The sequence below is a fragment of the Spirosoma litoris genome, assembly GCF_054776755.1.
In genome coordinates this window covers 1-46,691 of sequence record NZ_BAAHBI010000032.1, presented here as the reverse complement: position 1 = coordinate 46,691, position 46,691 = coordinate 1, and the positions used below count along the sequence as shown (strand labels likewise).

Here is a 46,691-nt window from a genome sequence, read left to right as displayed (position 1 = left end):
TAATTTTAGTCGTATAATCCATCTGGCTAATATACGACATGAAGATTCTGATTTAGTATTACAACAATCGGATTTGTGTATGCCATTTTAATCGCTTTAATGATTGTCGAAAGAAAACAGAAAAAAGGCAGATGGATTTTCCCGCTTGTTCTTAGTTTTTATATTCTCGTACATTCCTTAATCATTTTTCAGGTACAAATCGCATTTTGGGAAACATTCGCAAAATGGTTTGCAGGTTTACCTTTGACATAATTGCGAGGAAAGAAACTGCTGCTAACATTGTATTGCAAAAAGTGGCACTAAAGTTATCTATTTAAAAAATGAAAATCGACTCAATATGCAAAGACGAAAATTAATTCAGTTGTTTCTCTCGATAGTACCGATTGCAACGATCACACCTTTTCTTACAAAGGCCCAAGAGAAACTTAGATTACTAAAAGGAGGATTTAAAGTAAATGCTGATAAAGACCGATGGAATGAGGATACGATTTTTGGAAAGGAAAAAAATATGAAGTGTAAAGTTTCAGGTAAAGACACCAACAATAGTTTATATGTTGTAGAGGAGAATGATCCCGTAGATGTTGGCCCACCTTTACATATCCATCCTAATCAGGACGAAGTATTCTTTATCACAAGAGGAAATTACCTTGTAAAAATTGGAGATGAGGTATTTAATCTTAAAAAAGGCGACACTGCGTTTGCACCAAGAAATATTCCTCATTGTTTTCTTACGATTGGAGAAGGTCCTCACCAAATGATTCTTACCTACCAACCTGCGGGTAAAATGGAAGAGTTTTTTTACAATAGAAAGAATCCAGCATATACGGACGGAAAAACTCTTGAGCAGCAATTTAAGGAACATGACATGGAGATTGTTGGTCCTAAACTCACTAAATAAAAACGGCAATTGAAGTCCCATTCCCAATGCATATTACTTTTTCTAAAGAACATTTTTTAACTCAAACTCACCTGATTCACTATCTAAATAAATAATCACTAAGTAGCTTTTTTTTGAATTAAATCAATGAGCCTGCTTAAACTTTTGTTTTAATAGCGTTTTTGTCATCCCAACGCAGGAGGGATCTTCGGGAAAGGATAATTTTAGGGACTCACCCGAAGATCCCTCCTGCGTTGGGATGACAAAACACACCAACTAATACTCGATTTTAGAAAGTTAAAACAGCTTCAATAAATAAAAAGAATCAATTTTCACTTTCCCTTTTTGTCAATACCATTGTTGGCACCTGATTCATAGTCGAGTAAAACAAACAAGCCCAGCTTAGCATGCTGAGAGATCAATCTTAAAACAGTCAAACCAAACAATCAAATCCATGAAACAACTCCTGATTTCACTATCTGCACTTTGGCTACTGGTTAGCCTCGGCATGTCGGCCTCTGCACAAGCTCAGCAAACGTCAACGACTCAACTCAAAAGTATCCACCTTTTCGATATGCCGACGGGTGTAACGGAGGCCCAGCTGTCGGCGGTGATTGGCGAGTTGAACACGGTTATTAAACGCTTAGGCTACAGTAACGCCGGATACACATTCTACAAAGTAGAGGGAAAAGGAACCGACAAATACCGCTACTTCTTCGAGGGCAATTGGCCAAATACCGAAGCGTATCAGAAAATCCACGACGACAAATCGTTTCAGGAAGCAGATAAAAAATTGGGTATGGTGTACGAGAAAATAAAAGCCGTTGAACTCTACCGTCGCTTAGTGAAGGTGCCCTAAATCGTCTAAATATAAAACCATGAAAACCAACCCATTTATGCTACTCCTGGCCGTTGTTGCCATTATGTCTGTCTGCGTTACTGGTTGCAACGCCCCTGCCCAAAAACAGGAAACTGCAACTGAGCAGGTAGCTGCAAAACCCGATATGGCCGTCATCAAAACGGAGATACAAGCCATCGAAACCGAGTGGGCCAGTGCCACAACCGCCAAGGACATCGACAAAGTAATGGCACTCACGCAGATGATGCCGTAGAAATGGCCGATGACGAACCCATGTCCGTAGGAAAGGCTGCTATCCGGCAGGTGTTGCTCAACAGTATGAAAGCGCGTAAGGCCGGAACTACGGTTTCCTACGAGACGATGGACGTGTACGGCGATGGCAACTTGGTGACCGAAGTCGGGAAGACAACGATTAAAGACGCGGCTGGCAACGTAGTGAGCACCGGAAAATACATGGGCATTTTTGAAAAACGCGACGGGAAATTTATCTGCATCCGCGATATTAACAACGAGGATCAGAAAGACAAGTGACGTAGCTTGGACTAACAAACCGGTCAACATGAATGGATACGTTGTTTTTAGGTGGCTCCTCCTGCTATTGTGCCTGTCCGCGTCCGCCGGGCAGGCACAATCCACAGTGCTTTACTTCGACGAACCCCCAAAAGAGACGCTGGGCCGCAACCGAAATCAAATAACCATCAATCGATTCTTTACTGACCGCGACGATTTTCTCTGGTTCGTCACCGGCAGTGGCCTGAGCAGGTACGACGGCCATGAGATCGTAACGGTGCGCTCCGATCCGGCGGATTTGAACTCCCTCTCCTCGGCGCGGGTGGCGGATATGATTCAGGATGAGCGAGGCACGTTCTGGATAACCACCCGCGACGGTGGCCTGAATGCCTACAATCAGCGAACGGGCAACGTGGCCCATTTTAGACACCTGCCCACCAACAAAACCAGTTTATCGTCGGATAAGCTTCGGTTTCTTCAACGCGATGAATCCGGTTATCTCTGGATCGGCAGCGATTATGGCATGAATCGGTTCGACCCCAAAACCGGCCGTACTGTCCGTTTTTTGCCCAAACCAGGCGAGTCAGGGCAGTTGCAGGGCAACCCGCTGTCGCCGATTCTAGTGGTTCCCGGCTATATCTACGTTTGCACAACGGCTGGATTCGAGCAGTTTGACCGAACCAGCAACCGTTGGCGGTGCTTTCCGACGGTAACTAAATCCGGGGTGCCTGTCATCAACGCCACGGATGGTCTCAATACGATTAACGGCCTCTGCAAAGATCGTCGGGGCCTGATCTGGATGGGCGTTCCAGACCAAACCGGGCTGCGGGTTTTTAACCCTAATACCGGACAAATCAATTGGTTCGATGGTCGAACGGCCGATGGCAAACCCATTCCGTTTCCACACGTGATTCTGGAAGATCGGGCGGGGCGGCTTTGGCTTTGCTGCGATAACGACATCTTCCGCATTTCAGCCGACCGAACCATTGTCGAGCAATGCACACCCATAGCCATCAGCAATGGGGAACAACTCAGGGAGCTGGTAACGCTATACGAAGATAGACAGGGGTTAATCTGGCTGGAGAGAGCGAGTGACAAAAATCCGCTTTTTTTTGACCCCCGACAGGAACGACACCCCAACATTCCACTGCCAAAATTTACTAACACCGCCGGTGGGGTTCCGGCCCTGCCTGGATTGGCCCGACCCGTAACGGAGTCCCTCATGCCCGACTCGGAAGGCTTTCTTTGGATCAGTACCGATCTGGGCCTGATTCGCTATAATCCGGGCCAATCCAGACCGGGTCAATCCAGACTGGGCCTGAATCAGATGAAGGTTGTCTTGAAACAACCCCTCACCTATTTCACCAGCCCGCTGCCAGATGTGGCCGGAACCAGTCACGATCCATATCTGCTGGTAGGAGCGGAGGCTGGCTTGTTCGTTTACAACAAAAAGACGGGTCGTCTCACACCCGTCCGTTTGGATAAGACTGGACGTAATACGATCCCGAATGCCATCGCTTCAGCCGTTGATCGGGATGGCGACCTCTGGATTTCAACCTGGGGGAAAGGGCTTTTCCGCATTCCAAAGGGCAGCTTATCGGTCGAGACGGGGCTGGTGAGTACCTATGAACAATGGAAAAATGATCCCACCAACGCCAACAGTTTATTATCGAACACGCTGTAAAAGATTGCGGTCGATGCCCAGAATACGGTGTGGGTGTGCGGAGCCGCTCACGGCCTTAGTCGGGTAAACAAACGAACCCGACACGTGCAGCGGTTTGCACTCCGGCAAGGCGACCCCTACGGACTGGCCAGCAACTACACCTTTGCGCCCGTGATTGATAAGCAGGGGGATGTGTGGGTAACGAGTGGGTATGCGGCTCCCTTACAGAAGCTGTCAGTCAAAACGGGGCGATTCAAAAAATATAGTGCAGCGAACGGGTTCACGGACGATTATTTTGCCCACGCTACCCTCGACCGGACCGGTAAAATCTGGTTCAACCAGCATCAGGTGGTATCCTGTATCGACCCCCTTACGGAGCGCGTAACTACGTTTCCGCAGTTTGTCGGCAACTCGGTTTACTCAACGCCCATTACCGCACTGGCTACCACCGGCGAGATTTATTTCGGTTGCCAGAACAACTTACGGCGGTTTGGGCCAACCGATACCATCCATACTATTCCGAAAGCCTCATCACCGCTGCGGTTGGTGGGCGTTTCCTGCTTCGATACCGACGGAACGCAAACCATGCGGCCCCTACCCCCGGATCGCTGGCGAGCCAATGAGCTGGCCTTGTCGCACCGGGAAAACACCCTAGAACTAAAATTTGCGCTGCTGGATTACCGCAACACCAGCAGTCGTGCCTATGCCTATTCCCTGACCGGACCGAATGACGAGCCCCAATGGGTAAGCATCGGCCCCAAAAACACCGTCGATTTTGCCCAGATGAAGCCGGGAACGTACCTGTTCCATCTGAAAGCCCGCAACAGCGACGGCATTTGGACAAATCTAGCGCCCCTCCGCCTACACATCAGCCCACCCTGGTGGCAAAGCCTTTGGGCCTATGCAGCTTATGCGCTGCTGCTGCTCCTCGGCTTTTGGTACTTATTGACGGTCCGCCTGCGTGAACAAGCCCGTGAACTGGCCCTGCAGGAAGCCGTTATTATTAAACAGCAGCGCGACGAGATTGCTCAGAAAAACGCCCAGAACGAACTGCTGCTGAAAGAGATTCATCACCGGGTCAAGAATAATCTGTCCGTGGTGTCGGGGTTGCTGGCCTTGCAATCGGCTAAAGTGACTGACCCCAACGTACTGGAAGCCATACAGGCCAGTCAAAACCGGGTGCAGAGTATGGGCATCATTCACCAGAAACTCTACCAGGGCAAGCAGTTAGGGGCTATTGAAATGCGCGATTATTTTAATAATCTGGGCGAAAGCATTCTCGATTCGTTCGATGCGGCTGGGCGTATCACCATCGATTGTTCAATGCCCGAGCTAGTACTGGATATTGACACGGCGGTTTCGATAGGACTACTAACGAATGAGTTAATCACTAACTCGCTTAAATATGCATTTGTCGGCAAGGACAACGGCACCATTCGCATCAGCCTGACGCGGATGGGCGACGATTCGTTGCTGTTGATGGTAGCCGACAATGGCATTGGTAAGCCGCCTGTGGAAGCCGTCAATGAAACGGGCTTTGGCACCCAGTTGGTGGAACTACTTACCCGCCAGCTTGAAGGCACGCTCACCTACGAAAACCAGAATGGGACGTTGGTCAAACTCCGCTTCAACCGGCCAGTTATTACCTAAGTCCAGACAAAATCAGAACCCTGTAGTTGACCGTTTGCTTATCTGGTAACCAATTTCCGGCTTTCGGTAGGGGGCGTTTTTGTTATGTGAGAACCTATCGATTACCGTACTTTTTCGTTTCCTCCTTCTGGCAGCTTTCGACCACGAAAAGTATTCATTCAAGAAGCAGATGAAGGAACGCCCTCAGTCTCAAGGTGGAGCCTTTTACGAGACAAACTAAATGCCTAACTTTTCAGACGAAAGGGGCAACGATCTACTTGGTCGTTCTCCTTTCGTCTATACCAAGCAACGATTTAGTCTGGAACGTAAGTCTGACCTATACCTACTGAGTGGGATGCTCTTGAGAGTTAGTCACTTTACATTTAGGATTACAAGTATTGCGCTCTAAACTGATAAAAACGCCAAACAAGGATTCGTATACAACAAACCCGGTTCTGTGTTAACACGGCCTACCCCACTCAGCCGACATTTGTGTTATCGATAATAACACAACGACATGAACAAAGTAGCACTGGTAACCGGAGCCTCTTCCGGAATGGGAGAAGCGACCGCCATCCTATTGAGCCAAAAAGGGTATAAAGTATATGGTGCCGCCAGAAGAACCAACGAAATGAAACCGCTGGAAAGCCAGGGTATTTCGGTGGTTTCGCTGGACCTTACCCAAGACGAATCCATCGTCAACTGCGTGAACACCATCCTGAGCAAAGAAGGACGAATGGATGTATTAATCAACAATGCCGGTTATGGCTCCTACGGGGCTATAGAAGAGGTTCCCATTGAGGAGGCCCGTCGACAATTTGAGGTGAATCTATTTGGACTGGCCCGCTTAACGCAACTGGTTTTGCCCACCATGCGCCAGCAAAAATCGGGGCGAATCATCAACATATCGTCCATGGGCGGCAAGGTCTATACGCCCTACGGAGCCTGGTATCATGCGACTAAGCACGCCCTGGAAGGCTGGTCCGATTGTTTGCGACTGGAAGTAAAACCATTCGGCATTGACGTCGTGGTGGTCGAGCCAGGGGGGGTAAAAACAGCCTGGGGCGTCATTGCCGCCGAAGGGCTAAAAAAAATATCGGGTCACGGAGCGTATGCCAAAGGCGCAACAAAAGTAGCCGACAGCATGGCCAAGATGTATACGATCGGAAAAAACATGACCGACCAGGACGTACTGGCCAAAGAAATTGTGAAAGCGGCCACCACGTCAAAACCAAACACAAGGTACGTGAAAGGGTTTGGGGCCAAACCCATGATTCTGATGCGTCAATGGCTGGGTGACTGGATATTCGATAAGATCATCCAAAGCGCATACTGACCGCCCTAAACTAGATGCCCTAAAGCGGGTCAACAACCATGAGCAACGTTATTCATCTGGAAACCATCAGCGACATGCATAAACTGCTGCCGCAGGCCTCAGTGAAGTATCCTTTAGTGGCCCTTATTGATTTCTCGGCCTATCAGGACCAGATTAATTCGGGCCTTAAGCTCACGCTGGGGTGCTACGCCGTCATGTTCAAAAACGCGTGCGAATACAAAATCAAGTATGGCCAACAGGCGTGCGATTTTCAGGACGGCAGTTTGGTGTGCATTGCCCCTCGACAGGTCTTCTCCTTAGATGAACCGTCGGACAGACCGAGTGCTGTTTCGGGTTGGGGCCTGTTCTTCCACCCGGATTTAAGACGCGGTAGCTCATTGGGGAGCCGAATTAAGGAGTATACATTTTTCGGCTACGAAACGGCTGAAGCCCTGCATCTATCCAGTAAGGAACAACAAACTCTGGGTGAGATTGTGCAAAAAATAGATGCCGAACTATCGGCGAATATCGACCGGCACAGCCAGATGCTGCTTGTTTCCAACATCGAACTGCTGCTCAACTACTGCATTCGGTATTACGACCGACAGTTCATCACTCGTAAAACGGTAAACGGCGACATTTTGGCTAAAGTGGAAGCCGTGTTAAGTGGGTATTTCCAGCAGGCTGACCTGCGTAAAAAAGGCTTGCCCACGGTAAAGCATCTGGCGGATCAGGTTCACTTATCGCCCGATTATCTGAGCGATTTGTTGAAGCGGGAAACGGGTATGAACGCCCAGGACCGCATCCATTATTATCTGATCGAGGAAGCTAAGAGCCTGCTGCTGGGCACGAATCAATCGGTGAGCGAGCTGGCCTTTGGCTTAGGCTTTGACTATCCCCAATACTTCTCGCGGCTGTTCAAATCCAAAACCGGGATGACCCCTGTGGAATACCGAACTATGAACTAATCGGGCATTCCTAGCTGAAGGTAGGCCCGTTGCCTACAGTGGTTGTGCATCCGACGGTTGTGCAAGCTTTAGACAAAGTGGCCCGGCTATGCGTCTCGCCTGCATACGGAAACGGACCAACAAGTCCGTTCTGACTCAATAGTATGGCGGTCCCTTTAAACGCCCATTTAAAGCGATGGGCACAGTAATTTTCATGGCAAAGTCATTCTATATGAGCTTCAGTATCAAATTGTCATCTTACTAATCAAAATCTCACATTTTAGCTGAGTTTGTGAGACTAATTATTCTCCCAAACGACGAATTATCCGCTCGGGCGGCCCCGTCCCTTTTCGCAGAACTACCCTAAAATAGGCTGTAAATCTGCCTATTACAGATCTACAGCCTCGTAATTATGCTGGTAAAATCGTATTAATTACACCGCAATTTTCCGATCTCGGGCAACCGTTAGCCACTCGCCCGTGGTGGTACCACCTTCAATTGTATAGGCCCGTTCATAAAGGGCAACGGTTGGGCAAACGTGGTTGGGAATGCCGTAGACTATATCGCCTACTTTATACGAATGGCCCTCCCCTGCTTCCAGTACCAGGTGTTCTTCACTTTGGCCAACGGCTTTCAATTCTGGCGCATTCAGGAATGTAACCCGACCCACTAAATCGCCCTCGGCGGCAATGGACTTATGTCCTAAATCAACACAGATTTTCGAGGATTCGGGCAACGAAATAACCCGTGCAACAACTAGAGCTGCTGGTTGAAACGCCTGTTCTGGCAAAATCGACTGATAGCCTTTATCCCAATAAATAAACGTACCTGGGCTACATTCAACATCGGCCCGTTTGGCATGAATAGGGAAGGTTGGGCTACCACCAACAACAATAATCGGCTTTGTAAATCCTCGCGCGGTCAACGTCTCACGCAACAGTTGAACTGGCCAGAAAGCGGCATCACACTCGGAAGTGCGAATGGCCAGATCAGAATTGCGCAGGTGACCATCGTAGGCATGTAAACCTACTGGTTTTACACCCACCAATTCATTGAGTTCGGCATAAAGCGTCAATACAGCACCGCCCGGTGCAATGCCTGTTCGGTTCATGCCTACGTTCAGATCAATGTATACTGGCACCACTACGCCAGCCGCTACAGCCAATTCCGACAGTTCGCGACCGGTATCGATATTATCGACCAGACACGAAAACTTGGTTTCCGGGTAGGCTTTTATCAACGCTAGCAGCCGATGCATTTTGGTTTCATTGGGTTGATAAGCCAACAGTACGTCGGGTGCCCCAATCATAGCCAGCATTTCGGCTTCGGCAATAGTGGCACACTTGAATTTCTGAATACCCGCTTCCAGCAACAACCGGGATGCCTCCCGCGATTTATTGGTTTTTACGTGTGGCCGTAACCGGCTCACATCCCCAATCATGCTTTTCAGTAGGGCAATATTCTGTTTCACCCGGTCGGGATACAGCACCAACGCGGGCGTATCGAGTTGGGCAACATCATCAATCTGGTACCAGGGTGTTTGTGCCATCGGTTAAACGAGTTCAAATAGGGCTTCTACCTCAACTGGAATATTATCGGGCAATGAACCCATACCTACCGCCGAGCGGACACCGATGCCATTTTCCTGTCCCCAGACAGCCGAAAACAGCTCGCTACACCCATTGATAACGTAGGGATGACGACCAAAATCGGCGGTACAGTTCACCATACCCAGCACTTTAATGACACGCTTTACCCGATCAAGGCTACCCAGGTGGGTTTTGATGGTCGATAGGATGGTAAGGCCAACCTGACGGGCAGCCAGTTTACCCTGCTCGATGTCCATATCGTCGCCAATGCGACCAATAATCAGGCTTTTGTCGTCCTGAACGGGGCCATGTCCTGAAACATACAGGTATTTGCCATCGATCAGGTACGGTTTATACACTCCCAATGGTTGGGGAGCGGGTGGCAACGAAAGGCCGGTTTGCGCAAAGGCTGCTTCGGGTGATAAAGTGGAAATTTCCATACGAATTGCTAGTCAATAATCCCTCAAGGCATAGGGTTTGCAAACTTAATCGAAACTGGGCGTCTGGTTGCTATATTGTCCCGTATTTACAAAACCATAGATTCAAAATAGCCACATGAAACAACGAATTGCCCACCTGGCTCTGGTCGTCGATGACTACGACGACGCCATCCAGTTTTACACCAAAAAGCTCAATTTTACCCTTCTTGAAGACACTGTCCTGAGCGAGACAAAACGCTGGGTGTTAGTGGCTCCTCCCGGTTCGACCGAAACGTGTTTGCTTCTCGCCAAAGCGGATGGTGAAGAACAGCGGAGTCGAATTGGGAATCAGACAGGTGGGCGGGTTTTCTTATTTTTATTTACGGACGATTTCTGGCGGGATTACAACCAAATGCAAGCCAACGGTATCCAGTTCGTACGCCCTCCCGTCGAGGAGGTTTATGGAACGGTGGCAGTCTTCGCCGATTTGTACGGGAATTTGTGGGATTTGCTGGAGCCGAAATAAGGTCAGGTAAAGTGCTGATTTCAATCCTTCTAAGTAAATTTGGGATAAGTCTATAAAAGTTAGAACTTCCGCAGAACAGCATGTAAGATGTATTTACGTAAAGCACTTTTTGTCGGGTTTTCTCTAATGGCCTCCTCAATAAGCTATGCGCAAAATTCAATACCGGCTCCGCCCCGCTATTTATTAGGTGTTAACGAGCTGGCATCCCAACGATTCACAGAGGTTTGGGTGAAAAGTGATATAGACTTTAAGCAGTATAAACGCCATGAACAGTTCCCGACTAGTCAGCTGCCGACTTACATTAAACCAAAAGCCAATGCGGTAAGCCTACTCTGGACAAAATCGGACTCAGGCGCTTTATATAAAGAGGGATTCCTGATCAATAGCACAAACGACACGGTCCATATTGATCGGGCTGATGCCACGATAGCCCACATTCGCACAGAAGTTTATACAAAAGGGGAATGGCTGACTTTACAAAAAGATCGGGGATCGAGTTGCGGAAATAGCTATAGAACAATGTCGCTAGCGCCCAAACACTACATACTGGTGCAACTTGATCAGCTATCTGGCCCGATGAAAGTGCCTTACAGAATCGTTGTACAGGTAAATGGTAAAGACGTATTATCTGAACCAACCACAGTCCATCTATTTCCAGCCTTATTAAATTTAGCGGGAACTGAGTTTACAGAGCCTTAAAACAAATCTCGATACCATAGGTTTTAAGAAACCTATTTTGTCAGCTTTAAGTAGCTGACATCACATAAGCGTACTCCCAGAACTAGGGCTAAAGCTGCATTTCCGGAATTTCTCCCTCTACAACTAATTTGCCTTCCGTTGCCTGTCGAACCTCTTCGACCGTTACGCCCGGTGCTGTTTCTACTAGTCTGAAGCCACCTTCAGGCAGCACATCCAGAACAGCCAGCTCAGTTACGATTTTTTTAACGCATCGTAAGCCCGTCAGCGGTAACGTACATGTTTTCAGCAATTTCGACTGACCTGCTTTATTCACATGCTGCATGGCAACGATGATATTTTTGGCCGATGCCACCAGATCCATTGCGCCCCCCATGCCTTTCACCATCTTGCCGGGAATTTTCCAGTTAGCAATGTCGCCGTTTTCCGACACCTCCATAGCGCCCAGAATCGTCAGGTCAACGTGACCACCCCGAATCATGGCAAAGCTGTCGGCGGAGCTAAACAACGACGACCCTATTTGCATGGTAACGGTCTGTTTTCCGGCATTGATCAGATCAGGATCAACTTCGGCTTCTGTCGGGAATGGCCCAATTCCCAATAATCCATTTTCTGATTGTAAGACAACATTCATCCCGTCGGGAATGTAGTTGGCAACCAGCGTTGGAATACCGATTCCTAAGTTGACGTAATAACCGTCGCGAAGTTCCTGCGCAATTCGGCGGGCAATTTGGTGTTTGTCTAACATATCAAAATAGAACGCAGATTTTTAAGATTGTTATAGTTACTTTATGATTTTGTAAACCAACTATAACAACTATGAATACTAACTATCAGCATTCAGATCTTACTCCATTGATTTTAAGAGCCTTCTTCAAAGTCTATAATACACTGGGTTACGGCTTCCTGGAAAAGGTTTATGAAAATGCGATGCACCTGGAAATTACCAAATTAGGGCTATCCTGTACTACTCAACAACCCATCGACGTATATTATGACACACAGAAAGTAGGGATATATTATGCTGACTTAGTAGTAAATAATTGTGTAATTGTTGAGTTGAAAGCTGCTTCAGGACTAGCTCCTGAACATGAAGCTCAGTTAACGAATTATCTTAAAGCCACTGATATTGAAGTTGGTTTACTCCTTAATTTTGGTCGAGAGCCTCAGTATAAACGTAAGGTTTTCGCAAACAATCGAAAAAACCATCTTTGATCTTCCAAACCATAAAAATCAGCGTTCTATACTCTGACAGTCCGTTGCTCAATACGCTTTTCGTAATTGACACCCTGAAAAATTCGGTGGACACAAATGCCCGGTGTATGAATCTGGTTCGGATCGAGTTCACCCGCAGGTACCAGTTCTTCGACTTCGGCAATAGTGATGTTACCCGCCGTAGCCATCATGGGGTTGAAATTTCGGGCAGTTCCCTTAAAAATCAGATTCCCGGCCGTGTCGCCTTTCCAGGCCTTTACCAATGAAAAATCGGCTTTTAACCAGCTTTCGAGGAGGTATTGCTTTCCATCAAACTCCCGAACTTCTTTACCTTCAGCCACTTCGGTACCTACACCCGCTGGGGTAAAAAAGGCCGGAATACCCGCTCCACCCGCCCTGATTCGTTCGGCTAGCGTCCCTTGCGGAATCAGGTCAACCAATAACTCACCCGATAACAGCTGCCGCTCAAACTCCTGATTTTCACCCACATAAGACGAAATCATCTTACGTACCTGCCTTGTTTTTAACAGCATTCCGATGCCAAAATCATCGACCCCCGCATTGTTAGAAATGCAGGTCAGGTTTTTTACACCGGTTCGAAGGAGAGCTGCTATGCAGTTTTCGGGAATGCCGCATAGCCCAAAGCCCCCTAGCATCAAAATAGCTCCATCAGGAATATCGGCGACGGCCACATCGGCTCCCTCTACGACTTTGTTTATCATTTTCGTAAGCTAGTGCTTTGACAAAATAGATTCTAACTGTTTCTATAGATTCTAAATTGGTCGAGTATTAGTTGGATTGTCGTTTTGACAGCACAATATAGCAAGACAACCTCTTACCAAGCGCAACAAACGGTTATGAGGTGACGTAACGACGAAAAAGAGAGCCAAAGTAGAAAACTGTTTATTCTGTTTTTTTATACAAAACGCAAATTATCTGCTTTTAAAGCCATTTTCTGCGCACTCTGTACTATATTTTGCCTTCAAAAATTAACGTTTTTAACTTTTCGTTCACACCAATAAGACTCTATGCGGCATACTGTACTGATTCTTAGTATTCTCGCGCTGGCAACCCGTGCCGCAGGACAGGCATCCACCCCCGATAGCTCCTTTATCCAGACTGCCCAAAACCAGGCTGTTCGTCTATACGAGCGCAGCATGTACAAACAGGAGCACGTTTTCGAAGGGAACGAGTACATTCCTCATGATCACCGGATAAAAATACATCCTTTCTTTCCAATCGACAGTTTGCAACGGGGTACGATTACGTACAACGGTGTTTATTATCACGACGTCCCCATGCTGTACGACGTTGTTCGGGATGAGCTGGCGATTCAGCCGCCCGAAGGGGGCTATCGGGTTCGGCTACATACCGAAAAAATCAGCAACTTTTCGATCAACCAACACCAGTTTGCCCGCCTGGTTGGCGACAGTGCGCTGGGGGTTCGCACTGGCTTTTATGAGATCCTGTATAACGGAAAAGTTAAAGTACTGGCTCAGCGTGTAAAAACGGTGCATGAAGACATTTCGAGCGGAACCTACAAAGCTGACTATCTGGTAAAAGATCGCTTCTACATCCAGAAAGAAGGCGCCTACCATGAAGTAAAATCGAAGGGATCTGTTCTTAGTTTGTTTCCCGACCAGGCCAAAGCCTTGCGTAAATACCTGCGTAGCAACAAACTTAAATTTAACGACGAACAACGCGAAGATGCTATTACGCAGGCAACGAAACGTTATGAGGAATTAACGAATACGCTATGATGCCATTTTACCGCGCCACCTTCCTGATAGTTGTATTACTTGTCGTTAAGACAACCCTGCTCGCGCAGTCATCAGCCGACAGGCCGATTCAGGGAAATTTCCAGAATATGCGTTTTGAGCAGTTTGTTCAGGCCGTTGAAACGCAAACCCCTTACCGTTTCTTCTACAATACCACCGATGTGGACAGCCTCATTGTGGACATGAAGGTCGAAAACCAACCTTTACGAACGGTATTGCAACAGCTTTTCAACGGAACAAAATTCAACTACGCCATTGATAATCAACGTCGGGTGTACATCACCACAACCCGACCCATCCGCACTGAACTACCCATTGGGTTCTTTCAACGGGGTGGTCTTACGGCTGGAGCTGACTCAACATCCAATGCCTACCTAACCGAAAGTCAAAAGAAACTGGCCGAACCAGAAACCAAAGTCTATGAGATCGGAAAGCGTACCAATCCCATCCGGCCAGGCCGCTCAACCATCGCCGGGTTTGTTCGAAACGTAGCTTCCGGCGAACCCATTGTTGGGGCAGCCATTTACGTGGAGAATCCGCGCATCGGGACCGTTTCCGACCAGTTTGGGTACTATTCGATTACGTTGCCTCGCGGCCGACATGAGCTTAAAATACGGAGCATTGGTCTGAAAGACACGCGGAGACGCATTATTCTTTATTCGGATGACAAGCTCAACATCGAGATGGAAGACGATGTAATTGCCTTGAAAGAAGTCGTGATTGAAGCCGAAAAAGACAAAAACATTTCGGGACTTCAGATGGGGCAAGAACGCGTCGACATAAAGAGCATTAAACAAGTACCGACCGCCTTGGGTGAAGCCGATTTACTTCGGGTGATTCAGACGCTTCCCGGCGTGAAAACTGTGGGCGAAAGCTCAACCGGGCTTAACGTACGGGGGGGGGCCACCGACCAGAACCTGATTTTGTATAACGACGCGCCCATTTATAACTCTTCTCACCTGTTCGGATTTTTCTCGGCGTTCAACCCCGACATGATTAAAAGCGCCGAACTCTATAAAAGTGCGATTCCCTCGAAGTTTGGTGGTCGGCTATCATCGGTGCTGGATGTGCAAACGCGTGACGGTAACAAGAAGAAATTTGTTGGATCGGGAGGAATTGGTTTGTTAACAGGGCGCCTAACGGTTGAAGGCCCACTGATTAAGGAGAAAACGTCTTTCATTGCGGGCATTCGTACTACTTATTCCGACTGGTTGCTGAAGCAATTACAGAACGCAGCGTACCAGAAAAGTCAGGCGCAGTTTTACGACCTGAACCTGCACATTACGCACGAGATGAACGAACGGAATACGTTCTATCTGACGGGCTACATGAGTAAAGACAAATTCCGGCTCAACAGCGATACCGCTTACAGCTATCAAAACCAGACCGCTACGTTGAAGTGGAAACATATTATTAACAATAAACTCTACAGCGTTTTCACGGGTAATTACAGCGGCTACAAATACAATGTGTCGAGCGATAAAAATCCGGTCAATGCCTATGATCTGGGCTTTTCCATCAATCAGTCGCAGATAAAGGCTGATTTCAGCTATTTCCCGACCAACCAGCACGCGGTCGATTTTGGGGTAAGCTCAACGTATTACAAACTTTCGCCCGGTAATTTTCAGCCCAGAGGCAGTGAATCGCTTATTCTGCCCGATGTTGTTCCTACCGAACAGGCGCTGGAAAGTGCAGTTTATGTTGGTGACCGCTTCGATATTAATCAACGCCTGTCGATTAGCGCTGGACTTCGGTATTCGTTCTACACGTACTTAGGGCCGGGGTCTGTGTATCAATACGTGCCAGGCCAGCCTAAAACGATCAATACCATCACCGATACAGTAAGCTACGGCAACAATAAAGCAATTGTTAATTACGGTGGTCCCGAATACCGATTGGCAATTCGGTATGGTTTGTCCAATACTTCATCGATCAAAGCCAGCTTCAACCGAACCCGGCAGTATATCCAGATGCTGTCGAACACGACTGTCATCTCCCCCACCGACATCTGGAAGCTGAGCGATCCGAATATCAAACCACAGATCGGCGATCAGTATGCAATCGGGTTTTATAAGAACAACCGGAACAACACGATTGAGATGTCGGTAGAAGCGTACTATAAAACGATGCAGAATCGACTGGACTACCGAAGTGGTGCTTCTCTGATTCTGAATCACCATATCGAAACCGACGTGGTCAATGCTGAAGGGTTGGCCTACGGTGCCGAATTCCTGATCAAAAAGATGACGGGCAAGCTCAACGGCTGGTTAAGCTACACTTACTCGCGAACGCTGTTACGAACGAACGATCTGCTTGGTAACGAGATCATTAATAAGGGAAGTTATTACCCCAGCAACTACGACAAACCGCACGATGTGACGATGATCGGCAATTACAAGATTAACCGACGGTTTAGCATATCGCTCAACTTCACCTACAGCACTGGTCGCCCCATTACATTACCCGTATCGAAATACGTACTCGACGGTTCGCTGCGGCTGCTGTATTCGGAGCGTAATCAGTACCGGATTCCCGATTACTACCGTGCCGACTTCGCTATGAATATTGAGGGCAATCACAAAGTCAAAAAGCTGGCTCACAGCTCCTGGACGATTGCGGTCTATAACCTGACGGGGCGGCATAATGCTTACTCAGTTTATTTCAAATCGGAGAATGGCCGAATCAACAGTTATCAGCTGTCCATTTTTGGCAATCCGATTCCGTCGATTACCTATAATTTCAGATTTTAAAGTTATGACTTACCCCGCCCCCGTCCGATGCGTCGGCCCGGCCCTCCCCTGAAAACCAGGGGAGGGGTGACTACCGGCAATTAGCCCCTCTCCTTATTTCAAGGGAGGGCCGGGCCGACGCATCGGTTGGGGTGGGGTTGTTATTTTATCGTATGAAAAACATCGCTATAAAACTTCTCGTGTGGGTACTGATCTTGCTGGTTGGCGGGTGCGTTGACCCCTATCGTCCGCCCGAAATTACCTCGCCTGCCAGCTATCTGGTGGTCAATGGCTTTTTCAACAGTGCGCCTGGCACCACCACAACCATACAACTGTCACGAACCCAAAATCTGACTGATCCTAAAGCACCTACTGCCGAAAGCAAAGCCACGGTCACGATTGAGAGTGCGCACAAGGATATTTACACCTTGAAAGAGGGAACTGTTGGGTCGTATACAATGACGGGAGTAGTTCCTATAGCGAGTGAGACGTACCGACTCCACGTCAAAACTACGGCAGGAGCAGATTACTATTCCGATTATGTACCGGTTTTGACCACCCCAGCCATCGACAGCATTACATTTCACCCCGACAACGAGGGCTTACAAATCAACGTCAATACCCATGATCCGAAAAACAACACCCGCTATTATCGTTGGGAGTATGATCAAACCTGGGAATATTTTTCGGAGTTCAACTCGGCGTTTGAGATCGTCAATAACAAGATCGTAGATCGCACGCAAAGTGTACTCCAGTGCTGGGGAAGTGAAGTCTCTTCCAATATCATCACAAGCTCTACAACCCGGCTCAGTCAGGATGTAGTTAGCCAGTTCCCACTGATTCATATTCCCAGCTACTCTATTAAATTGGGAAGCAAATACAGTATTCTGGTTCGGCAGTTTGCGCTGACGCAGGCCGGATTCGATTATTATGATCAGTTGGCCAAAATAACGCAGAGCATTGGATCTATTTTCGATCCGCAACCTTCCCAGATTACCGGGAATATTCATTCATCCACGAATACCAGCGATCTTGTACTAGGCTTTTTCCGGGTAGGTACGGTCGAAACCAAGCGTATTTTTATTCGTAAATCGCAATTACCAGGCTGGTATACGAATAACGGACTAGGGACATGCGATATCGATACCCTTAGTACCGGCGATGTGATAAAAGAGCAACCCGGCATCATCAATCTGTATATTCCAGGCCTATACTTAACAGCTCCTCTGCCCTGCCTTGATTGCCGATTACGAGGTGGAACAATCCAAAAACCTTCCTTTTGGGAGTAATAGTTAATTTTCCACAACAGATTCACAGCGCATAAACCCTAAATAACTCAGCATTCTCCGCGTCTCTGTGGTGAAAAATTATAACTACATAAGTAAGCGACGTTAAGATGATCAAAAACGGACATATAAACTGGATTGTCTGGGCAATAATCCTGCTGGCAGGCGGGTGCGTTGACCCCTATCGTCCGCCCGAAATTACTTCGCCTGCCAGCTATCTGGTGGTCAATGGCTTTTTCAATAGTGCACCTGGTACCACCACAATCATACAACTGTCGCGAACCCAAAATCTGACTGATCCTAAAGCACCTACTGCCGAAAGCAAAGCCACGGTCACGATTGAGAGTGCGCACAAGGATATTTACACCCTGAAAGAAGGGACTGTTGGGTCGTATACAATGACGGGGGTAGTTCCCATAGCGAGTGAGACGTACCGACTCCACGTCAAAACTACGGCAGGAGCAGATTACTATTCTGATTATGTGCCGGTTATCGCAACACCGCCTATCGATAGCGTTAGCTGGCGCCCCGACAACGACGGGCTACAAATCAGTGTAAACTCCCACGACCCTAAAAACAATACCCGCTATTACCGCTGGGAATACGATCAGACCTGGGAATACAATTCTGTTTATCCGTCGGTATTTGAGATCAAGAACAATAAGATTGTCAACCGACCAGAGAGCGTTTATCGGTGCTGGGGCAGTGAAAACTCATCTACGATCGTACTGGGCACAACAACGCGATTGAGTCAGGATATTATCAGCCAGTATCCGCTGGTTTACATGCCTAATTCGTCTGTCAGGCTTAGTGTTCGATACAGCATTCTGGTTCGGCAATTTGCACTCAGCCAGACTGCCTATAACTATTATGATCAGTTGGCCAAAATAACCCAGAGTATCGGCTCAATTTTCGATCCGCAGCCTTCTCAAATTACCGGCAATATTCGCTCGCAGACTGACGAAAGCGATCTGGTATTGGGCTTTTTCCGGGTAGGTACGGTCGAAAGCAAACGTATTTTTATTGACAAATCGCAACTGCCACCCTGGACTCCGAATTCAGGAGTAGGAACTTGTCTGGTCGATACGCTGAGCACGGGAGATATCCTACGGGAACAACCTGGCATTATTGACCATCTTGAAGGACCTCTATACCTCACAACCAATGAAGCCTGCCTCGATTGCCGCATACGGGGAGGAGTAATCAAAAAACCTGATTTCTGGTGATGATACGATTTATAACTAGCCATACAATGCACACCAACCAACAGTCCAGCATGTATTCGATACTGGGCAGAAGTACCAGATACATGCTGGTCAGTCTGCTACTGTCGAGTAGCTTATACAGTTTTGGCCAGTCGGCAGAATCTGTTAGTGGATTGGTGCAGCCATTTGATAAGTACCGTAAACAGACGCTTCAGGAAAAGCTGTTTGTGCACACCGACCAAAGTTTTTATCTGATTGGTGAAAACCTATGGTTTAAGGTCTATTATGTCGACGGCTCTTTTCATAAACCTCTCGATGTTAGCAAAGTAGCCTATCTTGAATTGCTGGATAGCGAGCAAAAGTCTGTTCTGCAAACCAAAGTTTCGCTGGCTGCTAACGGAGGAAATGGCAGCGTGTTTTTACCCGCTTCGCTTCAGTCAGGTACGTACCGATTACGGGCCTATACAAACTGGATGAAGAATTTCGGCTCCGATTTCTTCTTCGAAAAACGACTGACCATTGTCAATCCCTTCAAACCGCTGGGACTGCCTTTGCTAAAAGACACCCCCGATTATGATATTCAGTTTTTCCCGGAAGGCGGTAACCTCGTGCAGGGACTTAGCAGTAAAGTAGCCTTCAAAGTCGTCAATCCATCAGGACAGGGAGTAGCCGTTCGAGGTTGGGTGCTGAACGGTCAAAATGATACGCTGTCTCGCTTTACAGCCCACAAATTTGGAATGGGCACTTTCCTCTTCACGCCAGCAGAAGGCACGACTTATCGGGTATTGATACGAGACGAAAAAGGCCGGACGGTTACTCGTCCGTTGCCTGCTGTTCAGCCTCAGGGATACACTATGCAGCTAACCGATGCAGGTGCTGATCAGCTAAAAATTACCGTTTCGACGAATTCGGCCTCTCCAACCACCGTCTATCTGTTTGCCCATACCCGGCAAGTTATTAAAGCCGCCGAAGCACGGACTATCCAACGAGAAGCCACATTCCTGCTCGACAAAAAGGCGCTGGGCGAAGGCGTTTCGCACCTAACGATTTTTAATGCAGATCGTCAGCCCGTTTGTGAGCGACTGTATTTCAAACGTCCTACCCAGCAATTAACGCTTGATCTAAAATCTGACCACCCCCAGTATGTATCCCGTGCAAAAGTGAGCATCGATGCATCGGTGATGGCGCCAGCTACCAAATCCAGTCAGGCCGCACTTTCGATGGCCGTGTACCGGATCGATTCATTAGCGCAAGCCAATTCAGGCTCAATCCTGAGTTATTTATGGATGACGTCTGATTTACAGGGAACCATCGAATCGCCAGAGTACTATTTACAACCCGAAACGCCCGAGATCGCCCAGGCAACAGACAATCTGATGCTGACGCATGGCTGGCGTCGGTTTCGCTGGAACGATGTGCTGTCGCCTACAACCCGGCAACCGTTGCTTCAGTTTATCCCCGAAGTCAATGGCCCTATTGTTCAGGGAACCGTTACCGATCCGGTATCGGGTAAGCCCATGCCCGACATCCAAACTTACCTCTCGACACCCGGCAAACCAGTTCGCTTGTATGTTTCCCGTTCTGATTCGGCCGGACGCATTAAGTTTGAAATGCAGGATTTTTACGGGCCGAAGAATTTGATTCTTCAAACAAACCCAAACGATAGTCTCGCCAAACTAACGATCAGTAATCCCTTTGTGGATGCCCCGCCAGCCAAGAAACTCCCCGACGTAGCGATTAACGAGACGCTGTCTGACCAGTTGATAAACCGGAGCGTAGCCATGCAGGTTCAGTCAACTTATTGGGGAGATCGAGCTATTCAGTATACGTATCCGGTGGTAGACAGTGCCGCTTTTTACGGACGTCCTACCGAGAGCTATTTACTCGATGCCTATACCCGTTTTCCGCGCATGGAAGAGGTGCTGCGCGAGTATGTACTTGGTGTAATGCCCCGGAAACGGCAGGATCATTTTCGGTTGAATGTGATCAATGGTCCTTATCGAACTGTCTTCGAGAATCCAGCTCTGGTGCTGGTTGACGGTGTTCCGATCTTCGACATGGATAAAATCATCGACTTCAGTCCACTGAAGATAAAGCAGTTAGACGTAGTCACAAATTTCTATTACATGAGCCCGGCGCTGTTTAGTGGTATTATCAGTTTTATGACCTACAAAGGCGATCTGGCCGGTTTTCCGCTCGACCCTCGTCTGGTAAAACTGGAGTACGATGGCCTACAACTGGAACGACAGTTTTACTCCCCTCACTACGATAGTGCCAAGCAATTGAGCAGCCGCTTACCCGATGCCCGCACCCTTTTGTACTGGAATCCGAATCTGCAAACCAATGCACAGGGTAAAGGCCATATTGAATTCTACACCTCGGACCAGCCGGGCACTTATCTCGTGGAAGTCAATGGTTTAACCAAAGAGGGGGTTGCCGGAAGTCAGCAGGTACGATTTGAGGTAAAAAACAGGCTCGAGTAGGTGAGTACAGTATGGAGTAGAGGTTTCAGAGCCGTTTCTTTATAGGGTCGGATCCCCTACCATGCATGAAATACCCATTTATCCTTGGCCTGTTGCTTATTTCCCTAAGTCGCTTAGTCGAAGCACAGCCAAAAACTACGCCCCAAATCGCTACTGGCAATACCGCCAAACCCTGGACGTATTGGTGGTGGATGGGCAGTGCGGTCAATGAAGCGGATATTACCCACCAGCTCGAACAGTTTGCGCAGGCAGGACTAGGTGGCGTTCACATCATTCCGATCTATGGAGTTAAAGGTTACGAAAAACAGTTCATTCCATTTCTGAGCGATCGCTGGTTAGCCGTTTTCGCGCATACGGTTCGCGAAGGGAAACGGCTGGGCGTTGGCGTTGATCTGACGACCGGAACAGGCTGGCCATTTGGAGGACCGGGTATTTCGACGCCTACAGCAGCCAAAGTCTGGAAAGTAGAAAATGGACAGCTAACAACAGCACTAACGAATCAGCAAGTGAAACGGCCTGCGCCAGGTGGGCAGGGCTTAGTTGTCGATTACTTCAACAAGCAGGCTATCCAGTATTACTTACAGCGTTTCGATTCAACCCTAACTCATTTACCCGAACGACCCCGCGCCGTTTACAATGACTCCTACGAAGTATACGGAGCCAACTGGACGGATAATTTTCTGGACGAATTTAAGACCCGTCGAGGCTACGATCTCAATAGTCAGCTAGCTGCGCTGTTAGATACAACCCAAACCGCCGAAAGTATTCTTGTTCATCAGGATTATCATCAAACGCTATCTGAATTGTTGCATGATGGCTTTGCAACAACCTGGGGAAGCTGGGCCCGTAAAGCCGGTTATTTATCCCGCAATCAGGCACATGGCTCACCGGGTAACCTGATTGACCTCTACGCCCAAGCCGCCATTCCAGAAACTGAATCGTTTGGGTCCAGCCAATTTCAAATTCCGGGCTTACGGGTCGATGCCAATTATGAAGTCGATCGATTTGGGACGCCTAATCCACTGGCTATGAAATTCGCATCGTCGGCAGCCCATTTATTGGGCAAACCGTTGGTGAGTTCGGAAACCGGGACCTGGTTAGCCAACCATTTTCAGGTGTCGCTGTCGCAGCTAAAGCCGCAAATGGATGAACTGTTTGCGGCAGGTATCAACCATATTTTTTATCACGGTATTCCCTATTCGCCACAGGCTGAAGCCTGGCCCGGTTGGGTATTTTACGCGTCGACTAACTACGGCCCCAGCTCGCATTTCTGGCCACATTTGCCACAACTGAATCAGTACATTGAACGCTGCCAAACCCGATTACAAGCCAGCAAACCCGATAACGATGTGCTGGTTTACTTTCCGATTCACGATTTATGGGCAACCAAAGCAAAATCGGCGGGAGGTATTCATCAGTTAGAAGTTCACCATGTAGAGCAGTGGCTCCTTCCCCAGCCTTTCGGAAAATTGTGCGAACAGCTTACCCAACACGGCTATTCGTTCGACTATGTTTCCGACGAATTACTCAAAAGTCTGACCGTCAATAAACAGGGCGTTCGAAGCCCAAGTGGTGCCACGTATCAGGTTGTACTAGTTCCGCATAGTACGTACCTGCCCGAAACGACTCTTAAACAACTGGAACAATTAGCCCGGCAAGGTGCTCGTATTGTGTTTGATGGATTGCCACAACAGGCGCCGGGCTTCCACAACCATCAGGCTCGTTCGGCCGAGGTAATTCGGCTTGGGAAGTCTCTCCAGCAACTAAAAACCGTAACGGTGAGTACCGATGTATTTCGTTCGTTAACGCAATTGGGCATTCGGGTAGAGCCCTGGGCAGGAGAAGGGTTGTCGTTCATCCGCAAACATCGTCCCGGTATTTCGACCGATACAACACAGTATTTCATCGCGAACCTCGGCAATCAATTTCACCAAAACTGGATTACACTCGCTGCAACGGGTCAAGTTACTCGGTATGACCCACTCACGAATCAAACCAAATTGTTACCCGTTCGAAAAAGTAAAGCAGGGCAGAATCAAGTGTTTTTACAGCTCGAACCTGGGCAATCCTGCTTTATAAACGTCAGTTCCGGCGCACCTGCTTTCATCAATGTAACAGCACAAAAACAGGTAGAAAATGCCGCCAAAGGCCTAGCTATTTCATTGACGAATCCCTGGCAGGTGCAGTTTTTAAAAGGTCGCCCCAACCTGACAACCACAGTCACCATACCAGCGCTTACCTCCTGGACAACATTAGCTGACTCCGCCAGTTATTTTTCGGGAATCGCTCGCTACACAACAACCTTTGATTTGCCCGCTGGTAGTAACGCATCTGCCTACCAACTCAATCTGGGCGATGTTCGTGAAGTTGCCGACGTTCGGCTCAATGGCCAACCGTTGGGCACAGCCTGGTGTATTCCCTTTCAATTGACGATTCCAGCCAACCAACTAAAATCCGTCGGAAACAAACTGGAAATTGATGTCACAAACCTCTCGGCTAACTACATGCGATTGTATGATCGGCAAAACCCCGGCTGGAAGAAATTTTACGACATCAACATCGTAGACATCCGCTATCGCCCTTTCGATGCGACGCGTTGGGAAGCCCTGCCCTCTGGCTTACTGGGACCAGTCAAGTTGACCGCGATGGAGTGAGGGATATGGTGTCGGTTACTAATAACCGACACAGTGAGGTTTCTCAAAACCTACCAGTATTAGCTGTAAACATTATTTCTTTCATTCTCACGTCCTAAAATAACCCATCAGCTTAATCAAATACGAAATTCAATTCGGACACAACTAAGTCCGATTTGGAAACAAAGGCCATTGGCAATTGCCTGACTTTTGCATGAGAAAATTCAACAGAAGCAACATGCAAAAAACAATTTTTATAACAGGTGCATCAACGGGCCTGGGAAAAGCGACGGCTAAATTATTTCAGGGAAAAGGGTGGAACGTTATTGCCACGATGCGACACCCGGATAAAGAAACCGAACTGAGCCAATTGGAAAACGTAATCCTGTTGCCACTGGATGTGACGAACTCGGAGCAAATTCAATCCACTGTTGCAAAGGCCATTTCGTTACATACAATCGATGTCGTTTTTAACAATGCTGGTTATGGACTAATGGGTGCCCTGGAAGCCCTTGACGATGATCAGATTTTAAAACAGATCAATACGAATCTTTTAGGCGTAATACGGGTAACGCATGCGTTTATCCCCCATTTCCGAGAAAAGAAAAGTGGTCTGTTTATCAGCACAACGTCTATGGGCGGCCTGTTGGGATTTCCGTTGCATTCCATTTATCACGCAACTAAATTTGGCGTAGAAGGCTGGTCAGAAAGTATGTCCTTTGAATTGGGTGTACACAATGTTGGTATAAAAACCGTTGCTCCGGGTGGCATTGCCACTGATTTCCTCTATCGATCTCTTGATCGAAATTCTAACCCTGCCTATAAAGCGCTAGAGGATAAGTTGTTCGCGCTTACGGATAGTATGATGCAGGCAGCCGCTACGGCAGAACAGATGGCCGAAGTTGTTTATGAAGCAGCCACCGACGGTAAAGACCAGATACGGTATGTTGCCGGTGCAGATGCCAACGCAATGTATGCCAGGCGGTTAGAAATTGGCAGCGAAGAATCCCGAAAAGAGATCAGAACGCAGATTCTGGGATAATCGTTAAAACAGGCAGTTGTTTAGATGGCAACTGCCTGTTGATAATCAAAAAGAGCCAACATGAATAGCATCAATTCCATATCCGAGTTTCATCGGCTGGTATCCTTACCCGAACCTCTACATCCGTTGGTAAGCGTAGTGCGCGTGGCAGATATGCGGTTTAGGGATAGTGAGATCTGGAAACAGTTTTCATTGAACTTCTATTGCGTGTCTTTAAAAAGAGATATTGTAGGAAAAGTAAAATACGGCCAGCAGTACTACGATTACGACAAAGGCTTAATGACGTTTATTGCGCCTAAACAGGTCCAATCACTCGATGCTCCGCACGGAGAAATATTAAGATCAGAGTCTGGAACGGGAACCGCGCTGTTGTTCCATCCCGATTTTCTCTACAAACACCCGCTTGCTACAACCATCAAAACGTATGGATTCTTTTCGTATGCGGTGAATGAAGCGTTGCATCTTTCCGAAAAAGAAGAGAAAGACATCGTTGACCTGGTTGAAAAAATCAATGCAGAATGCCAGCATATCGACCGGCATACGCAGGACATCATTCTTTCCCAGATCGATCTGCTATTGAATTACAGCAATCGTTTTTACGAACGACAATTCATTACCCGCAAATCGGTAAACCATGATGTACTCACCCGAATGGAAGCCCTGCTAAATGACCATTTTGATCAGCAAAAAAGTCTGGAGAATGGGATTCCCAGCGTTGAAGAAATAGCCGAAAAACTCAACATGACACCTCACTATTTAAGCGACATGTTGCGTTCTCTTACGGGTCAAAGTGCCCAGCAACACATTCAGGCAAAACTGATTGAGAAAGCGAAAGAATACCTGACTATAACCAATCTGTCTGTCGCCGAAATTGCCTATCAGTTGGGGTTTGAATACCCACAATCCTTCAACAAACTCTTTAAAAAGAAAACGAATAGCTCTCCATTGGAGTTTCGGCAAACGTTCAATTAGTTGTGAGTTACTTAACAAACGTGAGTTTGGGATTAGAAACGCCCCCTAGGGCCTTCACAGCGCAACGTCGGTAGAAAAAACGATTTCAAAACATGAGACACGTCTACCGACGCTGCACTGTTTGACCCCTACGGGATTTTGCCCGCGTTAAAAATCAATTCGGGGTCACACAAAATACTCAAATCTAATTTCACTGGCCAGTCAGTAAACTGGAATAATCGTTCGCTGAGCAAAGGGTATGTTTCAACAGACAGTATATTTAGGCATTGACTGTCTCCTACTCCTATGAAACGTTTTTTGCTCCCCTTACTCTTTCTATCGGCTATATTATTTATAGCGGCTACTCTGACAAATAAACTTGATCCACCTGGCTCTGGCAACGACTGGCCGGAATATCTGGGTGGCCCCGACCGTAACCACTACTCCACGCTTACCCAAATTGATACCACCAATGTGAGTAAGCTGAAGCTGGCCTGGGAATATCACACGCTGGATTCAGGGCAAATTCAGTGCAACCCGATCATCAAAAATGGGGTGTTGTATGGCATGACGGCTACCACTCAACCTTTCGCCCTTAATGCCGCTACGGGTGAGCACATCTGGACACGAAAGGATACCACAACGGTACGGGCAATGGCTCGTTCGGGTAGTACCAGCCGGGGAGTTACGTACTGGGAAAAGGGTGACGACAAACGTATTCTGTTCACCAATGGTCCCTGGTTGTATGCCATCGAAGCGGCCACCGGCAAACCTGTCAACTCGTTTGGCGATCAGGGCCGCACTAGCCTGAAAGCCGGATTAGGCCCAACAGCAAAAGACAAATCGGTTATCTCCAACACACCTGGCACGGTATATGGCGACCTGATCATCATGCCGATGCGCCTTTCGGAAGGGGCCGACGCGGCTTTGGGTCATATTCAGGCGTTTAATATCCAGACCGGCAAGCTGGCGTGGGTGTTCCATACGATTCCACAACCGGGCGAGTTTGGCTATGAAACCTGGCCTAAGGATACCTATAAAAATACGGATGTAGGTGCCGCGAATAACTGGTCGGGTATGGCGGTTGATCGTCAACGGGGTATTTTATACGTACCGACTGGATCAGCGGCTTTTGATTTTTACGGTGGGAATCGGCTGGGAGCGAATCTGTTTGCCAACTGTCTGCTAGCTCTCGACGCTAAAACCGGCAAAAGGCTCTGGCATTTTCAACTCGTTCACCATGACATTCTGGACCGCGATGCCCCTTCTCCACCCAATCTGGTGACGGTCACTCACAATGGCAAGAAGGTCGATGCGGTAGCGCAGGTGAGTAAACAGGGCTATGTATTTTTGTTCGACCGGGTAACGGGTAAACCGCTGTTCCCAATCAAGGAAACGCCCATGCCCGCTTCAGATGTGGAAGGTGAAAAAGCCTGGCCAACGCAACCCATTCCGACCAAACCAGCTCCGTACGCCCGAAATATATTAACCGAAGTAGATATCAGCCCTCTGGCCGAAAATCGCGCAGAGTTACAGGCAACGCTCAAAAAAAGCCGTTACCAGGGTGCATTTACACCGCTCAGCAAAGGGGGTACTATTATCTATCCGGGCCTCGATGGTGGGGCCGAATATGGCGGAGCGGCTGTAGATCCAGACGGCATTATGTATGTCAACAGCAATGAGATGGCCTGGTTGATTTCACTGAACAAGAAAATGTCCAACGATCAGCTGGCTCAACTCAGTCCTGGTCAACGGGTGTATACCACCACTTGCGCGCAATGCCACGGTGCCGAGCGAAAAGGGAATCCGGCCAGTGGCTTTCCTTCGTTAGTCGACATTGGAAAACGCCGGAATAAGGCATTTGTCCATAACATCGTTTCGAACGGGAAAGGGATGATGCCCGGATTTCCCAGCTTGTCTGCTAAGGAAAAAGAGTCATTGCTGTCGTTTCTTTTCGGAGATGAGAGCAAGGAACAAAGCCATGACGCCGAACCGGGCTTAAGTAAAGCTGAGCAAGCCAAAACAAAAGTCCCGTACCAGATTTCGGGCTACAGCAAGTTTCTGGACAAAAACGGTTATCCGGCGGTTAGTCCTCCCTGGGGCACACTGAACGCAATCAACCTGAACACGGGCGAATACGTTTGGAAAACGGTTCTGGGAAATTATCCAGAACTGAAGACTAAAGAACCAACTGGCTCAGAAAGCTACGGCGGACCGGTCATTACGGCTGGTGGAGTACTGTTTATTGCCGGTACTAAAGACGGACTATTCAAAGCTTATTCGCGAAAAACAGGTAAGCTACTTTGGCAGACAAAACTCCCAGCCGCAGCGTTTGCCACCCCTAGTACTTATGAGGTGAATGGCAAACAATATGTCGTTCTGGCTTGCGGAGGCACCAAATTAGGCGCGGCAAAAGGCGATAGTTACGTAGCATTTGCCTTGCCGTAAGCCAACAATTTTAACTTATTATGAACCAGGCCATCGGTATTGATTTAGGCGGTACCCGAATCAAAGGAGTCCTCATTGATACAAGAACGGGGGAGGTTTTAGAGAAGCGAATCACACCTACCAACGACGGTGAAACCAACAGTTGGAAAACGGTTATTTCTCAAACCGTTCAGGAGTTGAAGGCCAGCACGAGCGAGCCCATTTTGGGCGTCGGTTTAGCGGCTCCAGGATTGCCTAATACAGATAATTCGGCCATTGCCTGTATGCCGGGTCGTTTGCCAGGGCTGGAAGGATTCGCATGGGGAGATTTCCTGAACGAACGAGTCTGGGTACTGAACGATGCTCATGCCGCCGTCCTGGCCGAAGCCCGCTTTGGTGCCGCCCGAAACATTTCCAACGCTGCCATGCTCACGCTGGGCACGGGGGTTGGCGGTGGTTTGTTGGTCAATGGTCAATTATACCAGGGCTTTTTTCAGATGGCAGGCCACATGGGCCATATGACTGTCGATGCCGACAGCGACCAACTCGACGTAACCAACGCGCCCGGCAGTCTAGAGGATGCCATCGGAAATGTAACGGTTAGTCGCCGATCATATGGCCGGTATAAGAGCACGCATGAATTGCTCGATGGCTATGCCCAAGGTGAACCCATAGCCACGCTCGTCTGGCTAACGTCTGTACGCCGGTTGGCTGTAGCCCTTGCGTCCATCGCCAATTCGTTTTCGCCCGAAGTGATCGTGCTGGGTGGGGGCATTACACAGGCGAACGATGCCTTGTTTACACCCTTACAAACCTTCATGGACTTATTCGAATGGCGACCCAGTGGCAAGAAAACCATTATTTGTAAAGCACATTTTGAAGACTGGGCCGGTGCCATTGGCGCAGCGGCTAGTTTTCAGGAATAATTGTTTCAGGTTCCATGTTTAACTGGCCCAACCTGAAACATGGAACTTGAAACATGGAACTTAAAACCATTTTAACTTCTTAACGATGTCTCTCACCTCCCAATACATTAAAAAAACCAGAGCGATTCTGGAAACAGCCGAACAACAAGCTGAAGCCATTCAACAAGCCGCCCAATGGTTTAGTCAGACGATTCTCGCCGGGCGGATGGTGCATCTGTTTGGTAGTGGCCATAGTCGTATCATGGTCGAAGAAATGTGGCCGCGTTATGGTTCTTTTCCCGGCTTCAACCCAATTGTCGAGTTGTCGCTTTCGTTTCATAATCTGGTGGTAGGGGCCAATGGACAGCGGCAGGCTATGTTTCTGGAAAATGTGCCCGGCCTGGCTCAGCGTATTCTGCGGAATTATGATCTGTCGGAGCAGGATTCGGCGCTGGTGATTTCGTCAAGCGGCTGTAATGTCGTGCCTATCGAAATGGCAGAGTTGTTTCAGAAACGGGGGGTAAAGGTTGTTGCCCTGATTACCAAACAGCATGCCGATAACAGCATCAGCAAACGGGCCGATGGTAAAAAATTGAGCGACTTCGCTGATTTAGTGCTGGATACAGGCGCAGCCATGGGCGACGCAATGGTAACTGTTCCGGGACTAGATACGCCGGTATCGCCCGGATCAACTGTGGGTGGAGCTATTCTGGTAAACTGCATCAAAGCCGAAGTCGCCAATCTACTGACGCAGGCCGGTCATCCTCCCAGAGTACTTTCGGCGGCTAATGTGGTAGGGCCAGAACGGGCGGTATCGTTATTCGAAAGTGCATACGATGAACACGCCCACCGGATGGCAAAACTCTACGAGCGGGTTGGCGTTCCGTCGTATGTTAGTGAATCAGAATATACAAAGTAGGCCTAAAACGGATCAGAAAGTAAGCTATAGTATTTACGATTTAAGCAACCAGACAGTTAATTTTTGTGTGACCCCGATGGGGTCATACATTAGAGCAGATTCAGATTAAATTTAACCACAAAGGCACAGAGAGGTAAGCCACTATTAACCTCTGCGTCCTCTGTACCTCTGTGGTTAGCGAATTTGTAAGGTTACTATTTTTTAATTAAAGCTCGCTCTAAATTCAAGCGGAGAAAAATTCGTTTTTGATTTAAACAGTTTGCTAAAGGATTGAGGATGCTCGAAACCCAACATATAGGCAATTTCGCCCACCGTCAGATCGCTAATAGCTAACACCTCCTTTGCTTTTTCAATGAGTTTATTATGAATATGCTGTTGCGTATTGTGCCCGGTTAGCGCCCGCAACATATCGCCTAAATACCTCGGCGAAACCTGTAATTCGTCGGCAAAGTATTGAACCGTTGGCAGGCCTTTCAGCAAGGCCGTTTCGTCGTCAAAGTAGGTATGCAGTAACAGGTCGAATTTCTCCAGTAAGGCATTATTGATCGACTTGCGGGTAATAAACTGACGCTTGTAAAAGCGCTGACTATAGTTAAACAGCAGTTCCAGATGCGATATCAACACATCCTGGCTTAGGTCATCGATAGCCGTTTCCAGTTCATCGCCTATGTTTTTAGCAATCGTGGTAATGATCGTTTTTTCCTTATCCGATACGTGTAATGATTCGGTCACCGAATACGAGAAAAACCCATAGTTTTTGATTTTGGTATCCAGTTGATAATTCCGAAGGAAATCGGGGTGTACCAGCAAAGTAAACCCTACGCTATCATTGGGCGTTTGAAAGCCTGTTAACGGCTGCCCTGGCGACGTAAAAAACATACCGCCCTCATCGAAATCGTAGGTCGTCTGGCCATACTTCATTCGACAACCTGCCGATTCGTTGTAGGTAATGTTGTAGAAATCCATCACAAAGGGGGCTGCCAACATTTCATTGGTGATTCTCACTTTGCTGTAGTCCAGCATACTAATCAGCGGATGCAAGGGTCGTGGCAAACCAAAAGCCCGTTGCATTTCTGTAATAGACTGATAGACCCGTGGTTTGTTGCGCTGCTCTCCTTTCATAGCTCTCTAAAGATATTGCCGGTACAGATGAGAAACCATTTGTACCGGCAAAGTAATTCCAATACGTTCATCAGGCTTCTGCCAACAGTTGCTTAATACCTTCCCGGAAAGCCTCATCGCCTACGGCAAGGCGCTGGGCATACAGGGTTTTAGCATCTTCGCCACACACATAGCGCAATGTATGCTTGCCATCCGTAGCGGCTTCATACACCACTTCGGCAATCTGTTCAGCCGTAGAAGCCGCTTTATCGGGCGTGACAACTGCCAGAAATTTCGCCAGCAACGACTCATAAGCCGGATGCGAAACAATCACCGATTTAGACCCGATTTCGGTAGCCACCAGACCCGGTTCGATGGTTTTGATACCGATCCCGAATTCGGCTAATTCAAACGAGAGGCTTTCGCTCCAGCCTTCCAGCGCCCATTTGCTGGCATCATACATTGAGCTAATCGGAAAACCCATCAAACCCGCCGACGAACCTGTAGTGATAAACAACCCGGCTTTCTTCTCCCGAAAGTAGGGAATAAACGCCTGCGTAACCCGAACAACGCCCAGGAAATTAGTTTCCATTTGCTGAACCAGTTGCTCGTCGGTAGTGGCTTCCAGAGCACCCATCAACGCGTAACCTGCATTGTTAAACACGACATCTATATCGCCCAATGACAGAGCTTTCCGAGTAGTCTCTTTAATCTGCTCCCTATCTGTCACATCCAGCGGCATTAGGGTTATATTGTCTAGTAAATTCAGTTCACTTTCGGCCTCTGGCTTACGCAGAGTAGCAATCACATTCCAGCCTTTGGCGGCAAATAGTTTTGCTGTTGCCTTACCAATTCCGGTCGAAGCACCGGTAATAAAAATGGTCTTTTTCATTTGCTCTCGTTTGTTTTCGAGATGCAAAGCTCATGTGCCAGCGGTTGGTGCCTGTAGCGAAACTGGTAAATCTTGTAGTCAAAATGGTGAAAAGCCTTAAAGTATCAGCAAATGGCTTTCCTATATACTCTCAACATCAACTGTTCGCCACCGGTATTTCTACCTAATTCAAAACCAACTCAAGGTTTACCAAAGGCCTTATTCATTGATTTATTCCATTAATCGCCCAGTCAGCATTTACAACCGACTGCAACCGCTGTTTATTGAAGATAAAGAAGATTATATTTAAATTAACGGGTTATTAAGAATTTTCTTCTCCCTGTATACTCATTAATAAAATCCAATAAATTATATTGAATCCCGATCTAATCTATGCCTTTTGGCACTTTCGTCAATTGAAACTGCACACCTCTATACTAACTCGTATAAAACCCAAATCAATTCATCAATAATGCGTTATTCTACTTACTCAGTCTTTGCTATGCTGCTGGTCAGTCTCAGCACAGCATTGGCTCAGACAATTCCTTCGCCCAAGGAACACTTTGGTTTCGATATCGGCGATGATTACCAACTCGCGACCTACACCCAAACCGAAGCGTACGTTAAGAAAGTAGCTGCGGCCTCGGATCGAACAAAGTTGATGGACATTGGCCTGACCGAAGAAGGTCGACACCAATTCATGCTCATCGTTTCGTCGCCTGCCAACCTGAAGAATCTGTCGCGCTTTAAAGAGATTTCACAGAAAATGGCCCGCGCCGAAGGACTGACTGAAGATCAGGCCCGTGCGATGGCTACCGAAGGTAAAGCGGTGGTTTGGATTGATGGCGGTCTGCATGCCACCGAAACCGTTGGTACCCACCAGCTAATCGAAACCATTTACCAGTTGACGAGCCGGAAAGATCCAGAAACGATGCGGATTCTGGATAATACAGTTATCCTGCTGACCCACGCTAATCCCGACGGCCAGGAGATTGTAACGAACTGGTACATGCGTGAGCCAAAACCAGAAAAACGGTCGCTGGATAACGTTCCTCGTTTGTATGAGAAATATGCCGGTCACGACAACAACCGCGATTTCTTTATCATGAACCTGAAAGAAACCCAAAACATTGGTCGTCAATTGTTTGTCGAGTGGTTTCCTCAGATCATGTATAACCACCACCAGGCTGGCCCGGCAGGTTCGGTACTGGCAGGGCCGCCTTACCGCGATCCGTTTAACTACGTGTTCGATCCGTTAATGGTAACGGGTATCGACGCGCTGGGTGCGGCTATGGTTAACCGGATGAATGCTGAAAACAAGCCGGGTTATACCCGTTTGGGTGGTTCAGTTTTCTCGACCTGGTATAATGGCGGTCTGCGTACAACCACGCACTTCCACAACATGATTGGTTTGTTGACCGAAATCATCGGCAACCCAACACCCGAAGAAGTTCCGCTGGTGCCTAGCCGCCTGATTCCGAACGGCAATACGCCGTTTCCTGTAACTCCTCAGAAATGGCATTTTAAACAGTCTATTGATTATTCGGTGTCACTAAACTATGCTGTGTTGGATTACGCTGCTCGCTATCGGGATGAGTTGTTAATGAACATCTACCGCATGGGCAAAAACTCCATCGACCGGGGTAGTAAAGATTACTGGGGACTGTCGCCGAAGAAGATCGACGCCATCAACCACGCCTTTCAGACCGATCCTAAGAAGCCAACGTCAACTTCGACCAACGCTGCTTTAGCACAATATGGCTTTATTCCACGCGGGGGTGGCATGCCAGTTAAATACTACGACACGATCATGAAAGCTCCGACGCTGCGTGATCCCCGTGGGTTTATCATTCCAGCCAATCAGCCTGATTTCGCTACAGCCGTTAAGTTTGTTAACGCGTTGATTCGTACAGGCATCCAGATTCAACAGGCTACAGCCGACTTTACGGTAGCGGGCAAGAAATATCCGGCAGGCTCTTATGTGGTCAAAACAGATCAGGCGTTCCGTCCGCACTTATTGGACATGTTCGAGCCACAAGATCACCCGAACGATTTCCAGTATCCAGGTGGCCCTCCAGTTCGTCCATACGATGCCGCTGGTTGGACACTGGCCTATACCATGAATGTTCAATTTGACCGGATTCTGGACGGGTTTGACGGCCCTTTCAAGAAACTGCCTTATGGTGAACTCCAATCGCCCGAAGGTCATGTAACGGGAGCTGCGGGCGGTGGGTATTTGTTGAGCGCCAAAGCCAACAACTCGTTCATTGCCGTCAATGATTTATTAGCCTCTGGTGTTGATGTGTTCCGACTGCCCAATGGTGTCGGTGGCAAATCGACCGTAGAATCAGGGGCATTCTTCGTTCCCGCTTCGGCTAAAGCCAAATCGCTGCTGGACAAATCAGCTAAAGATTTAGGGATCGAAGTGACGGGAATTGCCAAAAAGCCAACCACATCGATGAGCAAAGTATCGCCTATGCGGATTGCCTTGTGGGATACCTATGGTGGCTCAATGCCATCGGGTTGGGTTCGTTTCCTGATGGAACAATATCATTTCCCGATGAAGGTTATTTATCCACAGGACATTGATGCGGGTGATCTGAAGAAGAAGTTCGATGTTATCATCTTCGTAACCCGCGCTATTCCGCCAGCAACGGGTGCTGATAACGACATTTTCCGTGGTTTCGATCGGGAGCCAAAAGAAGAAAGCACACCCGCAGAATACCGTCCGTGGCTAGGCAAAATCACGGCCACCAAGTCGATTCCGCAAATCAAAGCGTTCCTGGAAGCAGGCGGATCAGTCGTTACGATTGGCACCAGCACCAACCTGGCGTACCACCTAAAGCTACCCGTTAAAAACGCCCTGACCGAAATGACAGCTGCCGGTACCGAGCGCCCACTGCCGAACGAGAAGTACTACATTCCAGGTAGTGTTTTGCGCGTGAATCTGGACTCAACTCAGCACGCCACCTGGGGTATGCCTAGCCTGACTGATGTTTATTTTGATGCCAGCCCGGTGTTTAAAATCGCGCCGGAAGCCATTGCCAAAGGACTGGTAACACCCCTCGCCTGGTTTGATACCAATAAGCCGCTACGTAGTGGCTGGGCCTGGGGACAATCGTATCTGCAAGATGGTGTAGCCGCCTTTATGGCCCCAGTGGGTGCGGGTAAATTGTACGCCTTCGGACCAGAGATTACCTTCCGGGCACAGGCGCAGGGCACCTTCAAACTGCTTTTCAACCAGCTTTACGGCTCGGGCAAAAGTGGATCACAAGGCAGCGATATTGTCAGTGAGTAATACTTCACTGAATTAACGATAAATTACACTTCCTCAATAACTGAAAGCTCGCAACCGCGTCCGGTGTCACACTCCTTTTGGATATGATGCAGGGCGCGGTTTGCTTTTGTGAGATGCCATCACCGTGATGTACCGTGATGTCGGTTTCTCAAAACCGACATCACGCTGGGGTAACTCAGTCTTGATTGTTTTTCTTCATCATCCAATCTCCTCTCTAATGATCAAACTTTTCAAATTGGGTATTGCCCTCTTGTTGTTCAGTCAAACAGTTGGGAAATCGCAGACAATCCCATCGCCCAAGGAGCATTTTGGTTTCAACATTGGCGATGATTATCAACTCTCGAACTACACGCAGACCGAAGCGTATTTCAAGAAATTAGCAGCTTCGGATCGGACTAAGCTAGTCGATATCGGGCTAACCGCCGAAGGTCGGCACCAGTATATGCTGATTGTTTCGTCGCCTGAGAATATCAAAAAACTGGCTCGTTACAAGGAGATTTCCCAGCAACTCGCCCACGCCGAAAACCTCACCGATGAGCAGGCACAGGCTTTGGCAAACGAAGGGAAAGCCGTGGTCTGGATTGATGGTGGTCTTCATTCGACAGAAACGGTCGGGACAATGCAACTCATCGAAACAGCCTGGCAATTAGTGAGTCGAAAAGATCCCGAAACGCTTCGCATCCTCGACAATGTGGTTGTTCTGCTCACCCATGCCAATCCCGATGGGCACGAACTTGTGGGTAACTGGTACATGCGCGAGCCGAACCCAGAAAAACGTACGCAGGAATTTCTACCCAAACTATATCAGAAATACATCGGGCATGATAACAACCGCGACTTCTTTATCATGAATCAGCGGGAAACCCAAAATATTGGCCGCCAATTGTTTGTCGAATGGATTCCCCAGATTCTGTATAATCACCACCAGCGCGGGCCAACGGGTACTGTCCTGGCTGGGCCTCCCCTACGCGATCCGTTCAACTATGTGCTCGATCCACTGACCGTAACGGGCATGGATGCGCTTGGCTCAGCAATGATCAACCGCCTGAACACGGAGAACAAACCAGGCTACACGCGCCTAACCGGCACACCTTATTCGAACTGGTTTAATGGGGGGTTACGTTCTACGACGCTCTTCCACAATATGATTGGGCTATTGACTGAAATCATTGGCAACCCAACGCCCGAAGCTATCCCGCTCGTCCCCGATCGACTGATTCCCAATGTGAATTCGCCATTCCCAATCACCCCGCAGAAATGGCATTTTAAGCAATCCATCGACTATTCGCTGTCACTCAATTATGCCGTACTGGATTATGCCGCTCGTCAACACGATCAACTATTGTACGGGATTTATCGGATGGGCAAAAACTCCATCGAACGAGGTAGCAAAGATTCCTGGACGCTGTATCCTAAACGCATTAATTCCATCACGCCCATTTATCAGGCCGATCAGCGAAAAAACAGCCCTGCTAGTCGAACTTCCAGCGAGACAGCCCCACGGGCTGGCGACATTCCCACGGCTTATTATGACTCGCTCGTAAAAGCCCCTAGTCTCCGTGATCCTCGTGGGTTCATCATTCCGGTCAATCAGCCCGATTTTGCAACGGCTGTTACGTTCATTAATGCCTTGATGAAGAATGGCATACAAGTTCAGCAGGCAACTGCCGATTTTACCGTTGCAGGCAAGAAATACCTAGCAGGCTCCTATGTGGTCAAAACAGATCAGGCATTCCGGCCACATGTGTTGGATATGTTCGAGCCGCAGGATTACCCCAACGATTTCCAGTACCCAGGTGGCCCTCCGCTCAAACCGTACGATGCTGCTGGCTGGACGCTGGCTTACCTGATGAATGTTCGGTTTGACCGGGTTCTGGATGGTTTCGATGGCCCCTTCAAGAAACTGCCTTACGGTGAACTCCAATCGCCCGAAGGTCATGTAACGGGAGCTACGGGCGGTGGTTATATCCTCAGCGCCAAAGCCAACAATTCGTTCATTGCCGTCAACGACCTGCTGGCTTCGGGTATCGATGTGTTCCGTCTGCCCAATGGTGTCGGTGGCAAATCGACCGTAGAATCAGGTGCCTTCTTCGTTCCGGCTTCGGCTAAGGCCAAATCGCTGCTGGACAAATCAGCTAAAGATCTGGGGATCGAAGTGACGGGAATTGCCAAAAAGCCAAGCACATCGATGAGCAAAGTATCGCCCATGCGCATTGCTTTGTGGGATACATATGGTGGCTCAATGCCATCGGGTTGGGTACGTTGGCTGATGGAGCAGTATCATTTCCCGATGAAGGTTATTTATGCTCAGGACATTGACGCGGGCGACCTGAAAAAGAAATTCGACGTTATTGTTTTTGTTACTCAGGCCATTCCAGCCGCTGGGCGTGAAAACGAAGCATCGGGTTTTGCCGCCCGACGCGAACCGAAAGCTGATGAAATTCCAGCCGAGTATCATCCGTGGCTAGGCAAAATCACGGCAAATAAGTCGATTCCGCAAATCAAAGCATTCCTGGAAGCAGGCGGATCAGTCGTTACGATTGGCACCAGCACCAATCTGGCTTATCACCTGAAACTGCCCATTAAAAATGCCCTGACTGAAATGACGGCTGCCGGTACCGAGCGCCCCTTGCCGAACGAGAAATTCTACATACCGGGCAGTGTGTTGCGGGTAACGCTGGATTCGACTCAACAGGCGACCTATGGTCTGTCGACGTTAACGGATGTCTATTTCGATGCCAGTCCAGTATTTAAACTAGCCCCCGAAGCCATTGCAAAAGGACTGGTAACGCCCCTCGCCTGGTTTGCCACCAACAAACCGCTGCACAGTGGTTGGGCTTGGGGCCAATCTTATCTACAGGATGGTGTGGCCGCTTTTATGGCCCCAGTGGGTGCGGGTAAATTCTACGCCTTTGGGCCAGAAATTACCTTCCGGGCACAATCGCAGGGCACGTTTAAATTGCTGTTCAACCAGCTTTATAACACTGGCAAAAGTGGCTCACAAACTAGTGCTTTGACAAACTAGATTCTAACTGTTTCTATAGATTCTTCCGATTGCTATTGTACTGATAATCAGAAACGATAGAATCAACCGTGCGGGCGGCCCTGAGAATCTCTAGAATCTGAATGGAAAGAGTACTACTAAAAACGAGCTACCGCGCTTACCCCCACACGCTCTTTGATTGTGAGGTAAGCGCGGTTTACTTTTCCATACGATCTACTTGCAGGGTTACTGGTAAGCGTTTATCTTTGTATAGAGTAACAGGAAATGGTGTCTTCCTGACCCAACCGCCCTCTTGTGGGGATGATGGCGCCTATTAGATCAAAACGTTGGTTCAACGTTCTAATAGGTATTGCTATATGTCATCATCTCGTTTTCGAATCCCACGTCCGCTTGCTCTACTCTTCTGGAAGCAACCCATTTTATTTTTTCTGGTCAAATGGCTACTACTGTCGGCCTTTATCGGGTTGTTAGTCGGCTCCGCATCAGCTTTGTTTCTGGTTTCACTCGATTGGGCAACTGCCTGGCGAGAATCGCATCGATGGGTCATTACTCTGTTGCCCGCGGCCGGATTTCTAGTCGGTGCTCTGTATCACTACGCAGGCCAGGATGTAGAAGCAGGGAATAATTTACTGCTGGCTAACATTCACCGGCCGTCAAAGATCGTTCCGCTAAAAATGGCACCTTTCGTACTGATCGGTACGATTGCCACTCACTTGTTCGGCGGATCGGCAGGTCGCGAAGGAACGGCTTTGCAAATCGGTGGGTCTATCTCCGATCAGTTTACCAGACTCTTCCAACTGCGTCCGCGAGATCGACGCTTGTTGCTGATTGCGGGCATTGCAGCTGGATTCGGTTCAGTATTTGGAACACCTTTGGCCGGAGCCATCTTTGGGCTGGAAGTATTTTTACTTGGTCGAGTCCAATACGACGGGCTGTTTCCAGCCTTGGCAGCTTCTTTTTTTGCCGACATGACTACTCGTGCCTGGGGTGTTGGTCACACTCACTATCACATTCCCATTGTGCCTCAGCTCACGGTTGCCCATGTGTTATGGGCCATGCTGGCAGGGGCTCTTTTCGGCGGTTGCTCCGTCGTATTTAGTTCGCTCACTCACTCCATCAGCAGCTTTTTCAAAAAGCGGGTTGCCTACGCACCACTTCGTCCGGTACTTGGCGGAACACTGGTAGCGCTGGCAGTTTTTGCGCTGGGAACAACCAAGTACATCGGCCTGGGTATTCCGACTATAGTGGCTTCGTTTACAACGTCGTTACCACCGTACGACTTTGCCTTAAAAATCCTGTTCACCGCTTTAACGCTTGGTGCAGCTTTTAAAGGTGGAGAAGTTACACCGCTGTTCTTTATTGGCGCTACACTAGGCAATGCACTTTCCTATTTCATTCCATTGCCTACTGGGCTATTGGCCGGGATGGGTTTTGTTGCGGTGTTTGCGGGTGCTGCTAACACCCCTTTGGCCTGTATTCTGATGGCAATAGAACTGTTTGGAGCAGATTGTGGGCCCTATGTTGCCATTGCCTGTGTGATGGCCTATTTCTTCTCTGGACATCGGGGTATCTATGGCTCGCAGGTTATAGGGCAGCCCAAACACCTTGTCTATAGTCGCCATACAGGTCAAAATCTGGCCAACTTGAGAACGATTCGATCAAAAAAAGATTACACAAAACACTGATTTTGCCCCGCTCAAACTGTCGACGCTTCACATTTATCTGCATCATGGGCAACGGGTCCCGCCAGCCTCGATTTGGGGAAAACTAGATTGATAATCAACGCCTAAACCATCAAGTAGAATCGACCGCGCGGGCGGCCCCGAGAATCTGTAGAAACATCTAGAATCTATTTTGCCAAAGTAGTTGCGCAACCAATTAGTTGCGCGTATATTTGCAACCAGTTAGTTGCACAACTAAATCAGAGAATCAATGAGACGAGATGTTTTTCAGGCCATTGCCGATCCAACAAGGCGGGCCATTATTTTATTGATTGCTTCTCAGGCAATGACACCCAATGCTATTGCTGAACATTTTGATACAACTCGACAGGCGATATCCAAGCATCTCCACCTATTGGCCGAGTGCGAATTGGTAAAGCAAGATCATCAAGGCCGAGAGATCTATTACCGGCTGGAACTAACCAAAATGAAAGAAATCGATCAGTGGCTCGACCAGTTCAGAAAGCTGTGGGAAAGCCGCTTCAATGAACTTGACAATGTATTAGCAACACTTAAAAACGACAGAAAATGAACACCAACTTAGCATTTGATTTTTCCGTAGATAAGGCCAACAACACCATCACGGTAAAACGTGAATTTGCCGCCGAACTCCCTTTGGTTTGGGATGCGTACACCAAAAGCGAAATTCTGGACCAATGGTGGGCCCCTAAACCCTGGAAAGCAAGAACCAAAACAATGGACTTCCGAGAAGGCGGTCATTGGCATTATGCGATGGTAGGACCAGAAGGTGAGGAACATTGGTCCTGGATTGATTATCAGCACATTCAACCGCAACAAAACTTCAAAGGGCTCGACGCTTTTGTCGAGCCAGATGGCACACTGAAAACCGATTGGCCCCGGTCGGCCTGGGACGTAACCTTTGCTGATAAAGGCGAAGTAACACTTGTTGAAATCAACATTTCCTATGACGACCTAGCCCAACTGGAAGCCACTCTACAAATGGGCTTTAAAGAAGGTCTGTCAATGGCGATGGAAGGCTTAGACGAATTGCTTCCTTCTTTGAAGAAGTAGTAAAACGGATACGTACTGGAACGGCCAGATACATGTCATAGCTTGGCGATGATGTGTATCTGGCCGTTTTGCTTGATCAAGTTATTTTATTGATTATCAAACTACTAACAAGTAGCTATTGCAAAAATTAACAAACATTATGTATTCTTGCCAAAGCTATTAAAACATCTGGCGGCAGATGCATCACCAGAAACCTCATGATATCCGTAGTTAGCAGCCGAGGTAAAAAAGTGTTGACGTTACTACACATCACCCTACTTGCCTCGCTCATGGCCGGTATTTATGGCATCGTACACGATCAACTTACCTACACGATCTCGCCAGAGTATTATACCAAGTTCAAGTTTTACCAATTCGGCCTTATGGATTCGGGCGACGAAGTCCTTTTCCGAAATCTGCGTATAGACGTAGCTATAGTTGGTTTCCTGGCAACCTGGTGGACGGGATTGCTAGTCGGTCTTATTTTGGGGCTTGTCGGCTTCATTTATAAAGACGCCCAGCAGATGTTCCGAATAACCATTAACGCCCTATTCGTAACTATTTTTGTTGCTTTCCTGACTAGCCTTATCGGGTTCATTTACGGTGCATTATATGTAGCTAATACAGCCGTAGACTGGTGGTTTCCCGATAATTTGACCGACCGAAAGAGCTTTATTCTCGTTGGTACAATGCATGACTTTAGCTATTTAGGTGGACTAATGGGGCTACTGGCTGGTATCTTTTACAGCCTACGAAAGAAACGTATTCAACAATAAGCTGACTTAAGTAAATGGGGGAATTACAAATTATAACTCACCAGAAAAACGACCTAAAAATTGCCGAGGTTATTTCAACTGGTATTCTTATTAAAAACATTGATGACGGCAAAGATTTAGCCGCTAACTTATATTATCAGGGTTTCGACAATGTGATTGTTCACGAGAAGAGTATTAGTCCTGATTTTTTCGATCTAAAAACGAGAATTGCGGGAGAAATACTTCAAACGTTTTCAAATTTCAGAGTTAAGCTCGCCATCCTTGGCGATTTCACTTCTTATGCGAGCAAAAGTCTAAACGATTTCATTTTTGAAAGTAATAAAATGGGCCAAATAAATTTTGTTAGCTCGCTAGAAGAAGCGTTAAAAATATTAGGTCGATGATGTTTTTTTATTATTCCGACGTCAGGAGGAATCTCAAACTCCCTAAACGAGAATCTAGAGATTCCTCCTGACGTCGGAATGACAAAGACCAAGCAATTTTATCTCTATTATTAAACATACATTAGCAAGATTATCAACCAACTATCTATCAGTTCATACTCGAATACCGCTTAGGTTTCATGCCCATGTACCGTTCAAAGATTCGTGTAAAATGGCTTAAGTTGGTAAATCCCATTTGATAACCAGCTTCCGATACCGACAGACCTTTATTTTTTAGTAAGTAAGCAGCTTCGTTAATTCTCAGACGCTGATGGTAATTATAAATAGTATTGCCAAAAATCTGCTTAAATAGTCGATTTAATTTACTTTCACTCATCCCCGAAACGTGCGTAAGTTCTGGCAAATTAGGGGGTTTCGATAAGTCCGAAATTACGTTATCCCGAATACTATAAATCAGTTTAACATCGGCAACGTTTACCGGATAATGGCTCGTATTCTCTCGCTTTAATAATTCAGTAAAGAACAGGTAAATTAACTCTTCGGCTTTTACTCTGTAATAAAAATCCTGCAGTTCAGCAGGTGCGGACGCTGATATTATTTTACTAGCAATTTCCTGCATTTCTGCCGAAACAATTTCTTCGTATAGATACGGTTGAGTGCCCGAAATAATATTTTTCAAGGCAACACCTTCGTCGTCTCGATTTATCAATTCTTTCAGCAAATCGACATGAACGCTAACGATAATCGTATTGATTTTTGCGTGGATCGGAAACGATAGGTCTAAATCCATATCCGCCGAACTCACCTGCACTGACGGAAACAATTGTACCGACTGCCCCCGGTTATCTACCCCTCGCTGTGGGTTAACTACATTCCGGAAGCTAAAGGTAATTACATCGCTCCGCGACTTGGTCGCCAATCGTTTACCGCTTACCTCTACAGCCAGTTCATATTGATGAATCAGTATGCTCATCAACGGCCCAAGTTTAATCCGCTTAATATACCCTTTCCCAATGGTCTCAGGTAATTGAAGCACGTCATTTTCGATGGTACGCCCTGATAATTGGGCAATCATTTCCATGAGACCAGGCCCTTCCGATGAATTAAACTCGAAGACCATATTGTACGATTTTGGACTATTAATTAGCGAAAAGTAGCTATTTTATCTTAGTAACGGCAATGACCTTTGCACTATACTTACTGATTTAACAAATTATGATAGCTAATAACTTAGTATACCAAAAACGAATTGCCATCATCGGCGGTGGCCCCGTCGGACTTACAGCCGCAAGACTCCTGCATCTGAAAGGTGTACCTGTAACCGTCTACGAACGCGATAAAGATGCCACTGCCCGAATTTCGGGTGGCACCTTAGATCTTCATAAAGAAACCGGACAAAAAGCATTGAAACAGGCAGGTTTACTGGATGAATTTTACAAGAATTCCCGCCCAACCGGCATGCTTATCAGCAATAAGCACGGCGAGGTGCTGATGACTATGAAGCCCGACACGAGCAAGCCTGAAATTGACCGACCTGTTCTCCGAAAATTACTATTGGATAGTCTTCCTGAAACAACCGTGGTTTGGAACAAGCATGTTGTTTCTATCACGAAAGAGGCCGATGTTTTTACGTTACATTTTCAGGATACGACGACAGCTAAGGCCGATTTGGTCATTGTGGCCGATGGCGGCATGTCGAAGGCCCGGAAGGCCATTACTAGCACTCTTCCCGAAGAAACAGGCACCTACGTTATTCAGGGAGAAATACAAAATCTGGAAGCCGATTGCCCTGCTATCTATGCACTTCTTAAGGCAAATAATCTAGCCGATGTGGAAGACAAAAAATCATTTTTTATGCAGCAAAGAGGGGATGGTAGTTTATGTTTTTATGTATCCTTCCGGCAATCGGAGCAGTGGATTAAGGATACGCACCTCGACTTTACAGATCCATCGGCGATCAGGCAATTTTTGTGTAAGTTATTCAACGGCTGGAATCCCATCTATAGCAAGCTGTTTAGGTGTTGTGATACCTACAATGGGTTTCCATTACGAATTTTCCACGCGAATGCCATTCAAACACCACACACGGGTATTACGGTCATTGGCGATGCGGCCCATATTATGCCACCATTTGGCGGATTGGGCGTCAACATGGGCCTGAAAGACGCCCTGTTATTGACAAACAACCTAACCAACGGTAACTTTTCAACCAGTCAATCGGCAATCGATGATTACGAACAAAAAATGGTGGCTTATGCTTCATCGGTTCAGCAAGAAACGCTTGCGGCCGATGATCGAATACACAACCAGACCGAGCACTCGAGCAAGCGATTTAAAGAACGATTGAATTTAAAAATAGCAAAGATCGTGCAGTTTGCCGCCCTCCTCGTTATGTTCCTTACGGTTGGCGTTTTCTGGGGCGTTTGGTTATCGTATAGCCGTTCTTACAACCTATTTTCGCTAGATGAATTGATTCATATTGCCAATGTGGGTGTTCAAAACCTCGCCCTGTCGATGCGATTTATCTCGGGAACCTGTCTTGCCTTGCTATCGGCGACGGCCTATTTTATGGCTTCTAAAAAATCGAAAGAGTTTTATTTTGTGCTGGCGTCAATCGCCCTTCTTGTCATTACGCTGGTGCTTACTGTGGCCATTGAAGTGCCGATCAACAATCAGATTATTAGCTGGGCTCCATCAACCGCACCGACCAACTGGGAGGAAATTCGGAATCGATGGCAATTTGTCAATACCATCAGAACGATTGCTGCCCTGGCAAGTTTTGGGCTATTTACAACGGCGATTCTGAAACCATTTGGTCAGAATTTATTCGCTTGAAATCAACGATTTTGTACACTTTCCTTGTAGAAACAATCCATCCATCAGCCGATAACTAATAAAGATTGGTTAGCCTACTGGCTGAACATTTAGCTTTGTCATTGCTGACCGAACCAGATCTGATAATTACGCTACGTCAGCTTTGAATACTGCACGAATGGATATACAGTCTTTATATCAACGGGCAATCAAGTTTGCCACGGCAAAACATGTAGCCGAAAACCAGCTTGTGCCGGGTAGCAATCTGCCTTATGTGGTTCACTTAAGCAATGTGGCGATGGAAATTCTGGTAGCCGCTCCTTATTCGCCAAACTTCCAGCTGGGCTATGCCGTCCAGTTAGCCTTACTACATGATACGCTGGAGGATACATCGGCTTCTTTTGATGAAATCGCAACCGAATTTGGCATCGAGGTAGCGAAGGGAGTTTCGGCACTAACCAAAAACGATGCGCTACCCAAAGCAGAAAAAATGGCGGATAGCTTAAGGCGTATCAAAGAACTTTCACCCGAAGTTTGGGCGGTAAAACTAGCCGACCGCATAACCAATCTTCAGGTGCCGCCGACCTATTGGAGCGGTGCAAAAAAAAGTGAATACAGGCAGGAAGCAATAACCCTGCTGAATGAGTTAAAAGGCGGAAATGCCTATCTTGAAAAACGCCTGCATGAAAAAATTGTAGACTACGAAAAATATATTTCAGGTGAGACGAGTTTCTTTTTTCGACAGGATTAACAGGACACAACAGGATTTCCTTCTAGCCTTAACGTAAATAATGGATAAAACCTGAAATTATTAACTAATTACCAATCATTTATAAGATTGTTTTTTGTCATCCCGACGCCAGGAGGGATCTTTGGTAAATAACCAGTTGCCGAAGATCCCTCCTGGCGTCGGGATGACAAAAAACTAGTATAATTCTATTCGTAAATCCTCCATTATTCACGTTAGCCTTAATCCTGTTTTATCCTGTTAATCCTGTCAGAAAACTATCTTCAGTCGATTAGACCAATTTGACACTCTATAAAAAATAGGGTAGTTCTAAACTTGTAATGATAGGTTGTAGTTTGTGACCACAAATCTGATTGATTTG

The 46,691-nt window shown here is 47.6% G+C and carries 38 protein-coding genes and 1 riboswitch; of the genes, 31 read left to right on the top strand and 7 right to left on the bottom strand.

Annotation, left to right across the window (positions count from 1 at the left end; all coding sequences use genetic code 11):
• The first annotated feature begins 337 nt into the window (after positions 1 to 337).
• The 8 genes from ACYVGR_RS18815 to ACYVGR_RS18780 all read left to right on the top strand — a co-directional run bounded on the left by ACYVGR_RS18815 (position 338) and on the right by ACYVGR_RS18780 (position 7,821).
• Entirely contained in the window at positions 338 to 898 is a 561-nt protein-coding gene (locus ACYVGR_RS18815; protein ID WP_460959463.1) for a cupin domain-containing protein, read from the top strand.
• Between the two features lie 433 nt (positions 899 to 1,331).
• Complete coding sequence (locus ACYVGR_RS18810) at positions 1,332 to 1,736, top strand: hypothetical protein (RefSeq protein WP_460959461.1); 405 nt, start codon at positions 1,332 to 1,334, stop codon at positions 1,734 to 1,736.
• Positions 1,737 to 1,755: 19 nt separating this feature from the next.
• Positions 1,756 to 1,989 carry a hypothetical protein gene (locus ACYVGR_RS18805; RefSeq protein WP_460959459.1) on the top strand — a complete coding sequence of 78 codons (234 nt, stop codon included), beginning with the start codon at positions 1,756 to 1,758 and terminating at the stop codon, positions 1,987 to 1,989.
• 20 nt (positions 1,990 to 2,009) lie between these two features.
• Entirely contained in the window at positions 2,010 to 2,267 is a 258-nt protein-coding gene (locus tag ACYVGR_RS18800) for a hypothetical protein (RefSeq protein WP_460959457.1), read from the top strand.
• 28 nt (positions 2,268 to 2,295) lie between these two features.
• Positions 2,296 to 3,930, top strand: a complete 1,635-nt coding sequence (locus ACYVGR_RS18795) for a ligand-binding sensor domain-containing protein (protein WP_460959455.1) — start codon at positions 2,296 to 2,298, stop codon at positions 3,928 to 3,930.
• An 84-nt stretch (positions 3,931 to 4,014) separates the two neighbouring features.
• Positions 4,015 to 5,559 carry a sensor histidine kinase gene (locus tag ACYVGR_RS18790; RefSeq protein ID WP_460959453.1) on the top strand — a complete coding sequence of 515 codons (1,545 nt, stop codon included), beginning with the start codon at positions 4,015 to 4,017 and terminating at the stop codon, positions 5,557 to 5,559.
• A 496-nt stretch (positions 5,560 to 6,055) separates the two neighbouring features.
• The gene (locus ACYVGR_RS18785; RefSeq protein WP_460959451.1) at positions 6,056 to 6,874 is read left to right on the top strand and encodes an oxidoreductase; all 819 of its coding nucleotides are present in this window, start codon (positions 6,056 to 6,058) and stop codon (positions 6,872 to 6,874) included.
• A gap of 38 nt (positions 6,875 to 6,912) precedes the next feature.
• On the top strand, positions 6,913 to 7,821 hold the full coding sequence (locus ACYVGR_RS18780) for a helix-turn-helix domain-containing protein (RefSeq protein ID WP_460959449.1): 909 nt from the start codon (positions 6,913 to 6,915) through the stop codon (positions 7,819 to 7,821).
• Positions 7,822 to 8,233: 412 nt separating this feature from the next.
• Here the strand turns inward: ACYVGR_RS18780 and ACYVGR_RS18775 are convergent, their stop codons facing one another.
• Together ACYVGR_RS18775 and ACYVGR_RS18770 are read right to left on the bottom strand one after the other, a co-directional pair.
• Positions 8,234 to 9,349 (bottom strand): D-TA family PLP-dependent enzyme, encoded by a 1,116-nt coding sequence (locus ACYVGR_RS18775; RefSeq protein ID WP_460959447.1) that lies wholly within the window; start codon positions 9,347 to 9,349, stop codon positions 8,234 to 8,236.
• Between the two features lie 3 nt (positions 9,350 to 9,352).
• On the bottom strand, positions 9,353 to 9,829 hold the full coding sequence (locus tag ACYVGR_RS18770; protein ID WP_460959445.1) for a RidA family protein: 477 nt from the start codon (positions 9,827 to 9,829) through the stop codon (positions 9,353 to 9,355).
• Positions 9,830 to 9,944: 115 nt separating this feature from the next.
• Between ACYVGR_RS18770 and ACYVGR_RS18765 the strand changes: the two genes are divergently transcribed.
• Together ACYVGR_RS18765 and ACYVGR_RS18760 are read left to right on the top strand one after the other, a co-directional pair.
• A complete protein-coding gene (locus ACYVGR_RS18765; protein ID WP_460959443.1) occupies positions 9,945 to 10,334 on the top strand; it encodes a VOC family protein in 390 nt (129 codons plus the stop codon).
• Between the two features lie 126 nt (positions 10,335 to 10,460).
• Positions 10,461 to 11,033, top strand: coding sequence for a hypothetical protein (locus ACYVGR_RS18760; RefSeq protein WP_460959441.1), 573 nt, complete (start codon positions 10,461 to 10,463; stop codon positions 11,031 to 11,033).
• An 88-nt stretch (positions 11,034 to 11,121) separates the two neighbouring features.
• Here the strand turns inward: ACYVGR_RS18760 and ACYVGR_RS18755 are convergent, their stop codons facing one another.
• Positions 11,122 to 11,778, bottom strand: a complete 657-nt coding sequence (locus ACYVGR_RS18755; protein ID WP_460959439.1) for a CoA transferase subunit B — start codon at positions 11,776 to 11,778, stop codon at positions 11,122 to 11,124.
• Between the two features lie 71 nt (positions 11,779 to 11,849).
• Between ACYVGR_RS18755 and ACYVGR_RS18750 the strand changes: the two genes are divergently transcribed.
• Entirely contained in the window at positions 11,850 to 12,245 is a 396-nt protein-coding gene (locus ACYVGR_RS18750) for a GxxExxY protein (RefSeq protein WP_460959437.1), read from the top strand.
• A 26-nt stretch (positions 12,246 to 12,271) separates the two neighbouring features.
• Here the strand turns inward: ACYVGR_RS18750 and ACYVGR_RS18745 are convergent, their stop codons facing one another.
• Positions 12,272 to 12,967 (bottom strand): CoA transferase subunit A, encoded by a 696-nt coding sequence (locus ACYVGR_RS18745; protein ID WP_460959435.1) that lies wholly within the window; start codon positions 12,965 to 12,967, stop codon positions 12,272 to 12,274.
• A 306-nt stretch (positions 12,968 to 13,273) separates the two neighbouring features.
• On the opposite strand from ACYVGR_RS18745, the gene ACYVGR_RS18740 reads away from it, so the two are divergent.
• The 11 genes from ACYVGR_RS18740 (at position 13,274) to ACYVGR_RS18690 (ending at position 30,603) form a co-directional block, all read left to right on the top strand.
• A complete protein-coding gene (locus tag ACYVGR_RS18740; protein ID WP_460959433.1) occupies positions 13,274 to 14,005 on the top strand; it encodes a hypothetical protein in 732 nt (243 codons plus the stop codon).
• Positions 14,002 to 16,773, top strand: a complete 2,772-nt coding sequence (locus ACYVGR_RS18735) for a carboxypeptidase-like regulatory domain-containing protein (protein WP_460959431.1) — start codon at positions 14,002 to 14,004, stop codon at positions 16,771 to 16,773. Before ACYVGR_RS18740 ends, ACYVGR_RS18735 begins: the two co-directional genes overlap by 4 nt.
• A gap of 152 nt (positions 16,774 to 16,925) precedes the next feature.
• Entirely contained in the window at positions 16,926 to 18,041 is a 1,116-nt protein-coding gene (locus ACYVGR_RS18730; RefSeq protein WP_460959429.1) for a DUF4249 domain-containing protein, read from the top strand.
• Between the two features lie 107 nt (positions 18,042 to 18,148).
• Positions 18,149 to 19,264 (top strand): DUF4249 domain-containing protein, encoded by a 1,116-nt coding sequence (locus tag ACYVGR_RS18725; protein ID WP_460959427.1) that lies wholly within the window; start codon positions 18,149 to 18,151, stop codon positions 19,262 to 19,264.
• Positions 19,265 to 19,290: 26 nt separating this feature from the next.
• The gene (locus tag ACYVGR_RS18720; RefSeq protein ID WP_460959425.1) at positions 19,291 to 21,726 is read left to right on the top strand and encodes a hypothetical protein; all 2,436 of its coding nucleotides are present in this window, start codon (positions 19,291 to 19,293) and stop codon (positions 21,724 to 21,726) included.
• Positions 21,727 to 21,791: 65 nt separating this feature from the next.
• The gene (locus ACYVGR_RS18715; RefSeq protein WP_460959423.1) at positions 21,792 to 24,380 is read left to right on the top strand and encodes a glycosyl hydrolase; all 2,589 of its coding nucleotides are present in this window, start codon (positions 21,792 to 21,794) and stop codon (positions 24,378 to 24,380) included.
• 217 nt (positions 24,381 to 24,597) lie between these two features.
• Entirely contained in the window at positions 24,598 to 25,401 is an 804-nt protein-coding gene (locus ACYVGR_RS18710) for an SDR family oxidoreductase (RefSeq protein ID WP_460959421.1), read from the top strand.
• 60 nt (positions 25,402 to 25,461) lie between these two features.
• Positions 25,462 to 26,373 (top strand): helix-turn-helix domain-containing protein, encoded by a 912-nt coding sequence (locus ACYVGR_RS18705; RefSeq protein ID WP_460959419.1) that lies wholly within the window; start codon positions 25,462 to 25,464, stop codon positions 26,371 to 26,373.
• 285 nt (positions 26,374 to 26,658) lie between these two features.
• Entirely contained in the window at positions 26,659 to 28,800 is a 2,142-nt protein-coding gene (locus ACYVGR_RS18700) for an outer membrane protein assembly factor BamB family protein (RefSeq protein WP_460959417.1), read from the top strand.
• Between the two features lie 20 nt (positions 28,801 to 28,820).
• Positions 28,821 to 29,705, top strand: a complete 885-nt coding sequence (locus ACYVGR_RS18695) for an ROK family protein (protein WP_460959415.1) — start codon at positions 28,821 to 28,823, stop codon at positions 29,703 to 29,705.
• A gap of 85 nt (positions 29,706 to 29,790) precedes the next feature.
• On the top strand, positions 29,791 to 30,603 hold the full coding sequence (locus ACYVGR_RS18690) for a sugar isomerase domain-containing protein (RefSeq protein WP_460959413.1): 813 nt from the start codon (positions 29,791 to 29,793) through the stop codon (positions 30,601 to 30,603).
• Between the two features lie 201 nt (positions 30,604 to 30,804).
• Here ACYVGR_RS18690 and ACYVGR_RS18685 read toward each other — a convergent pair whose 3' ends face one another.
• Together ACYVGR_RS18685 and ACYVGR_RS18680 are read right to left on the bottom strand one after the other, a co-directional pair.
• Entirely contained in the window at positions 30,805 to 31,725 is a 921-nt protein-coding gene (locus tag ACYVGR_RS18685; protein WP_460959411.1) for a helix-turn-helix domain-containing protein, read from the bottom strand.
• 70 nt (positions 31,726 to 31,795) lie between these two features.
• On the bottom strand, positions 31,796 to 32,596 hold the full coding sequence (locus tag ACYVGR_RS18680; RefSeq protein WP_460959409.1) for an SDR family oxidoreductase: 801 nt from the start codon (positions 32,594 to 32,596) through the stop codon (positions 31,796 to 31,798).
• Between the two features lie 451 nt (positions 32,597 to 33,047).
• Here ACYVGR_RS18680 and ACYVGR_RS18675 point away from each other — a divergent pair, with 451 nt between their 5' ends.
• The 7 genes from ACYVGR_RS18675 to ACYVGR_RS18645 all read left to right on the top strand — a co-directional run bounded on the left by ACYVGR_RS18675 (position 33,048) and on the right by ACYVGR_RS18645 (position 42,768).
• The gene (locus tag ACYVGR_RS18675) at positions 33,048 to 35,873 is read left to right on the top strand and encodes a M14 family metallopeptidase (protein WP_460959407.1); all 2,826 of its coding nucleotides are present in this window, start codon (positions 33,048 to 33,050) and stop codon (positions 35,871 to 35,873) included.
• 217 nt (positions 35,874 to 36,090) lie between these two features.
• A complete protein-coding gene (locus ACYVGR_RS18670) occupies positions 36,091 to 38,898 on the top strand; it encodes a M14 family metallopeptidase (protein ID WP_460959405.1) in 2,808 nt (935 codons plus the stop codon).
• Between the two features lie 230 nt (positions 38,899 to 39,128).
• Positions 39,129 to 39,197, top strand: a riboswitch (Fluoride riboswitch).
• Between the two features lie 36 nt (positions 39,198 to 39,233).
• Entirely contained in the window at positions 39,234 to 40,562 is a 1,329-nt protein-coding gene (locus ACYVGR_RS18665; RefSeq protein WP_460959403.1) for a voltage-gated chloride channel family protein, read from the top strand.
• Positions 40,563 to 40,809: 247 nt separating this feature from the next.
• The gene (locus tag ACYVGR_RS18660; protein WP_460959401.1) at positions 40,810 to 41,130 is read left to right on the top strand and encodes an ArsR/SmtB family transcription factor; all 321 of its coding nucleotides are present in this window, start codon (positions 40,810 to 40,812) and stop codon (positions 41,128 to 41,130) included.
• Positions 41,127 to 41,630, top strand: a complete 504-nt coding sequence (locus tag ACYVGR_RS18655; RefSeq protein WP_460959399.1) for an SRPBCC family protein — start codon at positions 41,127 to 41,129, stop codon at positions 41,628 to 41,630. The genes ACYVGR_RS18660 and ACYVGR_RS18655 overlap by 4 nt, the downstream gene beginning before the upstream one ends.
• Positions 41,631 to 41,827: 197 nt before the next feature.
• The gene (locus ACYVGR_RS18650; RefSeq protein ID WP_460959397.1) at positions 41,828 to 42,385 is read left to right on the top strand and encodes a hypothetical protein; all 558 of its coding nucleotides are present in this window, start codon (positions 41,828 to 41,830) and stop codon (positions 42,383 to 42,385) included.
• A 14-nt stretch (positions 42,386 to 42,399) separates the two neighbouring features.
• Positions 42,400 to 42,768 carry a DUF4180 domain-containing protein gene (locus ACYVGR_RS18645; protein ID WP_460959395.1) on the top strand — a complete coding sequence of 123 codons (369 nt, stop codon included), beginning with the start codon at positions 42,400 to 42,402 and terminating at the stop codon, positions 42,766 to 42,768.
• 148 nt (positions 42,769 to 42,916) lie between these two features.
• Here the strand turns inward: ACYVGR_RS18645 and ACYVGR_RS18640 are convergent, their stop codons facing one another.
• A complete protein-coding gene (locus tag ACYVGR_RS18640) occupies positions 42,917 to 43,888 on the bottom strand; it encodes a helix-turn-helix domain-containing protein (RefSeq protein WP_460959393.1) in 972 nt (323 codons plus the stop codon).
• A 95-nt stretch (positions 43,889 to 43,983) separates the two neighbouring features.
• On the opposite strand from ACYVGR_RS18640, the gene ACYVGR_RS18635 reads away from it, so the two are divergent.
• Together ACYVGR_RS18635 and ACYVGR_RS18630 are read left to right on the top strand one after the other, a co-directional pair.
• Entirely contained in the window at positions 43,984 to 45,603 is a 1,620-nt protein-coding gene (locus ACYVGR_RS18635) for an FAD-dependent monooxygenase (protein WP_460959391.1), read from the top strand.
• 142 nt (positions 45,604 to 45,745) lie between these two features.
• Positions 45,746 to 46,333, top strand: a complete 588-nt coding sequence (locus ACYVGR_RS18630; RefSeq protein ID WP_460959389.1) for an HD domain-containing protein — start codon at positions 45,746 to 45,748, stop codon at positions 46,331 to 46,333.
• Positions 46,334 to 46,691 lie beyond the last annotated feature (358 nt).

What these genes read in the sequence shown, in the direction of transcription:
- ACYVGR_RS18770 (WP_460959445.1), bottom strand. Translation starts at nt 9,829, where the DNA reads ATGGAAATTTCCACTTTATCACCCGAAGCAGCCTTTGCGCAAACCGGC.
- ACYVGR_RS18805 (WP_460959459.1), top strand. Translation starts at nt 1,756, where the DNA reads ATGAAAACCAACCCATTTATGCTACTCCTGGCCGTTGTTGCCATTATG.
- ACYVGR_RS18800 (WP_460959457.1), top strand. Translation starts at nt 2,010, where the DNA reads ATGTCCGTAGGAAAGGCTGCTATCCGGCAGGTGTTGCTCAACAGTATG.
- ACYVGR_RS18645 (WP_460959395.1), top strand. Translation starts at nt 42,400, where the DNA reads ATGGGGGAATTACAAATTATAACTCACCAGAAAAACGACCTAAAAATT.
- ACYVGR_RS18700 (WP_460959417.1), top strand. Translation starts at nt 26,659, where the DNA reads ATGAAACGTTTTTTGCTCCCCTTACTCTTTCTATCGGCTATATTATTT.
- ACYVGR_RS18655 (WP_460959399.1), top strand. Translation starts at nt 41,127, where the DNA reads ATGAACACCAACTTAGCATTTGATTTTTCCGTAGATAAGGCCAACAAC.
- ACYVGR_RS18780 (WP_460959449.1), top strand. Translation starts at nt 6,913, where the DNA reads ATGAGCAACGTTATTCATCTGGAAACCATCAGCGACATGCATAAACTG.
- ACYVGR_RS18725 (WP_460959427.1), top strand. Translation starts at nt 18,149, where the DNA reads ATGATCAAAAACGGACATATAAACTGGATTGTCTGGGCAATAATCCTG.
- ACYVGR_RS18745 (WP_460959435.1), bottom strand. Translation starts at nt 12,967, where the DNA reads ATGATAAACAAAGTCGTAGAGGGAGCCGATGTGGCCGTCGCCGATATT.
- ACYVGR_RS18690 (WP_460959413.1), top strand. Translation starts at nt 29,791, where the DNA reads ATGTCTCTCACCTCCCAATACATTAAAAAAACCAGAGCGATTCTGGAA.
- ACYVGR_RS18795 (WP_460959455.1), top strand. Translation starts at nt 2,296, where the DNA reads ATGAATGGATACGTTGTTTTTAGGTGGCTCCTCCTGCTATTGTGCCTG.
- ACYVGR_RS18715 (WP_460959423.1), top strand. Translation starts at nt 21,792, where the DNA reads ATGAAATACCCATTTATCCTTGGCCTGTTGCTTATTTCCCTAAGTCGC.
- ACYVGR_RS18750 (WP_460959437.1), top strand. Translation starts at nt 11,850, where the DNA reads ATGAATACTAACTATCAGCATTCAGATCTTACTCCATTGATTTTAAGA.
- ACYVGR_RS18635 (WP_460959391.1), top strand. Translation starts at nt 43,984, where the DNA reads ATGATAGCTAATAACTTAGTATACCAAAAACGAATTGCCATCATCGGC.
- ACYVGR_RS18735 (WP_460959431.1), top strand. Translation starts at nt 14,002, where the DNA reads ATGATGCCATTTTACCGCGCCACCTTCCTGATAGTTGTATTACTTGTC.
- ACYVGR_RS18710 (WP_460959421.1), top strand. Translation starts at nt 24,598, where the DNA reads ATGCAAAAAACAATTTTTATAACAGGTGCATCAACGGGCCTGGGAAAA.
- ACYVGR_RS18730 (WP_460959429.1), top strand. Translation starts at nt 16,926, where the DNA reads ATGAAAAACATCGCTATAAAACTTCTCGTGTGGGTACTGATCTTGCTG.
- ACYVGR_RS18685 (WP_460959411.1), bottom strand. Translation starts at nt 31,725, where the DNA reads ATGAAAGGAGAGCAGCGCAACAAACCACGGGTCTATCAGTCTATTACA.
- ACYVGR_RS18650 (WP_460959397.1), top strand. Translation starts at nt 41,828, where the DNA reads ATGATATCCGTAGTTAGCAGCCGAGGTAAAAAAGTGTTGACGTTACTA.
- ACYVGR_RS18810 (WP_460959461.1), top strand. Translation starts at nt 1,332, where the DNA reads ATGAAACAACTCCTGATTTCACTATCTGCACTTTGGCTACTGGTTAGC.
- ACYVGR_RS18775 (WP_460959447.1), bottom strand. Translation starts at nt 9,349, where the DNA reads ATGGCACAAACACCCTGGTACCAGATTGATGATGTTGCCCAACTCGAT.
- ACYVGR_RS18680 (WP_460959409.1), bottom strand. Translation starts at nt 32,596, where the DNA reads ATGAAAAAGACCATTTTTATTACCGGTGCTTCGACCGGAATTGGTAAG.
- ACYVGR_RS18755 (WP_460959439.1), bottom strand. Translation starts at nt 11,778, where the DNA reads ATGTTAGACAAACACCAAATTGCCCGCCGAATTGCGCAGGAACTTCGC.
- ACYVGR_RS18740 (WP_460959433.1), top strand. Translation starts at nt 13,274, where the DNA reads ATGCGGCATACTGTACTGATTCTTAGTATTCTCGCGCTGGCAACCCGT.
- ACYVGR_RS18665 (WP_460959403.1), top strand. Translation starts at nt 39,234, where the DNA reads ATGTCATCATCTCGTTTTCGAATCCCACGTCCGCTTGCTCTACTCTTC.
- ACYVGR_RS18675 (WP_460959407.1), top strand. Translation starts at nt 33,048, where the DNA reads ATGCGTTATTCTACTTACTCAGTCTTTGCTATGCTGCTGGTCAGTCTC.
- ACYVGR_RS18695 (WP_460959415.1), top strand. Translation starts at nt 28,821, where the DNA reads ATGAACCAGGCCATCGGTATTGATTTAGGCGGTACCCGAATCAAAGGA.
- ACYVGR_RS18670 (WP_460959405.1), top strand. Translation starts at nt 36,091, where the DNA reads ATGATCAAACTTTTCAAATTGGGTATTGCCCTCTTGTTGTTCAGTCAA.
- ACYVGR_RS18640 (WP_460959393.1), bottom strand. Translation starts at nt 43,888, where the DNA reads ATGGTCTTCGAGTTTAATTCATCGGAAGGGCCTGGTCTCATGGAAATG.
- ACYVGR_RS18765 (WP_460959443.1), top strand. Translation starts at nt 9,945, where the DNA reads ATGAAACAACGAATTGCCCACCTGGCTCTGGTCGTCGATGACTACGAC.
- ACYVGR_RS18815 (WP_460959463.1), top strand. Translation starts at nt 338, where the DNA reads ATGCAAAGACGAAAATTAATTCAGTTGTTTCTCTCGATAGTACCGATT.
- ACYVGR_RS18785 (WP_460959451.1), top strand. Translation starts at nt 6,056, where the DNA reads ATGAACAAAGTAGCACTGGTAACCGGAGCCTCTTCCGGAATGGGAGAA.
- ACYVGR_RS18720 (WP_460959425.1), top strand. Translation starts at nt 19,291, where the DNA reads ATGCACACCAACCAACAGTCCAGCATGTATTCGATACTGGGCAGAAGT.
- ACYVGR_RS18660 (WP_460959401.1), top strand. Translation starts at nt 40,810, where the DNA reads ATGAGACGAGATGTTTTTCAGGCCATTGCCGATCCAACAAGGCGGGCC.
- ACYVGR_RS18760 (WP_460959441.1), top strand. Translation starts at nt 10,461, where the DNA reads ATGGCCTCCTCAATAAGCTATGCGCAAAATTCAATACCGGCTCCGCCC.
- ACYVGR_RS18705 (WP_460959419.1), top strand. Translation starts at nt 25,462, where the DNA reads ATGAATAGCATCAATTCCATATCCGAGTTTCATCGGCTGGTATCCTTA.